53 protein-coding genes, 3 riboswitches and 1 other annotated feature (2 of these 57 cut by a window edge) are annotated in these 57,671 nt (G+C 47.8%); of the genes, 23 read left to right on the top strand and 30 right to left on the bottom strand.

The genetic code is table 11. From position 1 onward, the window contains the following. Positions 1–1,059, bottom strand: the 5' portion of a protein-coding gene (locus BXO87_RS09885; protein WP_032875637.1) for a NupC/NupG family nucleoside CNT transporter. The gene continues 135 nt to the left of window position 1, outside the view; the window shows 1,059 of its 1,194 coding nt (coding positions 1–1,059); it begins with the start codon at positions 1,057–1,059; its stop codon lies beyond the left edge, outside the window. Positions 1,060–1,194: 135 nt separating this feature from the next. Continuing rightward, a riboswitch (purine riboswitch) is annotated at positions 1,195–1,295 on the bottom strand. 362 nt (positions 1,296–1,657) lie between these two features. Between BXO87_RS09885 and BXO87_RS09880 the strand changes: the two genes are divergently transcribed. Then, positions 1,658–2,539 (top strand): methyltransferase domain-containing protein, encoded by an 882-nt coding sequence (locus tag BXO87_RS09880; protein WP_038460945.1) that lies wholly within the window; start codon positions 1,658–1,660, stop codon positions 2,537–2,539. Between the two features lie 34 nt (positions 2,540–2,573). Here BXO87_RS09880 and BXO87_RS09875 read toward each other — a convergent pair whose 3' ends face one another. The 4 genes from BXO87_RS09875 to pepT all read right to left on the bottom strand — a co-directional run bounded on the left by BXO87_RS09875 (position 2,574) and on the right by pepT (position 6,514). Next, a complete protein-coding gene (locus tag BXO87_RS09875; RefSeq protein ID WP_038460374.1) occupies positions 2,574–3,710 on the bottom strand; it encodes a 5-methyltetrahydropteroyltriglutamate--homocysteine S-methyltransferase in 1,137 nt (378 codons plus the stop codon). A gap of 77 nt (positions 3,711–3,787) precedes the next feature. Further along, positions 3,788–3,874: riboswitch (SAM riboswitch) on the bottom strand. Between the two features lie 84 nt (positions 3,875–3,958). Continuing rightward, positions 3,959–4,435, bottom strand: a complete 477-nt coding sequence (locus BXO87_RS09870; protein ID WP_038460371.1) for an LURP-one-related/scramblase family protein — start codon at positions 4,433–4,435, stop codon at positions 3,959–3,961. A gap of 102 nt (positions 4,436–4,537) precedes the next feature. After that, positions 4,538–4,705: a hypothetical protein gene (locus BXO87_RS20825; RefSeq protein WP_003150808.1), complete on the bottom strand. Its 168-nt coding sequence runs from the start codon at positions 4,703–4,705 to the stop codon at positions 4,538–4,540. 576 nt (positions 4,706–5,281) lie between these two features. Then, positions 5,282–6,514: a peptidase T gene (gene pepT, locus BXO87_RS09865; RefSeq protein ID WP_007614719.1), complete on the bottom strand. Its 1,233-nt coding sequence runs from the start codon at positions 6,512–6,514 to the stop codon at positions 5,282–5,284. A 210-nt stretch (positions 6,515–6,724) separates the two neighbouring features. On the opposite strand from pepT, the gene galE reads away from it, so the two are divergent. Further along, on the top strand, positions 6,725–7,741 hold the full coding sequence (gene galE, locus BXO87_RS09860; protein ID WP_038460369.1) for a UDP-glucose 4-epimerase GalE: 1,017 nt from the start codon (positions 6,725–6,727) through the stop codon (positions 7,739–7,741). A gap of 46 nt (positions 7,742–7,787) precedes the next feature. On the opposite strand, the gene BXO87_RS09855 is transcribed toward galE, so the two are convergent. Further along, positions 7,788–8,327 carry a DUF4352 domain-containing protein gene (locus tag BXO87_RS09855; RefSeq protein ID WP_119834765.1) on the bottom strand — a complete coding sequence of 180 codons (540 nt, stop codon included), beginning with the start codon at positions 8,325–8,327 and terminating at the stop codon, positions 7,788–7,790. Positions 8,328–8,673: 346 nt separating this feature from the next. After that, positions 8,674–8,775: riboswitch (guanidine-I (ykkC/yxkD leader) on the top strand. A gap of 65 nt (positions 8,776–8,840) precedes the next feature. Between BXO87_RS09855 and BXO87_RS09850 the strand changes: the two genes are divergently transcribed. The 4 genes from BXO87_RS09850 (at position 8,841) to BXO87_RS09835 (ending at position 12,895) form a co-directional block, all read left to right on the top strand. Next, positions 8,841–9,677 (top strand): YitT family protein, encoded by an 837-nt coding sequence (locus BXO87_RS09850; protein WP_003150818.1) that lies wholly within the window; start codon positions 8,841–8,843, stop codon positions 9,675–9,677. Positions 9,678–9,842: 165 nt separating this feature from the next. After that, positions 9,843–10,736, top strand: coding sequence for a PucR family transcriptional regulator (locus BXO87_RS09845; RefSeq protein ID WP_038460367.1), 894 nt, complete (start codon positions 9,843–9,845; stop codon positions 10,734–10,736). A 116-nt stretch (positions 10,737–10,852) separates the two neighbouring features. Beyond that, a complete protein-coding gene (locus BXO87_RS09840) occupies positions 10,853–11,953 on the top strand; it encodes an ABC transporter ATP-binding protein (protein WP_038460365.1) in 1,101 nt (366 codons plus the stop codon). A gap of 99 nt (positions 11,954–12,052) precedes the next feature. Next, positions 12,053–12,895 carry a polysaccharide deacetylase family protein gene (locus BXO87_RS09835; RefSeq protein WP_038460362.1) on the top strand — a complete coding sequence of 281 codons (843 nt, stop codon included), beginning with the start codon at positions 12,053–12,055 and terminating at the stop codon, positions 12,893–12,895. 34 nt (positions 12,896–12,929) lie between these two features. Here the strand turns inward: BXO87_RS09835 and cimH are convergent, their stop codons facing one another. Next, the gene (gene cimH / locus BXO87_RS09830) at positions 12,930–14,273 is read right to left on the bottom strand and encodes a citrate/malate transporter CimH (RefSeq protein WP_038460360.1); all 1,344 of its coding nucleotides are present in this window, start codon (positions 14,271–14,273) and stop codon (positions 12,930–12,932) included. Between the two features lie 502 nt (positions 14,274–14,775). Between cimH and BXO87_RS09825 the strand changes: the two genes are divergently transcribed. From BXO87_RS09825 to BXO87_RS09805, 5 genes are all read left to right on the top strand, one after another. After that, positions 14,776–16,182, top strand: coding sequence for a cytochrome ubiquinol oxidase subunit I (locus BXO87_RS09825; RefSeq protein WP_007614697.1), 1,407 nt, complete (start codon positions 14,776–14,778; stop codon positions 16,180–16,182). Then, the gene (gene cydB, locus BXO87_RS09820; protein WP_007614694.1) at positions 16,166–17,182 is read left to right on the top strand and encodes a cytochrome d ubiquinol oxidase subunit II; all 1,017 of its coding nucleotides are present in this window, start codon (positions 16,166–16,168) and stop codon (positions 17,180–17,182) included. The genes BXO87_RS09825 and cydB overlap by 17 nt, the downstream gene beginning before the upstream one ends. Continuing rightward, complete coding sequence (cydD, locus tag BXO87_RS09815; RefSeq protein ID WP_038460359.1) at positions 17,182–18,885, top strand: thiol reductant ABC exporter subunit CydD; 1,704 nt, start codon at positions 17,182–17,184, stop codon at positions 18,883–18,885. The genes cydB and cydD overlap by 1 nt, the downstream gene beginning before the upstream one ends. Then, on the top strand, positions 18,882–20,612 hold the full coding sequence (gene cydC, locus BXO87_RS09810) for a thiol reductant ABC exporter subunit CydC (protein WP_038460357.1): 1,731 nt from the start codon (positions 18,882–18,884) through the stop codon (positions 20,610–20,612). The genes cydD and cydC overlap by 4 nt, the downstream gene beginning before the upstream one ends. 90 nt (positions 20,613–20,702) lie before the next feature. After that, complete coding sequence (locus BXO87_RS09805) at positions 20,703–21,533, top strand: NAD(P)H-hydrate dehydratase (RefSeq protein WP_032875660.1); 831 nt, start codon at positions 20,703–20,705, stop codon at positions 21,531–21,533. Between the two features lie 13 nt (positions 21,534–21,546). Here the strand turns inward: BXO87_RS09805 and BXO87_RS09800 are convergent, their stop codons facing one another. Then, a complete protein-coding gene (locus BXO87_RS09800) occupies positions 21,547–22,905 on the bottom strand; it encodes a purine-cytosine permease family protein (RefSeq protein ID WP_015240847.1) in 1,359 nt (452 codons plus the stop codon). A gap of 316 nt (positions 22,906–23,221) precedes the next feature. Between BXO87_RS09800 and BXO87_RS09795 the strand changes: the two genes are divergently transcribed. After that, positions 23,222–24,208, top strand: coding sequence for a choloylglycine hydrolase family protein (locus BXO87_RS09795; protein ID WP_003150840.1), 987 nt, complete (start codon positions 23,222–23,224; stop codon positions 24,206–24,208). A 40-nt stretch (positions 24,209–24,248) separates the two neighbouring features. Here the strand turns inward: BXO87_RS09795 and katX are convergent, their stop codons facing one another. The 13 genes from katX to BXO87_RS09730 all read right to left on the bottom strand — a co-directional run bounded on the left by katX (position 24,249) and on the right by BXO87_RS09730 (position 37,169). Then, the gene (katX, locus tag BXO87_RS09790; protein ID WP_038460354.1) at positions 24,249–25,862 is read right to left on the bottom strand and encodes a catalase KatX; all 1,614 of its coding nucleotides are present in this window, start codon (positions 25,860–25,862) and stop codon (positions 24,249–24,251) included. 77 nt (positions 25,863–25,939) lie between these two features. Continuing rightward, positions 25,940–27,022, bottom strand: coding sequence for a glycosyl hydrolase (locus tag BXO87_RS09785; protein ID WP_038460352.1), 1,083 nt, complete (start codon positions 27,020–27,022; stop codon positions 25,940–25,942). Between the two features lie 19 nt (positions 27,023–27,041). Further along, a complete protein-coding gene (manA, locus tag BXO87_RS09780) occupies positions 27,042–27,986 on the bottom strand; it encodes a mannose-6-phosphate isomerase, class I (RefSeq protein WP_038460349.1) in 945 nt (314 codons plus the stop codon). Further along, a complete protein-coding gene (locus BXO87_RS09775) occupies positions 27,983–28,864 on the bottom strand; it encodes an ROK family protein (protein WP_038460347.1) in 882 nt (293 codons plus the stop codon). Before BXO87_RS09775 ends, manA begins: the two co-directional genes overlap by 4 nt. Before the next feature lie 19 nt (positions 28,865–28,883). Next, entirely contained in the window at positions 28,884–30,284 is a 1,401-nt protein-coding gene (locus tag BXO87_RS09770; protein ID WP_038460344.1) for a glycoside hydrolase family 1 protein, read from the bottom strand. A gap of 29 nt (positions 30,285–30,313) precedes the next feature. Next, entirely contained in the window at positions 30,314–31,633 is a 1,320-nt protein-coding gene (gene celB, locus BXO87_RS09765; protein WP_038460341.1) for a PTS cellobiose transporter subunit IIC, read from the bottom strand. Positions 31,634–31,651: 18 nt separating this feature from the next. Then, positions 31,652–31,969, bottom strand: coding sequence for a PTS lactose/cellobiose transporter subunit IIA (locus tag BXO87_RS09760; RefSeq protein WP_003150849.1), 318 nt, complete (start codon positions 31,967–31,969; stop codon positions 31,652–31,654). Between the two features lie 14 nt (positions 31,970–31,983). Beyond that, positions 31,984–32,295 (bottom strand): PTS sugar transporter subunit IIB, encoded by a 312-nt coding sequence (locus tag BXO87_RS09755; protein WP_007614670.1) that lies wholly within the window; start codon positions 32,293–32,295, stop codon positions 31,984–31,986. 153 nt (positions 32,296–32,448) lie between these two features. Further along, positions 32,449–33,747 (bottom strand): arsenical efflux pump membrane protein ArsB, encoded by a 1,299-nt coding sequence (locus tag BXO87_RS09750; RefSeq protein WP_032875696.1) that lies wholly within the window; start codon positions 33,745–33,747, stop codon positions 32,449–32,451. A 13-nt stretch (positions 33,748–33,760) separates the two neighbouring features. Next, positions 33,761–34,111: an ArsR/SmtB family transcription factor gene (locus BXO87_RS09745; RefSeq protein WP_038460339.1), complete on the bottom strand. Its 351-nt coding sequence runs from the start codon at positions 34,109–34,111 to the stop codon at positions 33,761–33,763. Between the two features lie 102 nt (positions 34,112–34,213). Next, positions 34,214–35,110, bottom strand: a complete 897-nt coding sequence (locus BXO87_RS09740) for an ABC transporter substrate-binding protein (protein WP_007614657.1) — start codon at positions 35,108–35,110, stop codon at positions 34,214–34,216. A gap of 16 nt (positions 35,111–35,126) precedes the next feature. Beyond that, positions 35,127–36,140, bottom strand: coding sequence for a FecCD family ABC transporter permease (locus tag BXO87_RS09735; RefSeq protein ID WP_021494727.1), 1,014 nt, complete (start codon positions 36,138–36,140; stop codon positions 35,127–35,129). After that, positions 36,141–37,169 carry a FecCD family ABC transporter permease gene (locus BXO87_RS09730; RefSeq protein WP_038460335.1) on the bottom strand — a complete coding sequence of 343 codons (1,029 nt, stop codon included), beginning with the start codon at positions 37,167–37,169 and terminating at the stop codon, positions 36,141–36,143. Between the two features lie 211 nt (positions 37,170–37,380). Here BXO87_RS09730 and BXO87_RS09720 point away from each other — a divergent pair, with 211 nt between their 5' ends. The 7 genes from BXO87_RS09720 (at position 37,381) to licH (ending at position 43,716) form a co-directional block, all read left to right on the top strand. Continuing rightward, a complete protein-coding gene (locus BXO87_RS09720) occupies positions 37,381–37,971 on the top strand; it encodes a DNA-3-methyladenine glycosylase (protein ID WP_003150858.1) in 591 nt (196 codons plus the stop codon). Between the two features lie 51 nt (positions 37,972–38,022). Continuing rightward, positions 38,023–38,157 carry a hypothetical protein gene (locus BXO87_RS21140; RefSeq protein WP_369719122.1) on the top strand — a complete coding sequence of 45 codons (135 nt, stop codon included), beginning with the start codon at positions 38,023–38,025 and terminating at the stop codon, positions 38,155–38,157. Positions 38,158–38,303: 146 nt separating this feature from the next. Next, a complete protein-coding gene (gene licR, locus BXO87_RS09715; protein ID WP_038460333.1) occupies positions 38,304–40,259 on the top strand; it encodes a transcriptional regulator LicR in 1,956 nt (651 codons plus the stop codon). Positions 40,260–40,357: 98 nt separating this feature from the next. Further along, complete coding sequence (licB, locus tag BXO87_RS09710; protein WP_003150863.1) at positions 40,358–40,666, top strand: PTS lichenan transporter subunit IIB; 309 nt, start codon at positions 40,358–40,360, stop codon at positions 40,664–40,666. A 15-nt stretch (positions 40,667–40,681) separates the two neighbouring features. Then, positions 40,682–42,040: a PTS cellobiose transporter subunit IIC gene (celB, locus tag BXO87_RS09705; protein WP_032875716.1), complete on the top strand. Its 1,359-nt coding sequence runs from the start codon at positions 40,682–40,684 to the stop codon at positions 42,038–42,040. 18 nt (positions 42,041–42,058) lie between these two features. Next, a complete protein-coding gene (gene licA, locus BXO87_RS09700) occupies positions 42,059–42,391 on the top strand; it encodes a PTS lichenan transporter subunit IIA (protein WP_003150867.1) in 333 nt (110 codons plus the stop codon). Next, on the top strand, positions 42,388–43,716 hold the full coding sequence (gene licH / locus BXO87_RS09695; RefSeq protein ID WP_003150870.1) for a 6-phospho-beta-glucosidase LicH: 1,329 nt from the start codon (positions 42,388–42,390) through the stop codon (positions 43,714–43,716). Before licA ends, licH begins: the two co-directional genes overlap by 4 nt. Before the next feature lie 40 nt (positions 43,717–43,756). Here the strand turns inward: licH and BXO87_RS09690 are convergent, their stop codons facing one another. The 6 genes from BXO87_RS09690 to BXO87_RS09665 all read right to left on the bottom strand — a co-directional run bounded on the left by BXO87_RS09690 (position 43,757) and on the right by BXO87_RS09665 (position 49,318). Further along, entirely contained in the window at positions 43,757–44,848 is a 1,092-nt protein-coding gene (locus BXO87_RS09690) for a branched-chain amino acid aminotransferase (protein WP_038464610.1), read from the bottom strand. A 183-nt stretch (positions 44,849–45,031) separates the two neighbouring features. Continuing rightward, the gene (gene dltD / locus BXO87_RS09685; protein WP_038460328.1) at positions 45,032–46,210 is read right to left on the bottom strand and encodes a D-alanyl-lipoteichoic acid biosynthesis protein DltD; all 1,179 of its coding nucleotides are present in this window, start codon (positions 46,208–46,210) and stop codon (positions 45,032–45,034) included. After that, positions 46,211–46,447 carry a D-alanine--poly(phosphoribitol) ligase subunit 2 gene (gene dltC / locus BXO87_RS09680; RefSeq protein ID WP_003150875.1) on the bottom strand — a complete coding sequence of 79 codons (237 nt, stop codon included), beginning with the start codon at positions 46,445–46,447 and terminating at the stop codon, positions 46,211–46,213. Between the two features lie 16 nt (positions 46,448–46,463). Beyond that, complete coding sequence (gene dltB, locus BXO87_RS09675) at positions 46,464–47,645, bottom strand: D-alanyl-lipoteichoic acid biosynthesis protein DltB (protein ID WP_012118762.1); 1,182 nt, start codon at positions 47,643–47,645, stop codon at positions 46,464–46,466. After that, positions 47,642–49,153: a D-alanine--poly(phosphoribitol) ligase subunit DltA gene (gene dltA / locus BXO87_RS09670; RefSeq protein ID WP_007614638.1), complete on the bottom strand. Its 1,512-nt coding sequence runs from the start codon at positions 49,151–49,153 to the stop codon at positions 47,642–47,644. Before dltA ends, dltB begins: the two co-directional genes overlap by 4 nt. 15 nt (positions 49,154–49,168) lie before the next feature. Beyond that, the gene (locus tag BXO87_RS09665; protein WP_003150882.1) at positions 49,169–49,318 is read right to left on the bottom strand and encodes a teichoic acid D-Ala incorporation-associated protein DltX; all 150 of its coding nucleotides are present in this window, start codon (positions 49,316–49,318) and stop codon (positions 49,169–49,171) included. A 443-nt stretch (positions 49,319–49,761) separates the two neighbouring features. On the opposite strand from BXO87_RS09665, the gene BXO87_RS09655 reads away from it, so the two are divergent. Together BXO87_RS09655 and ywaC are read left to right on the top strand one after the other, a co-directional pair. Next, on the top strand, positions 49,762–50,697 hold the full coding sequence (locus BXO87_RS09655) for a 1,4-dihydroxy-2-naphthoate polyprenyltransferase (protein WP_007614633.1): 936 nt from the start codon (positions 49,762–49,764) through the stop codon (positions 50,695–50,697). A gap of 130 nt (positions 50,698–50,827) precedes the next feature. Next, complete coding sequence (ywaC, locus tag BXO87_RS09650) at positions 50,828–51,460, top strand: GTP pyrophosphokinase YwaC (protein WP_007407732.1); 633 nt, start codon at positions 50,828–50,830, stop codon at positions 51,458–51,460. A gap of 55 nt (positions 51,461–51,515) precedes the next feature. Here the strand turns inward: ywaC and tyrS are convergent, their stop codons facing one another. Next, positions 51,516–52,760: a tyrosine--tRNA ligase gene (gene tyrS, locus BXO87_RS09645; RefSeq protein WP_038460325.1), complete on the bottom strand. Its 1,245-nt coding sequence runs from the start codon at positions 52,758–52,760 to the stop codon at positions 51,516–51,518. Positions 52,761–52,806: 46 nt separating this feature from the next. Continuing rightward, positions 52,807–53,018: a binding site (T-box leader), on the bottom strand. After that, positions 53,015–53,512 carry a MarR family winged helix-turn-helix transcriptional regulator gene (locus tag BXO87_RS09640; RefSeq protein WP_038460323.1) on the bottom strand — a complete coding sequence of 166 codons (498 nt, stop codon included), beginning with the start codon at positions 53,510–53,512 and terminating at the stop codon, positions 53,015–53,017. Its footprint overlaps the feature before it by 4 nt. Before the next feature lie 178 nt (positions 53,513–53,690). Between BXO87_RS09640 and BXO87_RS09635 the strand changes: the two genes are divergently transcribed. Next, entirely contained in the window at positions 53,691–54,551 is an 861-nt protein-coding gene (locus BXO87_RS09635) for a glycosyltransferase family 8 protein (protein ID WP_029325753.1), read from the top strand. Between the two features lie 57 nt (positions 54,552–54,608). On the opposite strand, the gene BXO87_RS09630 is transcribed toward BXO87_RS09635, so the two are convergent. Then, on the bottom strand, positions 54,609–56,354 hold the full coding sequence (locus BXO87_RS09630) for a S8 family peptidase (RefSeq protein WP_038460939.1): 1,746 nt from the start codon (positions 56,352–56,354) through the stop codon (positions 54,609–54,611). Positions 56,355–56,515: 161 nt separating this feature from the next. Here BXO87_RS09630 and celB (BXO87_RS09625) point away from each other — a divergent pair, with 161 nt between their 5' ends. Further along, positions 56,516–57,671 carry the 5' portion of a PTS cellobiose transporter subunit IIC gene (gene celB, locus BXO87_RS09625; RefSeq protein WP_038460320.1) on the top strand. The gene runs 179 nt beyond the window's last position, so only the first 1,156 of its 1,335 coding nucleotides appear in the window; its start codon is at positions 56,516–56,518; its stop codon lies beyond the right edge, outside the window.

The raw sequence follows: 57,671 nt of genomic DNA, 5'->3' as shown, positions 1-57,671 counted from the left end.
CATACCGATGGTGCTGAAGTTTGCGAATGATGTCAGGAATGTCGTAGCCACGGCAATCGTGTGCGGCGGGAGTGAATTCAGCTGCCCTTTCAGATCGGCCATTGCCACAAATTCATTCGTCGCGAGCTTGATGCCCATCAGCTGTGCGACATACATCGCGTCATGTACGCCTAATCCGAGAAGGAAGGCAAACGGACTGAAGATGTATGAGAAAATCTTTTGAATGGTCAAACCGTGCACGAACAGTCCGAGTACGCCGTTTAACGCGGCCGTTAACGCCACATAGCCGATTACCATCGCTAAAATGACAATGACCATGTTCATGCCGACAAGCATACTGTTAGAAATCGTGGAGAAGAAGTCTTTTTTCTCCGCTTTTGAAGGAACGTAAATAATATCATCCTCTTTAGAAACGTCCACAGGATTCAGCATATTGGCGATTAAAAGCGCGTTTAAGCAATTCAGCGGGATGGCTGTAAACACATAAGTGGACGGAACCATCGTCAAGTACGATCCGATGATCGAGCCGCTGATGCTGCTCATGCTCATCAGCCCGAATGTCAGAAGCCGGTTGTTGCTGACGGCGGCAAGCTGCTGGCGGATGACGGCTAAAGCTTCCGTATTTCCTAAAAACATCATCTGGATGGAGAAAAAGCTCTCCAGTTTCGGCAGACGGGATATTTTAGAAATCAGCCAGCCGATTTTATCAATGAGCCACGGCAGAATACCGAAATAAGACAGCATATCAAAGAAGGTCACGACGAAGATAATCGGCAGCAATGCGCTGAAGAAAAAATCAACCGTCGGGTTCGCCATGACAGACGGAAAAGCGAACGCAATCCCTTGACTGGCGCAGGAAATCAGCCATGTAAAGAACGCGCCGATCTTCCCGATGACAAAGCCGCCGATTTTTGTCCCTAACATAAACCAAGTAATCAGAAACTCAAAGACGAGGAGCATGACAATCGGACGCCATTTAATCTTCTTCTTGTTGGGAGAGCATAAGAAAACAACAGCCATGACAACAATGAGACCGACAATGTTCAATAAAAAGTACATGTGAGCAACTCCTATAAGGGTATTATGGAAATAAAAAAAGCTCTTATTCGTCACAAATTCCTGAAAGCCAGAAAGTGTGATAAATAAGAGCCAAAAGAAAAGAATAGACAGCGTCATATGCTTTTCACTCGTTCAAATTTATGCAAACTTTCTTGTAGTCTAGTCTTTTACGGCACTAGGTAGAAACAATCAGACCATATTACTGATCATATACAAGAATAACGATATTACATGAGATAGCAGTATTTTATCGTTTCAATTTTTGAAAATCAACCTTTTTAGATATTTTCAAAATAATAAATTTATATTATAAATAAAGAAAATAAAGGATGTCTATAAGTAATTGGATAATAAAGGTTTAAAATACCCCCAAAACCGTTCCGGTTCATTGTAAAGACGGGATGCAGCTGATAAAATGGATCTGAGGGCACAGCCTTCAAAAGACGGCAGAAAAGGGGGCATTTTCGTGATCATCCAATTCATTCGTTACAGATAATGAGAGGTATAGATAAATAGGTAAAACCTTCCAATTCGGCAAGGTTTATTTGTCTATGCCTTTTTCATTTCATCGGAATAACGAATGAATGAGGTGTTTTTTTTGACGTCTATAAAAAGAAAACGCGCGGAATTACTGCAATCATGCCAATCCGTGTTCAGGTGTCCGCTATGCCGGTCGGCCATGGCGGTCTCACGATACCGAAGCTTGATTTGCGGACAGGGGCATACATTTGATATATCAAAGCAGGGATATGTGAATTTCCTCAATAAATCGGTCAAAACCCGCTATGACAGGCAGCTGTTCGAAGCGAGACGCGAGCTTTTTGACAGCCGGGAATTTTTTGCTCCGGTTCAAAAGGAGATCGCCGCCATCATCACCCATATTCAACCTCCGCAAAAACCGGCGGCGATATTGGATGCGGGATGCGGAGAAGGCTCTCATTTAGCCGCCGTATGCAAATTGCTTCAGCCCGCTTTTTCCGTGACGGGAATCGGCATTGATCTCTCGAAAGAAGGTGTGCTGCATGCCGCAAAGGCGTTCGGGAATCATTTGGTTTTTGCCGTCGCTGATGTGGCGGATGCGCCGTTTGCCGACAGCTGTTTTGATGTCGTGATGTCTGTTTTATCACCTTGGAATTACAAGGAATGTAGCAGGCTTTTACGAAAGGGCGGCACAGTCATTAAAGCGGTGCCGCGGCGTGATTATTTGAAGGAAGTAAGGGAATTCTTCTTCGGAGACAGCCCTCGGCGGAATGACACCGCCGATTCTGCGGCCGGACGATTCCAAGCGGGCTTTCAAACCTTTGAGCGCAAACGGCTGTGTTACACGAAGACCTTAGCGCAGCCTGACCTCGAGCGGCTTGTGAAAATGACGCCCTTAACATGGAAATGTACTGATGACAGCATCCGGCGGTTCATCAGCCGGAAAGAGGCTGCTGTCACGATAGATATCGATATTTTAATCGGAACCGATCCGCTGTAAAACGGAAAAGACACGCTAATCGCGTGTCTTTTTTTTATTTCCAGACTTCACCGGCAATGTTGACGACATGGCGCAGTTTCGCCCATTGCTGTTCTTCTGTGATCAGGTTTCCTTCCTCAGTGGAGGCGAATCCGCATTGCGGGCTGAGGCAAAGCTGATCCAGGCTGACATATTGTGAAGCTTCTTCAATCCGGCGTTTAATCGCGTCCTTGTCTTCAAGTTCGCCATGTTTCGACGTAATCAAGCCAAGCACAAGCTGAAGATCAGAGCGTTTGACATAGCGGAGCGGTTCAAAGCCGCCGGAGCGGGAATCATCATATTCCAGGAACAATCCGTCAAGGTCAAGCCCGTCAAAAATCGTTTCAGCCGCTGCATCATAGCCGCCTTCAACCGTCCATGTGGATTGGAAGTTGCCGCGGCAGATATGCATCGTAACCTTCAGATCGTCAGGGCGGTCCTTGATGGCGTCATTAATGGAAGCGGCAAACAGCTTGCGCAGCTCATCCGGCGTTGTGCCGAAAGCTTCAATCTGACGAAGCCCCGCTTCTGATAAGAAAACGGCCCATGCGGTGTCATCGAGCTGAAGGTAGCGGCACCCGGCGTCATAGAAAGCTTGAATCGCTTTTTTATACGCCTTTGACACATCGTGCTGAAATTGTTTGTAATCATTCTGGTAGGACGCTTTTTCCAATTTTCCGCGGAAAAACAGCATATTCGGACTTGGGATGGTCATTTTCGGAACAGCATCGCCGGCAATGCTGTGCAGGAATTTATAATCTTCGAGCATCGGATGCTGAGAAAAATCAATATCTCCCGTTACTTTAATGCCGCGCGCTTTCGTCTGTACGTTGTGAAACTGAATGCCGCTTTCAGGCGTAAATGCTTCGACGCCGTCTAAGTTTTCGAGAAAATCAAAATGCCACCAGGCACGGCGGAATTCGCCGTCAGTCACGACATTGAGGCCGGTTTCTTTCTGCTTTTTCACACTGCGGATGATTTCTTTGTTTTCGATTTCGCGCAGCTGTTCTGCCGAAATCTCACCCGCCGCTCTTTGCAGGCGGGCTTGCTTCACAGCCGCCGGCCGCAGCAGGCTTCCGACCTGATCCGCGCGAAACGGCGGGTTTTTTCTTAGAAGCGTATGCAATGGTTGTTCTGTGTTTTGCTGTGACATGAACGATTCCTTCTTTCCTGATGAAATATAAAAAGCTCTTCCCTCGGATAGGGAAGAGCTTGCGTCCGCAAATCTCAACCTTATCTTCAGGATTTAGCACCATTCTGCTGAACAGCGGTTGCCGGGTATCATAGGGCCAGTCCCTCCACCTCTCTTGATAAGGAAATATGCTATTTTTCAGAATAAACTGTAATACTATTAATCTTAGTATGTTTTCTCATATTGTCAATATATTTCGATAAATATTTTTATTTATCACCCTCAAATAGAATCATATCTATCACAATGGCGATCGCGAGACAAAGAACGATATCCTCTTCCTTTTCAATCTGCAAATGATAGGAATCGCCCCAGCTCATCCATGATTTGGTGACGGTCATCCGGTTTGATTTTCCGTCTGTCACTTGAAAATTCCGGCCCCACACATCGCCGGTAAGATCCCAGCCGAGTCCGGAAATTTCAAATTTCGGTTTGAATAACGTGACTTTCTTGATGACTTGGCAGACGGGTTTGCCGCTGACGGAAATCTCGTAACGGGGAACGAGCGACATCAGTTTCTGATTGACGCTGGCGAGCGTGCGGCCGTCCAAATCAGTCAGCTTCAGTTCATCACCGAATGAAAACAGCTTTCCTTCAACATTGTAGATTTCTTTTCCGCTTTCAAGAAACACTTGAAAACGATTCTTAAACGTCAACATTCGCTCTTTGATGTAAAAATGGTACATAAAAAAACTCCTTTTTTATGTTGTACGAAAAAAGGAGGCGGTTGGTTTCATATCGGCCGGGTGCATAAAAAAAGGCTGCCGATTTTGCGGCAGCTGTCGTTTTTATGATAGCGGCATCCGGCGTTTTTGACGGATTGCATTTAAATCAATGATGTTATTCGTGTCGGCAGCTGTCACCAGCGGGCTTGTCTTTGGCGTTTTCCGGCGGTTGTCCTTACTGAAAGAGAAAACAAGATACCCTGTCAAAGCAGCAAAAATAAGTAGCATCATTTTACATACCTCCCAAAAAAAGTTTTGGTATTATTATTGTACGAAAAAACAAACGAAAAGTATTCAAACAATTGTCACTTTTTTAAAAAATAACGTCATTTTCCGTAAAAATAACTATGGGTTGAAGAAATTTTTCTCTTGTTGTGGTTCTATAGATTGTATCGGCTGATGAATGATGATCGTTTATATAACTTTTTCACTATTTTTTGTAAGTGTCTAATTAACTACTTTGGTGTTTTCGTTTGCCTTGTGTTATTCAGTACCCTAAAAAACCTTATAATATGCAAAATAACTGCTTCTAACAGATGACTGCGAGTTGACAGCGCTTTCTTTATTTTTTTAAAGAAAACGAGATGTTATCTTAAAAAAATCGTTTGAACATTTTCCGCAGTTTTTTAAAAGGGTTTGATTTTGTCTCCAGAACACGCGGGTCTTTTAAGGTTTTTTTCAATTCTTTCGCTACAGTCCCTCTTGCCATAGTCTTCACTCCTTCTTTCCAATTCATACCTTATATACGGAAAGAAAGAAGGAAAGGTTTCATGTGAAAGAAAAAAACCAAAGCAGGGGGCTTTGGTTTTAAGCGCGCTCTTCAAAGAGCCTGGCGATTTCAACAATGACGTTTACCGCCTTTTCCATATGATCGACGGAAATGTATTCATATTTTCCGTGGAAGTTTTGGCCGCCCGTAAAAATGTTCGGTGTCGGCAGTCCCATGTAAGAGAGCTGTGATCCGTCGGTTCCGCCCCGGATCGGCTCGATAATCGGTTCGATGTCGAGGTTTTTCATGGCTTGATAGGCGACATCGACTATCTCTTTGACCGGTTCGATTTTTTCTCTCATGTTGTAATATTGATCACGCAGTTCAAGCTTGATGCTTTCGTTGCCGTATTTGGCCGCCAGCGCATCGGCGGTTTTCTGCATATATTCTTTTCGTTCTGCAAAGCGGTCTCTGTCAAAGTCTCTGATGATGTACGACAGGGCGGCTTCAGAAACGTCTCCGTTCATGGAAAGTAAATGATAGAAGCCTTCATACCCTTCCGTATATTCCGGCGCTTCTTCTTTCGGCAGTGCGTGATGAAATTCCATCGCGATTTTTGAAGCGTTGACCATTTTGTTTTTCGCCGTTCCCGGGTGGACGCTTTTTCCGTAACAAGTAAGCTTTGCGGCGGCTGCGTTAAAGCTTTCATATTGCAGTTCGCCGAGTGGGCCTCCGTCTATCGTGTAGGCGAATGCGGCGTTGAAGCGGCCGACATCGAATTTGTGAGGGCCTCTGCCGATTTCTTCATCAGGCGTGAACGCGACCCGGATCGTTCCGTGTTTGATGTCCGGATGTTTGATCAAGTACGCCATTGCCGTCATGATTTCGGCAATGCCCGCTTTGTTGTCGGCTCCGAGCAGCGTCGTGCCGTCTGTTGTGATCAGCGTCTGGCCTTTATAGCGGGAGAGCTCCGGGAATTGCTCAGGCGACAGGACGACATTGAGTTTGTCATTCAGAACAATATCATGTCCGTCGTAGCTCTCAATAATCTGAGGATTCACATTTTTTCCGGTAAAATCGGTCGCGGTGTCCACGTGAGCCAGAAAACCGACAGTCGGCACGTCTTTATCCGTATTCGCCGGCAGAGTCGCCATGACGTACCCATTGTCATCGACTGTGATGTCTGTCATGCCGATCGACTTTAATTCATCTGCCAGCATGTTGGCCAATGTCAGCTGGCCGGGGGTTGAAGGGCAGTTTTCATTGTTTTCGTCAGACTGTGTATCGACTTTTACATAAGAGGTAAAGCGTTCAATGATTTCTTTTTTCATACCGTCATCTCCTTTGTCTTATCTTACCATGCGCGGGGGAGGGATTTCTATTTCGCAACCGTTTTGAATCGAGGGCTCTGTGTTTTACGCGAATGAAAATAAATTATGAAGAAACGATGACTAAACGATTAAACTTTTTGGAAATGGATGATTGAGGAAGAAAAAACCGATATAATATGGTCAATTCATTCAATAGGGGAGGCTTTCTTCATGGCGATTTTAGTGACAGGCGGAGCGGGTTATATCGGAAGCCACACATGTGTCGAGCTGTTAAACGGCGGCTATGACATCGTGGTTCTGGATAATCTGTCAAATAGTTCACCGGAAGCATTGGAGCGTGTGAAAGACATTACCGGAAAAGGGCTTGTGTTTTATGAAGCGGATCTCCTTGACCGTGACGCCGTTCACCGGGTGTTTGCTGAAAATGAGATTGAAGCCGTCATTCATTTTGCGGGATTAAAAGCGGTCGGTGAGTCTGTGGCTGTTCCGCTCCGTTATTATCATAATAATCTGACGGGGACGTTTATTTTATGTGAAGCCATGCAGGCACACGGTGTGAAAAAGATCGTCTTCAGTTCTTCAGCGACGGTTTACGGCGTTCCGGAAACAACGCCGATCACTGAGGATTTTCCATTAAGCGCGACCAATCCTTACGGGCAGACAAAGCTGATGCTGGAACAGATTTTACGCGATCTGCATAAAGCGGACTCTGAATGGAGCATTGCGCTGCTCCGCTACTTTAATCCGTTCGGCGCGCACCCGAGCGGGCGGATCGGAGAAGACCCGAACGGCATCCCGAATAATTTAATGCCGTACGTCGCACAAGTCGCTGTCGGCAAGCTTGAGCAATTGCAGGTGTTCGGCAATGATTATCCGACAAAGGACGGCACCGGTGTGCGGGATTACATCCATGTCGTTGACCTTGCCGAGGGCCACGTCAGAGCGCTTGAGAAGGTGCTGAACACAACAGGCGCGGATGCCTATAATCTCGGCACGGGAAGAGGCTACAGCGTTATTGAGATGGTCAAGGCGTTTGAAAAAGTATCAGGAAAAGAAGTGCCGTACCGTTTTGCCGACCGGCGCCCGGGAGACATCGCCGCATGCTTCGCAGACCCGGCAAAAGCGAAGGCTGAATTAGGCTGGGAAGCAAAGCGCGGGCTTGAAGACATGTGCGCCGACTCTTGGAAGTGGCAGTCCTCCAATGTGAACGGGTACCAAAAGGTGTAAAAAGAAAGAGACCTTCAAATGGTGAAGGTCTCTTTTATTACGGTCATTATTTAATTTTCACTTCAACATCGTTGCTGAACTTTAATTTCCAAGTGCCTTTAGAGTATGCGTTTTTATCAACTTCAAAAGCTTTTACGTCCGTAACTTTAATGTTTGGGTTCAAGTCACTTAAAATTTTACTGTTGTCTACTTTTGTTTCTGTTGCATAGCTTGAAGAAGCATCAATATCTGAATCATAGGATGTTCCTTTAGAATCTACTAATTTCGCTCTTGGAATGGAGAAAGAGCTTAACGGCTTGTTTGAAACATTTTTAACTGTGTATTGAACAGCTACGATAACGCCGCCGTCAGACGCTTTTTTCTCGACAAATTGAGAGCCTACTGAATCTCTTTTTTCCACTTTGGTAACAGTAACTTCAGTTTTCTCAGTCTTAACAGTGTCACCGATGTTATACAGTTTTTCCTTGGATTCCGCAGCTTTTGAAGACGCGGTTTTAGATGATGAAGATCCGCCTCCGCCGCCGATGTTTACGAGAATGATAATAACCACTACTGCCAGAAGCAATGTAATAATTTTATGTCTCATAAAAAAGTTTCTCTGATCTTTACCGCAGTTTGGGCATTTTTTAACGCCTTTAGCGATTTCTTTGCCGCATGCCTTACAAGACACCAGGTTGCCTGCCATAATATTTCCTCCTATGTAAACTATTTCTTGAAAACTACATACTATAATGCCTGTAAAATAACCTATAGTCAATAATATTTTGAGAAAAAAAGTATTTTAATGATTTTTTAGTCATGTATTTTAAGGAGCTTTTTTAGTATCGGCAGATCGTTCGAATTTTTTATAGGTTTATTGAAAAAAGAGTGGTTGAACATGTTCGTGATTTCCCGTATAATCTTGAAAGATATACAAAAACTGAACATAAAAAACAGTGGTTTTCTAGGGTTCCGCAATGCTGAATTGGTCTGGACCGAGAGAAAACACACAGCAGGTTCCTGCTGTGACACGTTGGGATAAAAGCCCGGGAGTTTCTGCTCTTTTAATGAAGAGTGCTCTCCCGGGCTTTTTTGATTTTATATAAAGGGAGTGTCTGGGATGAAAAAGAGATTGCTGGATGTGCTGATGCTGATTATTGGGGCTTTTATCTTTGCTTTAGCCGTTAATTTATTCGCCATTCCGAATGATCTTGGAGAGGGCGGGGTAACGGGAATCACCCTGATCTTGTACTATGTGTTTGAATGGTCGCCCGGGGTGACGAATATCATTTTGAACGGGATCTTATTGATTATCGGATATAAATTTTTAGACGGAAAAACAACGCTTTATACGATCATTACCGTTGTCGCCAATTCACTGTTTCTGCATCTGACGCATGATTGGCACTCGCCTTCACATGAACTCATTATTAATACTATTTTTGCGGGTGTGTTTGCCGGTGTCGGAATCGGGATCATTATTCGAGTCGGAGGCACGACTGCGGGTTCTGCCATTTTGGCGAGGATTGCGAACAAATATCTCGATTGGAATATCAGCTATGCGCTTTTGTTCTTTGATCTGATTGTCGTCTTCAGTTCTTATTTCATCATCGGTGCGGAAAAAATGATGTTTACCATTGTCATGCTGTACATCGGAACGAAGGTGATGGACTTTATCATTGAAGGTCTGAATACGAAAAAAGCGGTGACGATTATATCTGAGCATAAGCACGAAATCGCTGAACAGGTCAACACGCTTATGGACAGAGGGGTTACGCTGCTGTCGGGTAAAGGAAATTACACGGGGCAGTCGAAGGAAATTTTATATATCGTCATCCAGAAACAAGAGCTTTCCATGCTCAAAAAAATTATTAAAAGCTGTGATACAAAAGCGTTTGTCATTGTTCATGATGTGCGTGACGTTTTTGGTGAAGGCTTCGTCGATATCTCTAAATAAAAAGGATCCCTCTGCCGGCGCGGAGGGTTTTTTCTTATGCCGGCAGAAGCTGTTATGATCCGTTTCCCGGGAAATAGCCTGAAAGCTGTTTCTTAAAACGAAGTGGATACAATCGGCCGGACGTTTTATACTGAAAATATGATAGAGCGATAGAGAGGAGCGCATATGAACCCGTTATTGGCAATTTACCCGAGGGCTGTGTTGTCTGATACGTGCTGTACGGCGGAGGATGTCTTTTGCTTTTATGATGAGAAAAGGCGGGTCTATGTCACCATTCCGAAGGAGGATATTACCCCGAAGGAGAAACTGCTTCTGGAATCATTTTTGAAGCCCGCTGAAGAAAAAGGCGATTTTTTTCCGGAGACGGCGGCAGCAAAGAGGTGGCGGCGGTTTCTGCTGGAAGAGGGTCCGGTGCCTGATGTCAAGGAGCCTCGTGTCCGTTTTATCCATTATGACTTATTGAGAGAACGGGACTGGGGGGCATTTACGGAAGCGCTGCGCCATTTCTGGCCGGTTTCATATACAGTTGTCCGGACGGGAAGGGATCAAGGCGTGATTGTGGAGGAAGAAAAGCTGGAAGCGCCAGATTCGGATGACATCGCATCTTTTGTGAAGATTCTCGAAGGCGATTTTTATTTCAGTGTCCGTTTTTTCATCGGAAGGTATTACGGCGCGGGAGAACGTCTGCGCCTTCATTATCGGAGAGAACAGCAATATTGTCAGATTGGCCGGCGTCATCTCCCGCAGCTGAGCACGCTGACCGCGGAAACGGTATTTCCGGCCATGCTCATGGAAGAAAGCAGAGAAAAGCTCTCAGCCTTGCTTCACGAAGAAGCGGCGCTGCTGTTTCAGAAAGAACCGGAGCTGAAGCATACGATTCAGACTTTTATTGAACATAACTCGAACATGTCGCTCACATCGAAAAGACTGCATTTGCACCGCAACAGTCTTCAATATCGGATTGATAAATTCGCGGAACGCTCAGGTATTGATATTAAGACATATCGGGGCGCCCTGCTGGCTTATTTCATTTGTCTGCAGTATGAAAAATCACATTAAATGGGAAATGTGCACGAAAGCAGCGGACTTTTTTTATGAACATTGCCTATATCCGCCGCCGTCTGACGCTGTTACAATCCTATTAAAGAAAGCGCTTACAAAAAAGGGGAGATGACATGGCGGAACTTCGGCTGGAGCATATTTATAAGTATTACGATCAAAAAGAAGCGGCTGTCGATGATTTTAACCTTCATATTAAAGATAAAGAGTTTATCGTGTTTGTCGGTCCGTCGGGTTGCGGCAAGTCGACAACATTGCGGATGGTTGCCGGGCTGGAGGATATTACGAAGGGTGATTTCTATATCGGTGACACGAGAGTGAATGACATCGCTCCTAAAGACAGGGATATCGCTATGGTGTTTCAAAACTATGCGTTATATCCGCACATGACGGTCTATGATAATATCGCTTTCGGTCTGAAGCTGAGGAAGATGCCGAAACCTGAGATTAAAAAACGGGTCGAAGAAGCGGCGAAAATGCTGGGGCTCACAGAGTATCTGCACCGCAAACCGAAGGCGCTCTCCGGCGGGCAGCGGCAGCGGGTTGCATTGGGACGGGCGATTGTCAGGGATGCCAAAGTGTTCTTAATGGATGAGCCGCTGTCAAATCTGGACGCAAAGCTTCGGGTGCAGATGCGGGCAGAAATTATTAAGCTGCATCAAAGGCTGCAAACAACCACAATCTATGTGACGCACGACCAAACAGAAGCACTGACGATGGCGACACGCATCGTAGTCATGAAGGACGGAAAAATTCAGCAGATCGGCACCCCGAAAGACGTGTATGAACATCCGGAAAACGTATTTGTCGGCGGGTTCATCGGCTCCCCGGCGATGAACTTTTTCAAAGGAAAGCTGACGGACGGCGCCATTCACATCGGTTCAGCCGCTCTCAGCGTGCCGGAAGGGAAAATGAAAATGCTACGGGAAAAAGGGTATGCCGGCAAAGATGTTATCTTCGGCATCCGCCCGGAAGACATACATGACGAGCTGATTGTGGTAGAATCCTATAAGAATTCATCCATCACAGCTAAAATCAATGTCGCGGAATTGCTCGGGTCAGAAATTATGGTCTATTCCCGGATCGGGGATCAGGATTTTATCGCCCGGATTGACGCCCGCCATGACATTCGTGCCGGTGAGGAATTGACCGTCGCTTTCGACATGAATAAGGCTCACTTTTTTGACAGTGAAACAGAAATCAGAATCCGCTCATAACGCAAAGCCGGACAGCTGGAAGTCCGGCTTTTTTGATGTAACAATTTATGACGCATAACCGATATAAAAAGTAAATAGAAGACAGAAAGCAGGAAAACGATGAAACGCATGATCATGTGCATGTGCCTTTTGGCTGCCGTGTTTACGCTTGCCGCCTGCTCGGGCCATGAGGCAAGCGCCGAACAAAGCATTCCGAAGGCAGAAGCGCACCACGATAAAAAATCTGTAAAGCGCCAAATCAAAAAAGAGCCGGATACGTCCGCCTGGGTTAAAACGAAAGGAACGGCAAGACTGCCGATTCTGATGTACCACAGCATTTCTGAGGGAAACAGCCTGCGCGTGCCGAAGGAAGAATTCCGGCAGCATATGAAGTGGCTTCATGATCACGGCTATTATACGATGACTCCTGAAGAGGCCTATCTGATGCTGACGGAGGATAAGGAGCCGCGTGAAAAATGTGTTCTGATCACATTTGATGACGGCTATACCGACAATGTGAAAGCGGCCTATCCCATTTTAAAGAAATACAAGATGAAAGCGACAATCTTTATGATCGGAAACTTTATCGGGCATAAGCATCATCTGACTGAGAAGCAGATGAAGGAGATGGCCGCCCACGGCATTTCCATTCAGAGCCATACGATGAACCATCTCGAATTGAACGGGCTCACACCGCAGCAGCAGCGACGTGAAATGAAGGACTCTAAGCGTTTATTTGATCAAATGTTCGGGCAGCGGACGTCTATGATCAGCTACCCTGTCGGACGATATAATAAGGAAACATTAAAAGCCGCCGCCGCGTCAGGCTACCGTATGGCGGTCACGACGGAGCCGGGAGCGGCGTCAAGAGATCAGGGGCTTTACGGGCTTCACCGCGTCCGTGTGTCGCCGGGCATGTCCGGCGCGGCATTCGGCTCTTATATTCAAAATGTGATGAAATAACAGAGCCTCCGCATATGCGGAGGCTTTTTTCAGTTTAATAGAATTGATGAAGCAGCAGAAGGGTGACACTCACGGTAATCGCTCCGCCGATTCTGGTCGACACTTGGGCGAACGGCATCAGCTCAAGCCGTTCAGCGGCGCTCAAGATCGCGACGTCGCCGGTGCCGCCCTGGCCGGAATGGCAGGCATTAATAATTGCCGTCTCAATCGGATACAGATTCATCCATTTTCCGGTCAGAAAACCGACGGCCATCATCGTGACGACGATTGATAAAATGGTAATGATGTTGCTGATCGTAAACGCCGCAATCAGCTTGTCCCACGGTGTCATTGAAACGCCGATCGCAAATAAGAGCGGATAGGTCACGGCTGTCGAGAAAAAGCGCGAGACGCCGAAGGCTCCGTTTTCAATCGAAGCCGGCGCTAGCCTGAACAGCTTAATGAGAACGGCAAGGACGAGCATCACGACAGGAGCCGGAAGCTGAAAGAAATCATGCGCCAGCATGCCGACCAAATAGAGGGAAACCGCTAAAATACCGCCCGAAGCGAAAAAGGACAAATCAAACGTTTTATCATTGGTAGGCTGTTCCAATGCGGGAGCGGAATGATCAGACTTATCAACCTTCCCGTTGCCCGTCCATTCCGGTTTGCGTTTCCCGATGACATTCAGCAAGCCCGATAACATAATGGCGCACAGGCTGCCGAGCATGATGGACGGCAGCACAAGCGCAAAGGCGTCTCCCTGGGACATCGGCATAATATCGGAGTAGCCGATGGATAAAGGAATCGCGCCTTCACCGACACCCCCCGCCATAATCGGAACGACAATATAAAGCAGCGTGTGCTGAAAGCCGAGCCCGAGCAGCGTCCCGACGCATAAGCCGACGATGGCGGCCGCGATCGAGCCGGCGATCAGCGGAATAAAAATCTTGACGAAAGCTTTGACGAGCGTCTCTCTTTTCATCCCGAGAATACTGCCGACGACGATACCGGCAATAAATAGATAGAGAAAGTTGGAGCTTTCCGTGAATTTTGTTGTTGAAGTAATAATGTCTTTCGGAAGCAGGTGGTAGTAGACGACAGCGGATGGAATAAAGGTTGCGAGAATCGCAGGGCCGCCGATGGACCGCACGATCGGAATGGATTTTCCGATCTGGCCGAAGGTAAATCCGAAAAAACTCATGACGGCAATTGATGTCAGAATGTCGCTTTTTACATCACGGCTCATGACAAACACCGTAATAAGCAAGAAAAGCAGGATATAAATAGGAAGAGGAATAATGCCGATTCTTATATTCATTGCTCTGGCAAACCAGTTATCAGTCCGTTCCTGTTTTTGGATTGAATCCGTTTGCAATTTTGGTTGAAGTTCTCCCATGCTTGTTCCCCCAGTCGTTATGTAGTGAAAAAATATCCCCATTTAAAGTATACTAAAAAATTTAAATTGTTCGTATATTATGAATTTACTAGAGGACATGTTTTCTTCACATGTTCTTTCTCAAAATGGCGATCTGGCGGGCTTTTTCACCGAGAAAAGCATTTTGTTCGCCACACGAATAAAAAAGAGGTACGATATCAAAGGGACAAATATCCTAGGTGCTGACATAAAATCTCTACAAATCCGACAATAATCGGTCACAATTTCAGCCTTATTTTAGGTATATTGATCTTTTTTTTTAGGCTGAATCGTTGTAAAGTAATGATATTGAATCATTTCTATGACAGCCGCTGTCCCCCAGGGTGTACAGGCTGATATTTCAATAGTTTTGACGAATTTGTGAAACATTGAGCAAATATATCATTTTTTGTGAAATACCGAGCAATGATTTCGCTATGTTTGTGAAATGTTGAGCAATTTACCAGATTGGAGGAAAAACATCATGAGTGAGTTGGTATTAGCCCGCATTCAATTTGCATCTACAACATTGTTTCACTTCTTGTTTGTGCCTTTGTCTATCGGGCTTGTGTTTATGGTTGCTTTGATGGAGACGCTTTATGTTGTCAAAAAACAAGAGACCTATCTCAAAATGGCTAAATTTTGGGGGCATCTCTTTTTAATTAACTTCGCTGTCGGCGTCGTCACAGGGATTCTTCAGGAATTCCAGTTCGGATTGAACTGGTCTGATTATTCCCGTTTTGTCGGAGACGTATTTGGAGCTCCGCTTGCGGTTGAAGCGCTTTTGGCGTTTTTTATGGAGTCTATTTTTATCGGATTATGGATTTTCGGCTGGGACCGTTTATCTAAAAAAGTGCATTTGCTTTGCATTTGGCTTGTGTCCTTCGGAACGATTATGTCATCTTTCTGGATTTTGACGGCAAACTCATTCATGCAGGAGCCGGTCGGCTTTGCGATTAAAAACGGCCGCGCGGAAATGAATGATTTCGGGGCGCTTTTGACAAACCCTCAGCTTTGGGTTGAATTCCCTCACGTCATTTTCGGAGCGCTTGCGACGGGTGCTTTCTTTATCGCCGGTGTCAGCGCATTTAAATTATTGAAGAAAAAAGAAGTGCCTTTCTTCCATAAATCTTTCAAGCTTTCGATGATTGTCGGTCTGATCGCCGGTATCGGCGTTGCGTTCAGCGGACATATGCAGGCTGAGCATTTAATGGAATCGCAGCCGATGAAAATGGCTGCCAGTGAAGCGCTTTGGGATGACAGCGGTGATCCTGCCGCGTGGACGGCTTTTGCGAATATTGATACGAATAAAGAAAAAAACACATCAGAAATTTCAATTCCTTACGCACTCAGCTACTTGGCTTACCAGAAGTTCAGCGGCAGTGTGAAAGGGATGAAAACACTTCAAAAAGAATACGAAAAAACGTACGGAAAAGGCGACTATATCCCGCCTGTTAAAACGACGTTCTGGAGTTTCCGCATTATGGCGGGCGCGGGCGCGCTGATGATTTTTGCCGCGATTGCCGGCTTTATTCTGAACCGCCGCAAAAAGCTTCATACGAGCAAGTGGTATTTACGGGGCATGATCGCACTGATCGCATTCCCATTCATTGCGAACTCTGCCGGTTGGATTATGACTGAAATCGGCCGCCAGCCGTGGACGGTCATGGGGCAATTGACGACCGCACAATCCGTTTCTCCTAACGTAACGACGGGATCTCTGCTGTTTTCAATTATCAGCTTCGGCGTCATGTACTTGATTTTAGGCGCGCTGCTTGTTTTCCTATTCGTTCGTGAAATTAAAAAAGGTGCGGACCATGATGATCATAAGGATGTTCCTGTGTCAACGGATCCGTTCAGTCAGGAGGTCTACCATGGGGTCACTTCATGATCTTTGGTTTATACTCGTTTCAGTTTTGTTTGTCGGATTTTTCTTTTTAGAGGGTTTTGATTTCGGTGTCGGCATTTCGACCCGATTTCTTGGCCATAATGAATTAGAACGCAGAGTGCTGGTTAACACCATCGGCCCGTTCTGGGATGCGAATGAGGTGTGGCTTATCACAGGTACGGGAGCGATCTTCGCGGCATTCCCGAACTGGTATGCGACGATGCTGAGCGGATATTACATTCCGTTTATCATCATTCTTCTTGCCTTGATGGGGCGCGGCGTGGCATTTGAATTCCGCGGCCAAGTGAATAATCTGAAATGGGTCAAAACATGGGACTGGGTGATTTTCTTCGGCAGCCTTATCCCGCCGTTTGTATTCGGACTTATTTTCACAAGTTTGTTCCGCGGTGTGCCGATTGACGGACATATGAACATTCACGCAGGTTTTTCAGATATTGTGAACGTGTATTCCGTTCTTGGCGGAGCAGCCGTCACCCTTCTTTCATTCCTGCACGGTTTAATGTTTATCACCCTGCGCACGATCGGTGATTTACAAGAGCGTGCGAGAAAAATGGCAAAACGCGTAATCGGTGTTATCTTTCTTGTTGTACTTGCTTTCTTTGCGATGTCTGCATACGATACGGATATGTTTACACGCCGGGCAAATATCACGATTCCGGTATTCGTGCTGATTGTCATCTGCAACGTTCTTGCCGTTGTGTTCATGAGCAAGAAAAAAGACGGCTGGGCATTCGGTATGACCGGCGCGGGTCTTGCTTTGACAGTTGCGATGATTTTTATCTCTCTGTTCCCGCGCGTCATGGTCAGCTCGCTGACAAGCGCGTATGACTTAACAGTAGCTAACGCGTCTTCCGGTGATTATTCACTTAAGGTCATGACAATTGTCGCACTGACTCTGCTGCCGTTTGTCATCGGCAGTCAGATCTGGAGCTATTATGTCTTCCGGAAACGCGTCAGCCATAAGGAGCCTATGACTTATTAATGGGAAAAGACCTGTTTCTTTATAAAGGAATGAAGCGGATTCTTGCGATCATTACGGGATTAACGATTATACAAACGGCCGCCATTATCTTGCAGGCGGAATGGCTGAGCCAGGCGGTAACCGGATTATTTAACGGGAAGCGGATTGCTTCTCTTTATCCGGTTATCGGCTTTTTCCTGCTTGCGTTTTTGGTCCGGCATGCGGTGACAACGGTCCGGCAGAAAATCGTGTACCAATATGCCGCGCAAACCGGCGCAGACTTAAGAAAAAGATTTCTTGAGCAATTGTTCCGTCTCGGCCCCCGCTTCGCGAAAAAAGAGGGGACGGGCCGGATGGTGACGCTGGCGATGGAAGGCATCAGCCAGTTCCGCCGTTATTTAGAGCTGTTTCTGCCGAAAATGGTCAGCATGGCGATTGTGCCGGCGGCCGTTGTTATTTACGTGTTTTTTCAGGATAAAACGTCGGCATTGATTCTGATTCTTGCGCTTCCGATTTTGATTGTATTTATGATTCTGCTCGGACTTGTCGCACAGAAAAAAGCCGATCGCCAATGGAAGTCCTATCAGACGCTTTCCAATCATTTCGTGGATTCGCTCCGCGGACTGGAGACATTGCGGTTTTTAGGATTAAGCAAATCACACAGTAAAAACATCTTTCATGTCAGTGAGAGATACCGCAAGGCGACGATGAGCACGCTCCGGGTCGCGTTTTTATCATCATTCGCCCTGGATTTCTTTACGATGCTGTCGGTGGCGACAGTGGCGGTGTTTCTCGGCTTGCGGCTGATAGACGGACAAATTCTGCTCGGGCCGGCATTGACCGCGCTCATTCTCGCGCCAGAATATTTTCTCCCGGTCCGCGAAGTGGGGAATGATTACCACGCGACGTTAAACGGGCAGGAGGCGGGGAAAACCATTCAAGCGATTTTGGCGCAGCCCGGTTTTAAAGAAGAAAAGCCGCTCGAACTTGATACGTGGACTGACGGGGATGAATTACAGCTTACGCGTTTGTCCGTCCGGGAATCGATGTCTGAATTTAATCTGTCCTTCAAAGGGAAGAAGAAAATCGGGATAATCGGGGAAAGCGGTGCGGGAAAATCGACACTCATTGATGTGCTGGGCGGCTTTTTAGAGCCTGCGTCCGGTGAGATCAAGGTAAACGGTGAATCCCGCTCGCATCTGCAGTCGGACGGCTGGCAGAAGCAGCTGCTTTATATTCCGCAGCACCCGTACATTTTTGATGACACGCTTTTGAATAATATCCGGTTTTATCATCCTGATGCTTCCCGTGAGGAAACGGCGCAGGCCGCTGCTTCGGCGGGTCTTGCCGAACTGATCCGTGATCTGCCCGGCGGTCTTGACGGCCGGATCGGCGAGGGCGGACGGGCGCTCAGCGGAGGGCAGGCTCAGCGTGTCGCGCTGGCCAGAGCCTTTTTAGGAAACCGGCCGATTCTCCTTTTGGATGAGCCGACCGCTCACCTTGATATTGAAACAGAATATGAAATAAAAGAAACGATGAAAGACCTGTTTGAAAACAAACTTGTCTTTCTGGCCACTCACCGTCTTCACTGGATGCTTGAGATGGACGAAATTATCGTGCTTGATGGCGGCGCGGTGGCGGAAATCGGCACCCACGACGAATTGATGGCGAAACAAGGCGTATACGCCAAACTTGTAAAGGCGCAACTGGGGGAAAGAACATGAGAAAAGAAGAATGGATTCTGCCGTATATGAAGCAAAATGCCCGTTTGTTTGTTCTTGTGATTTTTTTAGGCGCGGTGACGATTTTTTCGGCGGCCTTTCTCATGTTCACTTCCGGTTTTTTGATCTCTAAGTCGGCGACCAGGCCTGAGAATATCCTGCTGGTGTACGTTCCGATTGTGGCCGTGCGGACCTTCGGGATTGCCCGTTCAGTCTCACGGTACGCCGAGCGTCTGACGGGGCACCATATCATTTTGAAAATCGTGTCCGACATGCGGGTGCGGCTTTACAATATGCTGGAGCCGGCCTCGCTCATGCTTTCATCCCGTTTTCGGACGGGCGACATGCTCGGCATTTTGGCTGAGGATATTGAGCATTTGCAGGATGCGTTTTTAAAAACGATTTTCCCGGCGGTTTCCGCTTTGCTGCTGTATGCGGCCTCCGTTATCGGACTCGGCTTTTTTTCCTGGCCGTTTGCCGCTTTTGCGGCGATTTACCTGTTTATATTGGTTGTATTGTTTCCGGTTGTGTCGCTTCTTGTGACGAGAGCGAAAAACATGAGGCTGAAAAGCGGCCGGAATACGCTCTACAGCCGGCTGACAGATGCCGTGCTCGGCGTGAGCGACTGGATGTTCTCGGGACGCCAAGCGGCCTTTATTTCCTCTTATGAAGAGAAAGAGAAGGCGTGGTTTGACCTTGAAAGCAAACGTCAGCGGTTTACGAGATGGCGTGATCTCGCCGCGCAATGTCTTGTCGGCGGCTTCATATTGATTATGCTGTTCTGGACGGCGGGTCAGTATGCGGACGGCAGCATCGCCAACACGATGATTGCGGCCTTTGTGCTTGTCGTATTTCCATTGACGGAGGCGTTTCTGCCCCTTTCGGATGCGCTGACGGAAGTGCCTTCTTATCAGGATTCCATCAAAAGAATGAGTAAGGCGGCTCCGGAGCTGCGAAGTCGTGAGGTGAATCAGACGGATGAGAAACTGGATGTATCGGATGTGACACTTACATTTGATAACGTGACGTTTTCTTATGATCAGCACAGTCATGTGCTTGACCGTTTTTCCTTCACTCTTCGCCAAGGTGAAAAAATGGCGCTGCTCGGCAGGAGCGGCTCCGGTAAGTCGACCTCTCTCGCTTTAATTGAAGGCGCCTTAGTTCCCGATTCGGGCAAAGTGATGCTGAACGGGCTGGAAACTGCGGCCGTGCAGGAGCAGATTTCCTCAGCGGTGGCCGTTTTGAATCAGAAACCTCATCTCTTTAACACGAGCATTATGAACAATATCCGGCTCGGAAACGGCAAGGCGAGTGATGAAGATGTTAAGCGTGCGGCTCGGCAAGTGAAGTTGCATGATTATATTGAATCATTGCCTGACGGATATGAAACGTCCGTGCAGGAGACGGGGATTCGTTTCTCAGGCGGGGAACGGCAGCGGATCGCGCTTGCCCGTATTCTGCTCCAAGATACGCCGGTCATTATCCTTGATGAACCGACGGTCGGCCTTGATGCGGTCACTGAACGCGAATTGCTTGATACGATTTTTGATGTCTTTAAAGAGAAAACGATCCTCTGGATTACACACCATTTAGCGGGTGTGGAAACAGCTGATAAAATCGTCTTTTTAGAAAATGGAAAAGCAGAAATGGAAGGAACCCATCAAGAGCTGCTTGCAGAAAACGAACGGTACCGGAAGCTTTACCGTCTTGATGTTCCGATCAGAACATAAACAGCCGCAAACGAGCGGCTGTTTTTTTGTGCGGTTTAAAATCTCTTCTTGTTTGGAATATAAATAGGAGACAGAAGAGGAGGTACAGAGATGAATATAATGGATTGGACGGAACAGGATGTGAAAGATACGCTGCCGAAACGGGAGGCAGACAGCCATAAAGGAACGTTCGGGACGGCGTTATTGCTGGCCGGGAGCGATGACATGCCGGGAGCCGCCCTTCTGGCCGGATTGGGCGCGATGAGAAGCGGTGTCGGCAAGCTCGTCATCGGTACATCGGCAGGCGTCATCCCGCTTATCGTCCCGGTGCTGCCGGAAGCGACGTACTGGCGTGACGGCTGGAAAAAAGCCGCGGCGGGCCAGCCCGGGGAAACCATCCGGGCCGCTGCCATCGGGCCGGGCCTTCCTCAAACAGACGAAGTGCAGCAGGCGGCTGATCAGCTGCTTTCTGCCGATTATCCCGTCATACTGGACGCGGGCGCCATTACGAAAAGAACCTATCCAAAGAGGAAAGCCCCTGTGATCTTGACGCCTCATCCCGGCGAATTTTCCAGAATGACAGGCCTTCCGATTCAAGAGATTCAGCAGAACAGAGCGGGCTATGCCGCGGAATGGGCGGAGCGGCTTCACGCCACGATTGTCCTGAAAGGAAACGAAACCATTATCGCTTTTCCCGACGGGGAATGCCGCAGAAATACAACCGGAAACGGCGCGCTTGCAAAAGGGGGGACCGGCGACACGCTGACGGGAATGATTCTCGGCATGCTGTGCTGTCATCAAGACCCGAAGCATGCCGTATTGAACGCCGTCCGCCTTCACGGCGAATGTGCGGAATTATGGACGAAAGAGCGCTCCGCCCATACCTTGTTGGCGCACGAACTTTCTGAACTGCTGCCGCGTGTATGGAAGGAATATGAATAAAGAAAAGGCGTCTTCATAGGGAAGGCGCCTCTTGTTGTTTTACCCTTGATTTCATCAGGACATAATACAGCAGCGACGGAACGGCCAGGCCGATGACCCAGGCAATGTCGCCTCCGCCGAATATTTCAGCGAGCGGCCCGATGTAAAAGGATGTATTGATGAACGGGATTTCTAATATAATCGACAAAACGAAGGCGGCCGCTGTAATCCAATTGACCCTGCCATATTGTCCGTTGACGTCAAACATAGATTTGACATGGTATTTTCCGCGTCGGATAAAATAGTAATCCACGAGGTTGATCGCCGTCCATGGAATTAAGAAATAACTGATGAAAAAGATGAAATTTAAAAACAGTTCCATGAAATTGCTTTGGCCCAAGAGACTTAATACAGTACCCGCTGCCGTCACACAAAGGATCATTACCACTCTCGTTTTCGGCGTCACCTTCAGTTTTAAAAACGGCTCCAAAGTAGTCGTCGTTGACATAAAGGCTCCGTATAAATTAAAGACGTTGATCGCCATTTGCCCGAACAGGACAATGATCAGCATAATAAAGGAAAACGGACCGAACAATCGGACAATCTCATTTCCCGCATTAGCGGTAAATTCCGGGAGCGCCGTCGTCAAAATGGCGCCGAGAAGCATCATCCAGATGGAACTGACTGACGTACCTGCGTAGCTGTACCAAAAGGTATGCGATGCCGGTGTTTTGACCGGCAGATAACGGGAATAATCTGCGACATATGGTGCATATGCCAGCTGCCATGTGGCCACCGCGCTGACCGCCACTAGAAAAACAGGCAGGTCTAATGAGCCGGGCACCCAGCTTCCTGAAGGAATCGGCAGTTGAAAAATAAGAATCGTTGCAGCAAAAAAAACGGCAAAGGAGGTCCAAGAGAGGATTTTCTGCATTTTGTGAATCAGATCATGACCGTAGATCGTGAGTAAAAAACAGATGGCGCTTAAGCCGATAATACACCATGAAGCCGGAATCGGTACAAAGCTGCTCAGTGTACCGGCTGCGAGAATCGTACTGCTCGCAAAGAAGCCCAGGTAGATAAACATGACCAAAAAGAGGGGCAGAATCGCTCCGATCACGCCGAATTGCGCGCGGCTTTGAATCATTTGCGGAATTCCGAGCTGAGGTCCTTGTGCGGAATGAGACGCCATAAAGATTGCGCCGATAAAGGTCCCGATAATAATGGCGGCGATACTCCAAAAGAGATCGAGTCCCATTGTAACGGGCAGTGTGCCTGTGACTAACGTCGTAATATGCATATTAGCCCCGAACCAGACGGGGAATAAATCTTTAGCCTTTCCGTGTCTTTCGTCATGCGGAATATGTTCAATCGTTCGCCTTTCTACTTTCAATAGATAATCTCCTCCGTATGTTCTTCTTTAACATAAAGACATAGCTTAACAGATTGACCTGCCGTTTACAAATTCCAGCATGCAGGAAAAACATTGTAAAGCCTCGCTGACAGCCGTTCAAAAGTTTTTTTGAAAAACGGAACAAACACTGCCGCCAAAACGATTTGCCAGGGTTTAAAAGGCATGGATATGCTTACAGACTAATATGTATTAAGGAGAAATGTGTCAATCTTTTGACGAATGGAGCCATTATTCGTTAAGCTGAAAGAATAGTTTACTTTGTGTAAATTTCATTAATGAAAAGGGGATTGATGATATGTGTACAAGTCTTACATTGAAAACGACAGACGGTAATCACCTATTGGCGCGAACGATGGATTTTGCATTTCAGCTCGGTACGGACGTCGTGCTTTACCCTCGTCAGTACAGCTGGAAAAGCGAAGCTGACGGCAGGATGCATAAGACGAAATACGCATTTATCGGCATGGGGAGAAATCTCGGCAATGTTCTGTTTGCCGATGGCGTGAATGAAAAAGGGCTGTCGTGTGCGACGCTGTATTTTCCGGGCTTTGCGGGATACGAGAAAGCGGAACGGGAGGGCACCTGTCACATCGCTCCTCATGAGTTTGTCACCTGGGCCTTATCAAACTGTGAATCTCTTGAAGACATAAAGGAAAAGCTCTCAATGCTGACGATTGTAGAGAAGAAGTTGATGTTATTGGATACGGTGCTGCCTCTTCATTGGATTTTATCAGACCGCACGGGCGGCTGCATTGTCATCGAGCCGACACCGGAGGGAATGAAAGTATATGACAACAAACCCGGAGTGATGACCAACAGTCCGGAATTTCCTTGGCATGTGACCAATCTGCGCCATTATATCGGAATCAGGCCGCAGCAGTCAGAAAGCAAAACATTGGGCGGAATGACATTAACCGCTTTCGGCCAAGGATCTGGAACGATCGGGCTTCCCGGTGATTACACGCCGCCATCCCGATTCATCAGAGCCGCTTATCTGAAAGAGCATTTAGAGCCTGCCGCCCATGAAACGGATGGCGTTACGGCCGCTTTTCACGTGCTGTCCAATGTGAATATTCCAAAAGGCGCGGTGATCACGGAGGAGAATGAAATTGATTATACGCAGTATACGTCGGTCATGTGCTGTGACACCGGGAACTACTACTTTCATCTGTACGACAACCGGCAGATTCACAAAGTAAGTTTATTCCATGAAGATCTTGACCGTCCGGAGCCGAAAGTATTTGCGGCCGCGGCGGAGCAGAATATACAGGAGCTGAATTAGCTCAAAAAAAAAACAGGACGCGATTGTCCTGTTTTTTTATTTAATACGGATCAGACGGATGGCTTTCCTGTTCAGCCTGTTTTGCGGCTTGTGCCGTATCAGTAGTGCCGATCGGCCCGCCGCTGTTGCTTTCGGAGGCTTTTTTCAGCCCTTCCGCAACACGTTTTCCGTAGTCCGGATCTGCTTTTGTGAAATTCTCAATCATTTGATCCTGAATGTCTTTCCGGCAGGAAGAAAGCGTATTGACCAAGTTTGTGATCAATTCGTTCCGTTCAAATTCCGAAAATCTGCGGTATGTTTCTCCGGCCTGGCCGAAGTTATTCGACCGGTCGATCGCTTCCCGCTTCACATCGCCTTCGACATGAGGTGTATGGTCTTTCCCATCCTGCTTTGCTTCGTTGAGTCCTCCCATAATGGACGGCTCATAGTTGACGTGCGGGTTTTGTCCTTCTGCCCGATCGACCCGATACTGCATTTGCCCGCCTTCCTGGTTGGTGGCGACATGCTTTTTCGGCGAGTTGATCGGAAGCTGCAGGTAATTTGCGCCGACCCGGTACCGCTGGGTATCTGAATAGGCGAATGTCCGCCCCTGAAGTAATTTGTCATCTGAAAAATCAAGGCCGTCCACAAGCACGCCCGTTCCGAATGAGGCCTGTTCCACCTCGGCATGGTAGTTTTCCGGGTTTTTGTTCAGAACCAATTTACCGATCGGCTTCCAAGGGAAATCGTCTTTATACCACAGCTTGGTCGGATCAAGCGGATCAAAATCCAGCTCGGGGTGTTCGTCATCAGTCATGATTTGCGCATACACTTCCCATTCAGGGTAATCGCCTTTTTCAATCGCTTCATACAAATCCTGTGTCGCATGGTTAAAGTTTTTCCCCTGAATCTCTTCCGCTTCCTTCTGTGTCAGGTTGCGGATGCCCTGTTTCGGTTCAAAGTGATATTTGACGAGCACGGCTTTTCCTTCTTCATTGACCCATTTGTAGGCATGGACGCCTGAGCCCTGCATCTGCCGGTAGTTGGCCGGGATGCCCCACGGCGAAAACAAGAAAGTGATCATATGAGTCGCTTCCGGTGATTGGGAAATGAAGTCGAAAATACGCTCGCCGTCCTGAATGTTCGTAACGGGATCAGGCTGAAATGCGTGCACAAGATCCGGAAACTTCAGCGGATCACGGATAAAAAAGATTTTCAGGTTGTTGCCGACCAGATCCCAGTTGCCGTCTTCGGTATAAAGCTTAACGGCAAAACCCCGGGGATCACGCAATGTTTCCGGGGAATGCTTTCCGTGGTTGACGGTAGAAAACCGCACAAACGCCGGAGTTTTCATTCCTTTCTTTTGAAACACTTTCGCTCTTGTGTATGTAGAAATCTCCTCGTCTCCAAAACTTCCGTACGCCTCAAAGTATCCGTGTGCCCCGGCGCCGCGCGCGTGAACGACGCGCTCGGGAATCCGTTCGCGGTCAAAGTGGCTGATTTTCTCCAAAAAATCATAATTCTCCAATGTCGTCGGTCCTCTATTGCCGACTGTCCTGACATTCTGGTTGTCAGTGACCGGATGGCCCTGCCGGTTTGTCAGCGTGTCTTCTGACTCGCCTTTACCGGTCGTCTTACTGGAAAGCGTTTCTTCGCTGTTTTTGTTATTTTCCATTGTTGAACCCTCCTTTTTGAACGGTAACAATATGCCCAGCAGAGCCGTTTCTTAAAACCGATTTTTAAAAGAAGCAGTTATTCCGCAATCGGCGTCAAGGACCCGCCGTTCCATATTTCGCCCTTGTTCAGCGTCCAGCTGTTTTGATAAAGGCTTTGCGCGCCTTGATTGGCCGCCGGACTTAATTGTTCATCCCATGTCAAAAAGTACGTGGTCTCGGGATACTTTTGCCTGATCGCATTGATAAAAGCAGCATAATCAAAGCTTCCGATATTGCCGGACGGACCGGTTTCGGCAAAGGCAAACGGTTTTTTCAGAGACAGCATTTCATCATAGCCTGATATCGCATACGGATCAGTGAAGTAAGCGTCCAGACCGGTAATATCCACATAAGATGAGCCTGGGTAAAAGTCTGTTTTAAAGTCTCTGTTGGCATCCGGCGAATACACCCACAAAAGGTTATCCAATCCTCTTGTCTCTGTCATATAGCGGTATATCTTCTTGTAAAGCTCTTTGTACAGCGAGATTCTTTCATTGTCTTTTTGGTTGTAGCCTGTCAGCCCCCACCAGAACCACTCGCCGTTCATTTCATGCAGCGGTCTGAACAGAACGGTGACGCCTTGATTTTTCAGCTGAGTAAGGCCGTCGGCGATTTTGCTGAGCAGCGCCTCAAGGCGTTTTCCTTCAACAGTTGAAGGGTCCAGGATGTTTTTGTACTGGCTGTTTGAGATGGCCGTTTTGTAGTTTCCGGATGGAAAAGCCGGATTTGCGAGATGCAGGCTGACCTGAGGGAGGCCGCCGCTTTTCCAGTATGAGATTAAGCTGCTGTTGCAGCTGTAATCGATAGTATCGGTGATATCCGCTGTTTCAAGCCATCCTCTCCCATAGTCACAGCCGTAGATAGCGGGAGACTGTCCCGTCGCGTTTTTCAAGCGGTTTTCCTCTGTCATTGAAAAAGTGACATCGCTGTACCCGCCGAACGCCCCGGACATGACCTTGTTTTCTGAACGGTTGGGCAGGTGCGCCAGCCAGTTCATGATATCTTTTGTCGTCTGCTGGGCATTTGGGTTGACGGGATAAACGGTGTGAGCCGATATCGGACTGGCGGCTCCTAAGAGTAATAAAACGATAGACAGGCAGACTGCTAACTTTTTGAGCATAAAAAAGACCTCCTGATTTTTAGGGTGATGAAGGATGTGAAACGATAACCTCACAATCTCCTTCTATAACAAAATCTCCGGAATCCGCCGGCACGATAAAGTGATCGCCTTTGTGAACGGGGCATCCATCCAGTTCTCCGCGTCCTTTAATGACGCTTGCGAGTAAATATCGGCCGGGGGCGGGGAATGATGCTTTCCCGCTCACATCCCATTGATAAACTGAAAAGAAAGGTGTTTCGGCAAGTGTTGTAATAAGAGCATTTCCGATCCGATGCTTTGTGCTTTTTACTTTTTCATCGGTATGCGGAATGTCTGCTACGTCAATTGCTTTCTGAAGATGAAGCTCGCGTTTATTCCCGTTCCCATCCGTCCGGTCATAGTCGTAAAGCCGGTAGGTGGCATCAGAGCTTTGCTGGATTTCAAGAACGAGCGTACCTTCACATAAAGCGTGCAGTGTGCCGCTCGGGACATAGAAAAAGTCGCCGGGCTTAATGGGGATGCGGCGGAGCAGGTGATCCCACTCGTTTCGTTCAATGAGCCGAACGAAATCTTCTTTTGTTTGGGCGCGGTGCCCTAAAATGAGCTCCGCGTCTTTTTTGCAGTCCAACACGTACCAGCATTCCGTTTTTCCGAGTTCGCCGTTTTCATGCCGATGTGCATATGCGTCATCCGGATGCACCTGTACGGATAAGTCCATATTTGCGTCAAGAATTTTTGTGAGCAGGGGAAAAGCGTCTTCTTTCGGATGTCCGAACAGGTCAGGGTGTTCATTCCAGAGACGGTGTAATGATGTTCCGGAAAAAGGCCCGTTCCGCACGATGGATGTGCCGTGCGGATGAGCTGAAATCGCCCAGCACTCTCCCGTCCGCTCAGAAGGAATCTCATACCCGAATGTATCGCGCAGCTTCGTCCCGCCCCATAATCTTTCTTTAAAAACCGGTTCCAAAAATAAGAGTTTCGTCATTTTCCCGCCTCCCGGTTTGCCGCCTCTAATGCGCGCTCCGCCAATACGAGCGAACCGGCCGCGCCGGAGTGAATCCCTAATTGAGGGGGAACGATGTATTTTTCAATATCGGGCAGATCAATATATTGATTCAGCCGCTTTTTCACGTGCTGACGGATAGAAGAGAACAGCTGCCGCTGCTTCATGACGCCCCCGCCGAGAATGATCTTTTCCGGCGAAAGTATGAGAATATACTGCACAAGCGCTTCGGCAATATAATAGGCCTCAAGCTCCCACACTTCCTGCTGATCCGTGAGCAGAACTGCTTTTTTCCCCCAGCGTTTCTCAATGGCGGGGCCTGCCGCGAGGCCTTCCAGACAATCTGTATGGTAAGGACAATTGCCTTTGTAGCCGTCGTCCGGATGTCTTCTGACATAAATGTGGCCCATTTCAGGGTGAGACAGCCCTTGAACAAATCTGCCGTCCATGATGGCGCCCGCGCCGATGCCTGTGCCGACCGTCAAATAGAGGCAGCTGTCCGCGTTTTTGGCCGCGCCGAAAGAAGCTTCTCCAAGCGCCGCCGCATTAACGTCGGTGGTGAAGCCTGCGGGAATATCCAGAGCGCTTTTGATCGTTTGAAGAATAGGGCAGTTCCGCCAGGCTGTCTTCGGCGTCGCGGTGATGCACCCGTATGTTTGACTGTCGGGACGGATATCAATCGGCCCGAACGACCCGATGCCGATGGCGTCTATCGGGAATTCTTCAAAGTAACGGATCACCTGTCTGAGTGTGTCATCCGGTTCTCCCGTCGGAAACTCTGCTCTGTCCAGAATGGTGCCGTCTCTTTGTCCGGCGGCACAGACAAATTTCGTGCCGCCGGCTTCAATACCTCCAAGCATGGCCGTCCCTCCTCATCTGTTAAAATCCGTTTTGATCGGAAACGGATTTGAACCAGCGGCCGCTTTTTTTGACAGTCCGTTCGCCCCCGTTTTCCAGATTGACAGATACAAAGCCGTAGCGGTTTTTATAAGCGTTTGTCCAAGACCAGTTGTCCATGAAAGTCCACAGGTGATAGCCTTTTACATTTGAACCTTCTCCGATGGCCCGATGCACCCATTTCAGATGTTCCTGGATAAATTCAATCCTGTAATCATCCTGAATGATGCCGTTTTCATCGCGGAAGCGTTCCTCGCCTTCTACTCCCATGCCGTTCTCAGAAATAAAACACTCGATATTTCCGTAATGTTCTCTGAGATTGGTGAGAATGTCGTAGATTCCTTTTTCGTAAATTTCCCACCCGCGGTGAGGGTTCATTTTCCGGCCGGGCATGACATACGGATCGAAGAAACGCTCAGGCAGGAAAGGGGCATGCGGATTCGGAACATGTTCTTTTGCCTTGACGCGTCTCGGCTGGTAGTAGTTCACGCCTAACAGGTCAACCGTATGCTCCTGAATGAGGCGGAGATCTTCTTTCTCATAATGCGGCAGAAAGCCTTCCGCCTTGAGAATCTCGACAAGCTCCTCAGGAAATTCGCCCTTTACGGCGGGATCTAAAAATGAGCGGTTGAAAAAGGCGTCGGCAATCCGGGACGCTTTGACATCTTCAGGATGTGAGCTTCTCGGATAAGAAGGCGTCAGATTCAGAATGATTCCGATTTGTCCGTCCTGTTTCAATTCTCTGTAGGCTTTGACAGCCCTTGCATTCGACAGCAGGGTATGGAAACCGGCCTGCACCGTTTCTTGAAAATTAACGTGATTCGGGTAGTGAAAGTCATATAAGTAGCCGCCTTCAATCGGCACAATCGGCTCGTTGTGAGTGAACCATTTTTTCACCTTGTCACCGAATAGCGAAAAGCATGTTTTGGCGTAATGTTCAAACGCGTCAACGGTGTTCCGGCTGACCCAGCCCCCCTTCCGCTGAAGGGCAAGCGGCATGTCAAAGTGAAACAAATTGACAAACGGCTCAATATGATGGGCAAGCATTTCATCGATGACGTCCTGATAAAACGCGACCGCTTTCTGATTGACCTCGCCAGTTCCGTCCGGAATCAATCTTGACCAGGAAATAGACAGCCGGAAGGAGTTGTGGCCGATTTCTTTCATCAGCCGGATATCCTCCTTGTATTGATCGTAAAAACGTGACGTGTCGCCGGGACCGACGCCGTTAAAAAAACGGCTCGGCTCTTTTTCATACCAGTAATCCCATATGTTTTGGCTTTTTCCGTCTCTGTCGGCGGCGCCTTCTGTTTGGGTGGCGGAGGCGGAAGACCCCCACCAGAATCCTTCCGGAAAACGATATTGAATATTTGATTCAGTCAATTGATTTCTCTCCCTTACTGCGATTTTGATTACATACTCATGCTGTCATCCCGGGCATGCTGCTCGGTCTCAGCTTCTTTTTCCTTTGCCATGTTTAATTTGTCCAGCGCTTTAAGAAACGGGAACCAGATGACAAACACAATACAGAGGTTGACCAGCTGCATAATGCCGCCCATGACGGAATTGGTCGCCATAATCCCGTTAATGAATAGGGGGACGGTCCAAGGCACGGTCACGCCGGTAGGAGGGGGCACGATCCCCGCCGACATGGCCAGGTAGGTGACAAGGGTGACAACCATCGGCGCGATCACCCACGGAATGATAATGATCGGGTTCATCACGATCGGCAAACCGAAAATAACCGGCTCATTGACATTGAAAATGCCTGGCGCGAGACCGAGTTTGGATATCTGTTTCATCTGTTTGCTTTTCATAAAAAGCAAGATGGCGATCACTATGGCCAATGTCATTCCGGTTCCGCCCATTCCGACGGTGTAAATCTCCATAAACGGCTTAGAAATAATATGGGGAATCTCTTTTCCCGCTGTATACGCAGCCAAATTTTCGACCTGTAATGTATTCCAAATCGGGTCCATCACGGAATTGATAATGATTTGTCCGTGAAGTCCGAAAAACCATAAAATCTGAATAAAGAAAACAGCGATTAATGTAGGAATGATGCCGCTTCCAAGTCCGACAAGCGGGGCTTGAACCGTATGATAAATGACATCATGCAGATTGGTGTGAAAGATCTGGGTGACAGCCGCATTGATCAAGAGGAAGACGGTAAGCGTGATAAAAGCCGGAATCAATGCGGCGAACGATTTAGCAACAGCCGGAGGAACACCGGCAGGCATCTTAATCGTTAAGTTTCTCTGGACGATTCTTCTGTAGATCTCACCTGACAAAAACGCGGTTATCATGCCGAGAAACATCCCTTTTGCTCCAAGCCGGTCAACCGGAATGACGCCTGCGACCGCTTTGCCCGTTTCCGGCTCTAAGACGAACGGGGTGAGCAGCAGAAAAGAAACCAATGCGATCGCTCCGCCGAATACGGCCTCCACTTCGTAGCTTTTGGAAAGGTAATAGCCGATCCCGAAGACGACAAAAATGGACATAATCCCCATCGTCGCCGTCGAAGCGCCGCCAAATCCGGATTGAAAGACAGACAGTGCGGAGCTGCTCATGATTTTGTTTAAAAATGGCAGGTTCGTCAGCACGACGAACACCGAACCGAAAATGGTCAGCGGAAACGCCAGCATAAAAGCATCCCGTAAGACTTGCAAGTAGCGGTTATTGTTTAATTTGCCAGCGATCGGAATAAGGAATTGGCTGATTTTCTCAAACACGTCTTCACCCCCGGCTTTCTATAAATTTTTTGATTGAAATAAGTCGAGCATTTCTTTAACGAGCTCTTTCATTGAAAGCGCTGACATTAAGTGGTCTTCAGCATGCATAAAAAGCAGAGAGACATCCGTCTTGGCGCCGCCGGCTTCTTTTTGAATCATCTGAAAATGGATGTCGTGCGCTTTCCCCAGTTCTTCTTCAGCCTTTGTCAGAAAGGTGTCTGACTCATCTGGCCGGCCGTCTTTATAAGCGCGTATCGATTGAATAATACAGCTGCGGGCATTACCGCTGTGAAGAATCAGCTGAAAACTGATCTGTTCATCCGTGTACGTTTCCATGCTTATCGCCTCCTTTATTTGTTCTCTATTAAGGCAACGGCCTGTTCGTATGCTTTTTTGCCGTCTCCCATGCCGTAAGCCATCATGTCAATCACATCAACGGTGATGTGAAGCGGGTCCGCCTCTTTCTGAAGCTCACCTTTTAAAAAACTCATCTGCGGGCCGATCAGTACGACGTCTGCATCTTTCATCGCTTCTTTTGCTTTATCCTGTCCGACTGCCCAAATCTCGGCTTCCTCACCGATGGAGCGGGCGTAATTCTGCATTTTCGTGACAAGAAGGCTGGTGGACATGCCTGAGCTGCAGGCTAATAAAATTCTTTTCATGAGGAATCCCTTCTTTCGTAAAGTTAAAACGTTTTCATGAATATTATAATCTTTTGAATTTAAATGTCTATACTTTTAAAATATAAAAGTTTTACATTTCGGATTTATGACACAAAAAAACCTTTTAAGATTCAACTTAAAAGGTTTTTCATCTCAAGCGAGCCATAACAGCCATAAATAAAGTCCGATCAGGGTGATAAATAACGTCGGAATGGTTAATATCAGACCTGTCTTGAAATACATTCCCCAGGAAATTTTCACGTTTTTCCGGCTCAGCACGTGGAGCCATAACAATGTCGCCAGCGATCCGATCGGCGTAATTTTCGGCCCGAGGTCCGAACCGATAACATTCGCGTAAATCAATGCTTCTCTCATCAGCCCGTGAGTGCCCGTTCCGCTGATGGCTATGGCGTCAATCATCACCGTCGGCAGGTTATTCATAACGGAGGAGAGGATCGCAGCGATAAACCCCATTCCGAGTGTGCCCGCAAACAAACCGTGATCCGCCGCTTTCTGAATAAGCTGAGAAAGAAGATCCGTCAGTCCGGCATTCCGCAAGCTGTACACGACAACATACATGCCGACAGAAAAAAACACGATGGCCCACGGGGCGTCCTTGATGACTTGTTTCGCAGGGACGGCGGGGCTTCGCTGCGCCAGAATGAGAAAAATGACCGCGATGGAGCCGGCAACGAAGGAAACGGGTATCGACAGCAGTTCGCTGACGAAATATCCGATCAATAAAACGGCCAGCACAGCCCACGATAACCGGAAAAGGCGTTCATCCTTAATCGCGGATGCCGGATGTTTCACAAGACCGGTGTCATACCGTTTCGGAATGTTTTTTCTGAAATAGAGATACAGCACCAAAATGCTTGCCGCCAGAGAAAAAAGGTTGGGCACCAGCATGCGTGATGCATATTCAATGTACCCGATATGAAAGTAATCGGCGGATACAATATTGACCAAATTGCTTACAACGAGCGGAAGCGAGGTGGTGTCGGCGATGAATCCTCCGGCGATAATAAACGGAAAAACCAGCTTTTCAGGCAAATTCAAAGCCCGCACCATCGCCAGTACGATCGGCGTCAAAATGAGCGCCGCTCCGTCATTGGCAAACAGGGCGGAGACAACAGCCCCTAAGACCGACACATAGAGAAACATCCGCAGCCCGCTGCCTTTGGCCGCCATGGCCATATGCAGTGCGGCCCACTCAAAAAAACCGATGCTGTCAAGAATTAATGAAATGATAATAATGGCGATAAAGGCAAGTGTCGCATTCCAGACGATTCCCGTCACTTCCGCGATATCGTGAAGGCTGACTGCTCCGGCGATCAAAGCGAGGACCGCTCCGCCGCAGGCAGACCAGCCGATTGATACATGTTTCGGCTGCCATATGACAAACACAAGTGTCAGCACAAAAATCAGCGCTGATAAAACCGCAACTCCCAAGAATATATCCCCCTTACCGGCATGTAACAGTGACTTCTTTTTGCCGCAATGTCTGTAAAACTTCGTCCTTTTCATCTATCTGCTGCAGAATCGAGCAAACCAGCGCGTATTCCGGACCGGACGGATGAAAGGCATAGTACCGCCACTGGCCCTCGCGTCTTTCCCGCACAAGGCCGGCGTTCTTTAATTTCCGCAAGTGCTGGCTGATGCCGGGCTGACTTATATCAAAAATAGCCGTCAGCTCGCAGACACAATATTCCTTATCCTCCAGAAGCTTCAGCATCAAAAGCCTCGTCCGGTCGCTTAGAAGCTTGAGGCACTGGCTGATCCCTTCGGAACTTAAAGCATGATGCCGCCGTTCCATGCGCTCACTCCTTTTTCACACTATTATATAAGCAGATGTTTATATAAGTAAACGACAATATAAAAAAGCCGGTCTTGCACTTTTTGCAAAACCGGCTCATGTTTATTTTTGGAACAGTTTTTTCGCTTCATCCATTGCTAATTTATTTCCCAGTGCTGAATAATCAAGCCAAGGCTGATCGGCAATTTTATAGACGTGGTTTGCTTTCACGGCCTTCAGCCCTTTCCATACAGCGCTTTTTTGCAATTCTTTATAGGCTTGCTGTGACTTGTCGTCTCTGTTAACGACGACGAAAATCGCATCTGCGTTGTAATCAGGCAGCACTTCTTGAGAAATGACTTCATAAGGGCGGGAAGTGTTCATTTCTTTAATGCCGTCAGCCGGTTTCAGCTTCAGATCGTCAAACAGAATCGGTCCCATCGGGCGGCGTGTGCTGAAGACGCGAAGCTCTTTTGCGTTCACGCGGATCGCCATGACTTTGGCGTTTTTCCCTAATTCCTTATTCATCATGGATCTGACTTGTTTTGTTTCATCTTCGTAATCTTGAATAAATGTTTTCGCTTCTTTTTCACGGTTGACGATTTTTCCGATGTCTTTTAAATGATCGCGCCAAGTGCCTTTATCAAGGTCGAAAACGTGTGTGTTTCCGATTTTCTTGTATTTTGACACATCTTTTCCCGCAAATTCTTTATCAAGATAAATGTTGTCTGGATTCAGCTCAAGTAAAGCTTCCATATCCGGGTCTGAGGCAGGGCCGAGTTTTTTCGTGTCTTTCAGCTGATTTTTCACATGAGGGAGAAAATCTTTTAATTCTCCGCCCACGACGGAACCGGCCGGTGTAACGCCGAGAGCCAGCAGATCATTTGTCAGGTGAATGGACATCGAAGCGATTTTATGATCGCCGGATTTCTTTTTTGACTCCGGCTGTGTTGAATCGGATTGGCAGGCAGCCAATAAGAAAATACACATGAAACTGATGAGCGCAATTATTTTTTTCATGGGAATACTCCTTGTTTTATGATTTGATTTTCATGACGAGATAGAGAAAATACGGCGCGCCGATGGCTGCAGCAACCACGCCGGCCGGAATGGCGTTCGGCTGAAACAAAGACCGGCCGATGGTGTCTGCCGCGACAAGAATGACAAGTCCGATTAATCCCGCAATCGGAATAATATGCTGATGCATGGTGCCGACGAGCCGTCTTGCCAAGTGAGGGGCGGCAAAGCCGATAAAGCCGATTCCCCCGGCCATCGCAACGCTCGCGCAGGACAAGCCGACCGCTATGGCGATCAGCATGATCCTTTTTCTCTGCACGTGTGCGCCGAGCCCCGCGGCTGCCTGGTCACCGAGCATTAAAATATTCAAAGACCGGGCGTTCAGCCATGCAAGCGGTGCGAGAATGCCGATCCAGGGCAATAGCGACCACACGTGAATCCAATCCCTGCCCCAGACGTTTCCCACCAGCCAGCGGGAAGCGAATGTATAGGTTTCTTCATTCAGGCGCAGCGACATAAACAATGTAACGGCGCTGAAGCCCGCGGAAACGGCGATCCCGACTAACAGCATGCGGATCGTTAAAAAACCGTTCAGCCTGTCGTACGTAAGCACTACGATCAGCAGGGCGGCGAGTGTTCCGCCCGCAAACGTAAACAGCGGGATGAACATCGACGCTTGCGCCTCCAAGGAATGAAAGAATGTGATATACATCATCAAACCGAAGGAAGCGCCGGCATGCAGTCCGAGAATGCCCGGATCGGCAAGCGGATTTCGGGATACACCCTGCAAAATAGCGCCCGACACTCCTAAACCGATGCCGGCCAGCATCGTCACCAGAATCCGGGGAAGCCGGTAATCGAATAAAACGGTTGTGCTTTGAAACGTGCCGTATCCGAACAGCGTTTTTCCCACGGTGAGAGGAGAAAGCCGGAATGAGCCCGTATGCAGCCCGATCAGAATCATGCAAACGGCGATGACCAGCAGAATGAGTCCTGCCGCCGCCGCTTTTTTTGTTTCTTTCTGCACTTTCATTTATAAGTCTCTCCCTTCCTTGCGGGCAATATAAAGAAAGAAAGGGACACCGACAAGTGCCACCATGATGCCTATCGCCAATTCTCTCGGGGGACTGACCGTGCGTGAGGCCAGGTCAGCCAAAATCAATAGAATCGCGCCGAGTAACGCGGACATCGGAATAATCAGCCTGTACGTAACGCCGACGATCTTTCGCGCGATATGGGGAATGACCAGCCCGACAAAGCCGATCGCGCCGGCAGCGGAAACAGACACACCGGCAAGAACGACGGCGATCATTAATCCGGCGGCACGCGTCAGAGCCGTGTTCACCCCTAAATTCGCCGCCACGTCATTTCCCATTGAGAGAAGGGTGACGGACCGGCCCATGAATGTCGCGAGAATGATGAAGACCGCAATCACGGGAACAAGGACTTGTAAATGAGCCCACTTGATCCCTGACACCCCGCCGGCGTACCAGAAGGCCAAATCCTGGCTTAAATCGTAATAAATTGCCACACCGGTACTGAGTGAATGTAAAAGAGCGGCCACGACCGCCCCGGCAAGCGTCACCTTTAAAGGCGTCATGCTGCCTTTTCCCGCCGCACTGATAAAGAAAATCAAGCCGGTGCTTGCCAGTGCTCCCAAAAATGACATCACCATCAGCAGGGCGTATGACAAATGAGGGAAAAAAGCAAAACTGAGCGCAACAACAAACATGGCGCCCGCGTTTACGCCTAAGACACCCGAATCGGCAAGCGGATTTCTCGTGACACCCTGCATGAGGGCGCCTGCTGCGGCAAAAGCGGCTCCTGTAACGGCCGCCCCGAGCACCCTCGGAAGACGCAATTCATGAATGATCTGCTGGCCCGTTATGTTCGGATTGTAATCAGCAGCAGCCGACCAAACCGTATGTAAAGTAATGTCTTTCGCGCCGAATGAGACGGCGAAAAAAATAGATACAAGCAGCCCGATCACCGCGATCAGGAAGAAAACCCCGTTTTTTAAGATGCTGATCAGACGGTTTGCGGACGTGACAGAATCGCTCAAAAATCAATTCACCTACTTTTATGATCATTGTCCGGTATTTATTGAATATGAGAATCATTTTCATTTGAACCATCATATTATACCGAGCCGATTTTCAAAACGCAATAGAGCGTTCAACAATGATGTCCTTTTTTCTCTCATGTTTATATTGTAAAAAAGAAGTGAAAAACGTGAAAGAGGAAATAGCTATATTCAGAAAGGAGGGAGGCAAATGGCGGGAGAAGGAAAGCCTTTGCCGATTGAATTTTACCAGAGACCGTCAGTGGAGCTTGCCCCTTTATTGCTCGGCTGTCTTTTGGTGAAGGAGACGGACGAGGGAACGGCTTCAGGTTTTATCGTGGAAACGGAAGCTTATATGGGAGCGGATGACCGGGCGGCGCACAGCTTCGGTAACCGGCGCACGAAACGGACGGAAATTATGTTCCATGAGGCGGGCCGCATTTATACATACGTCATGCACACTCATACATTAATGAACGTCGTCGCCGCGGACATCGGCATTCCGCAGGCCGTGTTAATCAGGGCGGCGGAGCCTCATGAAGGACAGTTCCTGATGGAGAGCAGGAGACCGGGCAGACCCCCGAGAGAGTGGACAAACGGCCCGGGAAAACTGACGAAAGCGATGGGCATTTCAATGAACGACTACGGCGGCATGATCACGGAACCGCCGCTGTATATTACCGAGGGCTTTACGCCTGAACATATATCAACAGGCCCGAGAATCGGGATTGACAACAGCGGAGAAGCCCGGGATTATCCGTGGCGCTATTGGGTGACGGGGAACCGGTATGTCTCACGCTGACCATGTTTATAAACGCTGATAACAGGGGAAAGACAAGGTAAAAGAAAGGGGATTCAGACATTGAAAAAATTTTTCAAAACGATTATCAAATGGGCGCCCGTCATCTATCCGATCATCAGAAAAATCATAAAAGAACGGAAGGCATCTAAGCGGAACCGCATGTCCGCATCCCGAACAGCCGGCTGATCCGGCTGTTTTTTTACGGGCTTGGCATCGGATTGCCGCATTGACTTGAAATCCTTCCCATTATAGAATTTACATACATTTACCCCTTCCTCATTCTTTTTGCCCATTTTTCACGTCTGCATCTGATCTGATAGGAGGTTTTTCTCATGCTTCATGGACGGCTTCGTGAACTTCTGCGCTTGCTTTTAGCTGCTGAAACACCGGTTACAAGCTCAGTCATCGCTGCAAATGTAAAGGTAACGACACGGACGGTCCGCAATGACATAAAGGAACTGCAAACCATTGTAGAAAAACACGGCGCATCCATTCAATCTGTCAGAGGGAGCGGCTATAAGCTGCTGATCCGGAATGAACAGCCGTTTAAAAACTGGCTTCAGGACAATTTCCAGCAGAACAGCACCGTGCCGATTTTTCCCGATGAACGGATAGATTACCTTATGAAAAGAATGCTTCTGACCGACGGCTACCTCAAGCTGGATGACTTGGCGGAAGAACTGTTCATCAGTAAATCCACACTTCAATCTGATTTAAAAGAAGTCAAAAAACGGCTCCGCCCCTATGACATCATTTTGGAAACAAGGCCGAACTACGGCTTTAAGCTGCGCGGCGAAGAGCTCCGCCTCCGTTATTGTATGGCGGAATACTTAGTGGACGACCGCGAGCCTGAGCCTGATCTCCTGAGTGAAAAGGCTGGTATTCTGCCGAAAGATGACATTCATGTGATCCGCACAGCCATTATGAAGCAGGTTCGAAACCATAAGATCCCGCTTTCTTTCTTCGGCCTGAACAATCTCATCATCCATATCGCCATTGCCTGCAAACGAATCCGGACAGAAAACTATGTATCTCTCATTCCGGAAGATCTTCATGATATTAAGCTTGAAACAGAATATCAGTCAGCGGAAGCCATCGTAAAAGAGCTTGAATCTGCGCTTTCGGTCACCTTTCCCGAACAGGAAACCGCCTATATCGCCATTCACCTGCTCGGGACAAAGCGCATGACCCAGTCACAACTGGAAGGAAAAGAGCTTACAAGGCTGATAGACGGAGAAACCAGCCGTTTGACGGAGGCCATGATCGAAGCCATTGAGCGGGAGCTGAAGCTCGGAATCACGGATGACAATGAGCTGAAAGCGGGTCTTGCGCTCCATATCAAGCCGGCGATTAACCGAAACCGGTACGGAATGAACCTGAGAAACCCCATGCTCGCCGCCATAAAGGAAAATTATCCGCTCGCATTTGAAGCGGGAGTGATTGCGGGAATCGTGATCAAGGAGCAAACCGGCATTGATATTCATGAAAATGAGATCGGATATTTGGCGCTTCATTTCGGAGCCGCCATCGAAAGGAGAAAGACGGAACGGCCGCCTAAACGCTGTCTGATTGTCTGTGCGTCCGGCGCCGGCAGCGCGCAGCTTTTAAGAGAAAAGCTCCGTTCCCGGTTCACAAAGCGTCTTGAAATCGTCGGAACGGCTGATTACTGCAGCCTTGACCAGCTTTCCTTTGAGTCGATTGATTTTGTGGTCAGCACAGTGCCGATCAAAAAAGACCTGCCCGTTCCCGTATTGAAGGTTCAGACGCTGTTGGGCGGCGGGGATTTTACAAAAATCGACGCCATGCTGGAAGAAAAGCGGGAACAATTGAACTTTCTGAAACCGGAGCTGGTATTTTTGCAGCAGGATCTGGAGACGAAGGAGGACGTCATCCGTTTTCTCGGACAGCAGGTTGCAGAAGCCGGCCTCGCTTCTGATTCTCTGACCGATTCTATTTTTGAAAGGGAAGCGATTTCTCCTACGAGTTTCGGCAATCTTACGGCAATTCCGCACCCGCTCGTTCCGCAGACAGACACGACGTTTTGGGCGGTATGCACGCTGAAGAAGCCGATTGACTGGGCGGATAAGCGTGTCCAATTTGTCTGCCTGCTCTGCGTCGAGAAAGAAAGCAAAGCCGACCTCCAGCATATGTACAAATGGCTCGGCGGGATGTTAGATGATCCGGCCGCGGTAAGCCGTCTCTTAAAATGCACAATCTATCAGGAGGTTTTACGAGTATTCAGAGACAAACGATCAGAGAAAGACCGGGATACACCTTTTTTCCGTTAGCAGCGGAAAAAGCCTGAGTAGTTCTGAAAGCGATTTCATAATATGATGGTACTAACATCGAGACATACAAAATATCAAACTTTCAGGAGGTCTTTTACATGAATATATTACTCGTTTGTGCAGCAGGGATGTCAACAAGCTTACTCGTCACCAAGATGGAAAAAAGCGCGCAGGAACAAGGAAAAGAATATAAAATCTGGGCGGTGTCAGGCGATTCAGTCAACCAGCATATTGATAAAGCGGACGTATTGCTGCTTGGGCCTCAAGTCCGTTATTTGCTTCCGCAGCTGAAAAAATTGGGTGAATCAAAAGGAGTGCCGGTTGAAGTCATCAATACCGTCCATTACGGCACGTGCAACGGAGCGGAGGTTCTGAAATCAGCGGAACAGCTCGGAAACGCATCGTAGAAAGGGGCGGGCCGTGTGAATAAGGTGAACCAGTTTTTAGAAGAGAAAGTCATGCCCATTGCCGGAAAAATTGCCTCCCAGCGGCATCTGCAAGCATTGCGTGACGGGATCATCCTCACCATGCCGCTTATCATCATCGGTTCTTTTTTTCTGATCATCGGCAACCTGCCGATTCCGGGATATGCGGATTTCATGGCAAAGACGTTCGGAAGCGCCTGGTCTCAAAAACTGCAATATCCGGTTGATGCGACCTTTGAAATCATGGGTCTTGTCGCCGCTTTCGGAATCGCCTACCGCCTGGCCGAAAAATACGGGGTGGACGCTTTATCGGCCGGTGCGATATCTTTGGCGGCGTTTCTCTTGGCAACGCCGTACAAAGTTCCGTTTCTGCCTTCCGGCGCCAAAGAGGAAATCATGGTGGGCGGCGGCATCCCGCTGTCTCTCATGGGAAGCAAAGGGCTGTTTGTCGCGATGATTATCGCCATGCTGTCGACGGAAATTTACCGCCTGATCATCCAGCGGAATTTCGTCTTCAAAATGCCGGACGGCGTGCCTCCGGCGGTCAGCAAATCATTTGTCGCTTTAATTCCCGGCTTTGCCGTCATCTTTCTGATCTGGGGCGCGCGTTTAATTGTCGAAGCGACTCCGTTTGAAAGCCTTCATAACATTGTAAGCGTTGTACTGGGGACGCCGCTCTCGATTCTTGGGGGAAGTCTCGGCGGAAGCCTGATAGCCGAAGCGGTTCAAATGCTCTTGTGGGCGTGCGGATTACACGGGGCGAACATAGTCGGCGGCGTCATGGCGCCGATCTGGTTCGGGGCGATGGATGCCAACCGGATTGCGTTTCAGGCGGGCGATGCGCTTCCGAATATTTTCACCCAGCAGTTTTTTGAAATCTGGATCAACATCGGCGGAAGCGGCGCGACACTGGCGCTCGTGGTCACCATGTTTCTCCGTTCGCGAAGCAAGCAGATGAAGCAGCTTGGGAAACTCGCCATCGGGCCGGCCGTCTTTAATATTAATGAGCCGATTATTTTCGGAATGCCGATCGTCATGAACCCGATGCTTCTCATTCCGTTCATTATCACACCGCTTGTCACACTGGTCTTTACCTATATCGGCATGAGCACTGGCCTCGTCGCCAAACCTGCCGGCATTGCCGTCCCATGGACGATGCCGCCGATTTTCTCCGGCTATCTTGCCACGGGCGGAAAAATATCAGGGGCTGTCATGCAGGCGATTAATATCATCACAGCCTTTATCGTGTACTATCCGTTCTTCAGAATGTGGGATTCGCAAAAGCTGAAAGAAGAAAACGAACTTGAACAATCGCAGGCGCCAGCCGTACAGGGAGACGAAAAAGCCGTGCTGTAGAGAAAGGGAGTGAAACACATGAATGAAAAAATGGAACAGACCATTTTTCAGATCATCCTGCATGGCGGCAACGGCAGAAGTGCATCAATGGAAGCCATTGCTGCCGCAAAGCGGGGGGACAGAGCCATGGCGGAAGAAAAGCTTCAGGAAGCCGCAAGGGAACTGACCGAAGCCCATCATTATCAGACAGAATTGATCCAAAATGAAGCCGGCGGAGAAAAAACAGACATGACGCTTTTGATGGTGCATGCGCAAGATCATTTAATGAATGCCATGACCGTGAAAGACTTGGCCGCTGAGTTAGTTGAGATTTACGAAAAAGTGAGTCTGCAAGGGGGAGCAAAAATATGACAAAAGGAATTAAAATTGTAACGATCGGCGGAGGTTCAAGCTATACACCGGAGCTTGTGGAAGGCATCATTAAGCGCTATGAGGAACTGCCTGTCAGAGAATTATGGCTCGTCGACATTCCTGAAGGCGAGAAAAAACTCAATATCGTCGGCACGCTTGCAAAACGCATGGTCGAAAAAGCGGGTGTTCCGATAGAGATTCACCTGACGCTTGACCGGAGAGAAGCCTTGAAGGATGCGGATTTCGTAACGACTCAATTCCGCGTCGGCCTTCTTGAGGCCCGCGCCAAAGACGAACGGATTCCGTTAAAATACGGCGTAATCGGACAGGAGACAAACGGTCCGGGCGGTTTATTCAAAGGGCTGCGCACCATCCCGGTTATTCTGGAAATCGCGAAAGACATCGAAGAGCTTTGTCCGAATGCATGGCTCGTGAATTTCACAAACCCTGCCGGCATGGTTACCGAGGCCTTGCTCCGCTACTCGAATCTCACAAAAGTCGTCGGTCTCTGCAATGTGCCGATCGGCATTAAAATGGGCGTCGCAAAAGCATTGGATGTGGATGTCAGCCGGATCGAAGTGCAATTTGCCGGGCTGAATCACATGGTCTTCGGATTAGATGTTTTCTTAGACGGCGTCAGTGTGAAAGATCAAGTCATTGAAGCCATGGGAGACCCGGAAAACGCCATGACGATGAAAAATATTTCAGGCGCGGAATGGGAGCCTGAATTCCTGAAGGCGCTCGATCTGATTCCTTGCGGCTACCACCGCTATTATTTCAAAACGAAAGAAATGCTCGAGCATGAAATAGAAGCGTCACAGACGGAGGGCACACGCGCCGAGGTTGTACAGAAGGTTGAGAAAGAACTGTTCGAACTGTATAAAGATCCGAATCTCGCCATCAAACCGCCGCAGCTTGAAAAACGGGGCGGAGCGTACTACAGTGACGCGGCCTGCAACCTGATCAGCTCCATCTATAACGACAAACATGATATCCAGCCCGTCAATACAATAAACAACGGCGCGATCGCCAGCATTCCGAATGACTCAGCGGTCGAAGTGAACTGTGTCATGACGAAAGACGGTCCGAAACCGATCGCCGTCGGTGATCTGCCGGTGTCTGTCCGCGGACTCGTCCAGCAAATCAAATCATTTGAGCGCGTCGCCGCTGAAGCAGCCGTCACGGGAGATTATCAAACGGCGCTACTTGCGATGACGATCAACCCTCTCGTCCCGTCAGACTCCGTGGCAAAGGCCATTCTGGATGAAATGCTTGAGGCTCACAAAGAACATCTGCCTCATTTCTTTAAGTCGATTGAAGCATAAGAGCAGTAAAAAAACCCGGATTCGCTTCCGGGTTTTTTGCTTATTTTGATTCGCTTAGTGAGGCGACTTCTGTCGTCCAGCCGAACACGTCGGCTTCCGCGCCTTTTTGAATGCCTGTAATGGTATCGTACAATTTCTTCGAGATCTCTCCGGTTTCACCGCTGCCGATGACAAGACTTTCATCATTCCAGATCAGTTCGCCGACCGGAGAAATGACCGCCGCCGTACCGGTTCCGAATGTTTCTTCCAATCGGCCGTCACGATGCGCCTGAATGATTTCATCGATCGAAATCTTTCGCTCAGACACAGTCAGTCCCCAATGTTTGAGAAGGGTGATGACGGAATTTCTCGTAATTCCTTCAAGAATGCTTCCGTTCAGCTCCGGCGTCACGATTTCGCCGCTGATTTTGAAGAAGATGTTCATGCTGCCGACTTCTTCGATGTATTTTTTCTCAATGCCGTCAAGCCATAAAACCTGGGAAAATCCCTTCTCTTCCGCAACCTGCTGCGCTTTCAGGCTTGATGCGTAGTTGCCGGCGGTTTTCGCGTTTCCGGTGCCGCCTTTGACGGCGCGCACGAATTCGTTTTCCACGGCGATTTTTACCGGTTTAATGCCTTCTTTGTAATAAGAGCCGACCGGGGAAAGAATGATAAACAGCTTGTACGTATGGGATGCCGCTACACCGAGGAAAGGCTCAGTCGCAATAATAAACGGACGGATATAAAGGGAAGTGCCTTCCGCTTTCGGAATCCAGTCTTTGTCGATGGCTACGAGCTGTTTCAGGCCTTCAAGAACAAGCTCTTCATCAATGAGCGGGATGCAAAGGCGGTCATTTGACTGGTTCAGGCGCTCCATATTTTTCTCCGGTCTGAACAGAAGCACTTCCTGATCCTTCGTTACATACGCTTTAAGCCCTTCAAAAACGGTTTGGCCGTAATGATAAACCATGGCCGCAGGATCCATTGAGATGGACTGATAAGGGATAATTCTCGGATCGTACCAGCCTTGACCGGCGTCGTAATCCATAACAAACATATGGTCGGTGAAAATTCTGCCGAACGCAAGGTCATGGGGGTCCGGTTTCGGTTTTTTGGCTGAAGTCAATTCAACACGAATGTCTTGTTTCATAATGTTCTGTCTCCCTATTGGTGTTATTGTCAAACTTATTTGAAAATAATTTATATTCTATTGTATACCTTCAACAAATATTCGCAATAGTTTTCCTCAAATTTGTGAAAAAATCAAATCACATAAAAAGCAGGGGAGAGAATGCCCCCTGCGTGTTCGTTTTTACGTATTCTGTCATCACCGTGCTCAGTGAACCGTCACCTTGCCGGTTTTGTAAAACTGCTCCATTGCTTTATCGACGTACACCCAGCCTTTCCAGGCGATATGGATGGTGTCTTTCATAAAGTACGGATCATATTCGTGCCCGGATAAGTCGGCAACCTGAAAGCCCTTCGCTTTAATTTGCTTAGTGACTTTTTTGTAGTAATCAGTCCGGCCTTTTTTCGGGAAGCCGGTGTAGTCATACCATTTTCCGTTGACCGGAATAACCACGAACATCGGTTCAGCGCCGGCATCTTTCAGAATGTCCAGCATATCCTCAAAGTCGTGATATTCGACTGATTTGGCGTATGTTCTTTTTTTGTTGATTCCTTTCACTCTCTTTACTTTCTTCTTAATCTTTTTATAAGAAGCGTCATCGATATAGAAAGGATTGGACTTGGAGCTCCGTTCTCCTAATTGAGCGGCAGCTGTTTTTAACTCTGACCACGATTTCCCTTTCAGGTTTTCAGAGATCGTCCGTTCAGGGCCCTTGGTTTCTCCCATTGAATAATAAAGATCTTTTTTCTCAAGCAGAGAATAATAAGCTTTGGCAGCCGGCATGACCGCTTTCACTTTCCATGATTGTCCGTTGACCATTCCCTTGTATAATTCAGAAAGGACGGCATCATGCTGAACGACTTTAAAACGGAGCATGCGCTTCATCATGTTCTTTTTGACTGCGGGGTCAATCTGGTTATTAAATGCTAAATCCAATGCCTGAAGTGATGAAAAATTCGGCGCAAAGTGCTGTTCATCAGAACCTTTTTTGATAAACCATTGCGGAGAAACAATGAATACCAGTTTTTTGCCCTTCAGCTGCTGATAATGCGCCGCAAAGTTCACGGCGTGTATCAAGGATTGGTCTCCGCCTTTTCCGACAAGATAAGGCGTAAAGCCTTGGTTGTTCACTTGGAAATAGTTGGACGGGTGAAACTCATCCAGTCTTGAAAGCTCGGAAGAACCGAAAATCGGCATATACTTCGAGTCTTCGAACATTTTATTTTGCAGATAGAGCCCCTGGAACATATTCGGATTTAAGGCTGCCGCCGACTCTTCGACACGTTTTTCAGGAATGAAGCGCGTAAGCCATGAAGCCGGAACTGCGATAGCTCCGACAAACAGGACGAACGCTAAAATAATTGGTCCAAAGAAACGCTTTTTCATTTACTTCAACTCAGTCAGTTTGTTTACAATGTTGTTTGGCGTATTCCACTCGTCACGGTCAAATTCAGTGATCGGCACTGTAATGCCGAAGCGGTTTTCGATGGCGACCAGCAGTTCTACAGTTCCGAAAGAGTCAAGCAGTCCTTCTTCAAAGATTTCAATATCAGGATTTTCTTTCACAGCGTCCTCCTGACAAACTTCAGCTAATACGTCTAATACTTCCTGTTTAAATTCCATGTGTTTTCAATCTCCTTTAGTGATGAAATGGTTTTCCTGAGAAAATATAAAATCCGAAACATACGAAATGGAATGTGATGACGATGGCTAAAAAGGCCGTAAAACGATTGGCGGGCAGCCATTTGTATTTCTTATTCCATTTCTCAAAAAAGTTATACCCGGTCATTAATACGGCGTGGTACAGGCCGTATACAATATATTGCAGGGCGAGTCCGTGCCAGACGCCCATCAGCATGAACAGCAGGAAATACCCGATGTTCGAGACGGCCATCCGGTTCTTTATCCATTTTTTCTTTGTCATCCAGAAAACAAAGCGCATAAATACGTAGTCTCTGAACCAGAAGGATAAGGACATGTGCCAGCGGTTCCAGAAGTCTTTAATGTTTTTGCTGATAAACGGCTTATTAAAGTTTTCCGGAGATTTAATACCCATGATATAGCTTACACCGACGGCAAACATTGTGTAACCCGCAAAATCAAAAAACAGGTACAAGCTGTATCCGTACATGTACAGCACATTACCCCACAGTTTGCTGTGGGTGATATGAGACAGATTCATAATGAAATACGTGTTAATCGCATATCCGATAATGAATTTGTATAAGAAACCGATAAAAATTTTATGAATGCCGGTATACAGTAAATCAGCGTATTCTCCCTTTGTCCATACTTTCTGTTCGTCCTTGGCAAATCTGCGGTATCTGTCGATCGGACCGGAAGAAATGGTCGGGAAAAACATAATAAAGTACAAAAGGCGGTGAAGCGGCATTTTTTCTTTAATCAGTCCGTCTCTCGTTTCCATGATCAGCTGGACGCCTTTAAATGTCAAATAAGAAATTCCTAAGAAACTGATCAGGTTATGAACCGGGTGATGAGGCGCCGGCGGAAAGAAAAACGGCCATAATTTAGATAAAAACAGGGGTAAAATGGACGCGATTACGGCCATACTGAAGACAAAGCCGCTGTTGGCTTTCAGTCTGTAAGCGAGATAGCCCCTGATTAAAAGCACCTGCCACAGCGTAAAGATACATAGTGCGATCACGCCGTGCAGATCATGCGCGAAAATCAAAGCCAATACGATGATGGATATAAACATGTTGTATCCTTGGAATCTCTTGCCGTTCAGCCCTAAAATAATCGTCGGCAAAAGAAGGATTCCAAGTAAGATAAAGAAGAAAAACGAGCTGTAAGGCGTCATACAAGAACCTCTTCGCCAATGCGTTTACGGTCGATTTTTCCGTTCGCAGTCATTTGAATGTGATCCTGATAAATGAATTTTCTCGGAATCATGTAGGCCGGAAGCGAAGCGGCCAGTTCTTTCTTAATGGCGCTTGTCAGCTGGAATTCTTTTTCAAAATCGTGTTTTTCAGGCACGATGGCGGCAATTAAATATTCGACAGGTCCGTTAGGCTGATACGGGATGACAACCGCCGTGCGCACATATTGAGACTGCCTTACATGTACTTCGATTTCCTCCAGCTCCATGCGGTAGCCGTGAAGCTTAATCTGGAAATCAAGGCGTCCTTGGCAGAAAATCTGACCATCCTGAACATAACCGGCATCACCCGTGTGATATGCCCACTGGCCGTCGATCGGGAAAAACGCTTTTTCCGTCAGAGAAGGCTCTCCGAGATAGCCTTTGCTCACGCTCGGGCCCGCGATGATGATTTCCCCTTTTTCTCCGTCCGGAAGCTTATTCCCGTTTTCATCCATGATGAAGATATCCATATCGGGTTTTGCAAAACCGACAGGCAGAGATTCATGTTCATCGATGATCTGCTGCGTAATTTCAACGGAGGTGACGGCAACCGTTGTTTCAGTCGGGCCGTATGTATTGAATACGCGCGCCTTCGGAAAACGGTTTAACAGCTCCTGTGCCACGGCAGCCGGAAGCGCTTCTCCGCAAAACATAAATACTTCTGCCTCAGGCAGGAGCTCCTGCGTAAAGCCGGGGTCCATCAGACACATTTGGACGAAAGACGGCGTCGATGTCCAGACGTTCAGTTTGGATTTCTCCAATTCTTCAAATAGTACTTTCGGTTTATTGATTTTGTCTTTCGTTACGCAATGCAGCGTACCTCCCGTTTGAAGCGAAGGGAAAATGTCCATGACAGATAAATCAAAAGAAAACGGCGCTTGGTTTAAGAATGTCTTACCCTCGCCCACAGGAAAATCCCTGCAGATCCAGTCAGTGAAGCTTTGCAGGTTATCAGCCGATATCTGCACGCCCTTCGGATTTCCCGTGCTGCCGGACGTGTAAATAATGTAAAACGTATCCAGCTCTTTTACCCAGTTCTCACGGCTGAGGTCTGCATCTCCGTCAGCTGCAAGCTCTTCGGGCGTAACGGTTTTAATCAGATTGCTTCCCGTATCGACTGCATCGCCCGATACGCTGATAAGCAGCTCTGCGCCTGAGCTTTCAATGATTTTGACGATCCGCTCCGCCGGAATGGAAACATCGACAGGGATGTAAGGGCGGCCCGCTTTGACGCTTCCTAAGAAAGAAACGATCATATTCGGCTCCATATGTCCGTAAACCAGGACAGGCGCTTTCGAACCGTCAGCTGTATGTTTTTGAATGCCGGACGCAACCCGCTCCGACAAATCCCATAATTCCCCGTAAGTGAGGGAATGATCTAAGGAACGAAACGCTTCGGCCTGCGGCTTGGCGTCTGCGTATGTTTTTATAGCATCAAGTAGTTTCATAGTTATCCTCCCCGATTAGAAATCGTTGTAAATATAAGTGCCGGTATTCGCTGTATGAAATCCATACATCCAAAAGAGCAATACTAATATCAGAAAATAAAAGCCCGTATGAAACGTCCATTTGATCAATGTATTTTCATAAGCACGTTTTAATTTTTGCATCATATTCAAAATTCCTTCCCCGCGTATTCAATAATTACACCAGTATATGACGATTAGATTAACAAAAAGTTTCAAAATATGTCTAATATCCTAAGCTTAAAATTTCCTTAAAAATGAATGAGGAACAAAAGGATGGAAAACACGCATGTATAAATTGGCAAATGATCATACTAAAAAGGCGCTGTTCAGGCGGGATTTTTAACTTATCGTAAATATAAACGAGGTAAAAAAATTTTGGCGGCTTTTTCTTAAGCAGGCTTGTGCCGAACCCCAATGGAGAAGGGCGAAAAGCCGTTTCCGGCAGGATAGCCGATAAAGCGCCGCATCTTGTGAAATGAGGAAGAAATTATTATGATAGATAAGGTAGCAGAAAACGTGAAAACCCCAATTCAACACTACTGTTATCGGCTGACTGTGAAAGCCTTTTAATAGAAAGGAAGAGGAAAATGAATCAAAACAATATGGGGGGCAGCCAAAAGACGCCCGAGAAAGAAAGCATGGGCCGCATTTTGTGGCAGCTAACCCGCCCTCATACATTGACGGCATCGTTTGTGCCCGTACTTCTCGGCACCGTATTGGCGATGTTTTACGTAAAGGTTGATTTCCTGCTGTTTTTGGCCATGCTGTTTTCCTGCCTTTGGATCCAGATCGCCACGAACTTATTCAATGAATATTACGATTTTAAACGCGGTTTAGATACGGAGGATTCCGTCGGTATCGGCGGAGCGATCGTCCGCCACGGCATGAAGCCGAAAACAATTCTGCAGCTGGCGCTCGGCTCTTATGCGATTGCCCTCGTGCTCGGTGTTTATATCTGCATGAGCAGCAGCTGGTGGCTTGCGGTTATCGGCCTTGCCGGCATGCTGATCGGCTATCTGTATACGGGCGGCCCGCTGCCGATTGCGTATACACCGTTCGGGGAACTGTTCTCCGGCATTTGCATGGGCTCTGTATTTGTCCTTATTTCTTTCTTCATTCAGACAGGCAGAATTAATGAACAGAGCATTTTGATTTCTATCCCGATCGCCATCTTGGTCGGAGCGATTAACCTGTCCAACAATATCCGTGATATTGAGGAAGATAAAAAAGGCGGACGTAAAACGCTGGCTATTTTGATGGGACATAGAGGGGCCGTCATGATACTGGCCGCATCATTTGCCATCGCTTACATCTGGATCGTCGGTCTTGTCATCATGGGTTACACAAGCCCGTGGCTGTTCCTGGTCTTCCTGAGCGTGCCGAAACCCGTTCAGGCCGTGAAAGGCTTTGTGAAAAACGAAATGCCGATGAACATGATTATTGCGATGAAATCAACGGCGCAAACCAATACATTCTTCGGATTCCTGCTTTCCATCGGACTCCTGATCAGTTATTTCCGCTGATCAAATGAAAGGGCAAATGCCATAATCGGCATTTGCTTTTTTTATGACATAATCTTCACGATATTGTAAAGAACCTGACCGCGGACTGATACGTCTCATATATGGACAGCAAAGCAAGGAGATGAAAAAAATGGACTTGTCAACAGCCCATATGGATGATTTGAAAACGGTCATGGAAGATTGGAAAAATGAATTATTAGTTTATAAATTCGCTTTAGATGAGCTGGATACGAAGTTTTCTATCATCAGCCAGGAATATAATCTGATTCACGGGCATAACCCGATCGAGCATACAAAATCACGCGTAAAAAGTTTCGAGAGTATCGTCAATAAACTGATGCGCAAAGGCTGCGATGTGACGACGCAGGAAATGAAAGAGCATATTCATGATATTGCGGGTGTCAGGATTATCTGTTCCTTTATTTCCGATATTTATAATGTCGCTGAGGTTTTGAAGCAGCATAAGGACCTGAAGATCGTAAAGGTGAAGGATTATATCAAACATCCGAAGCCGAACGGCTACCGCAGCCTGCATTTGATTATTGAAATTCCCGTTTATTTGACGAATCGTGTGGAATATGTGAAGGCGGAAATTCAAATCCGCACCATTGCCATGGATTTTTGGGCGAGCCTTGAACATAAAATTTATTACAAATTAAATAACGAAGTCCCAAAGCATCTGACCGACGAGCTGAAGGAAGCGGCGGACATCGCCCATTATTTAGACGAAAAGATGCTTGGGATTAAGAAAGAAGTCGATTAAACGATTGACGCATCAAAACAGCCGGACCGCTTTTATGTGCAGTCCGGCTGTTTATTTATCCGTTTACGCGCAGCTGTACAAATTTTCGCTTACCCACCTGAATCGTCATGCCGTCTTCTGCGGTAATGACGGTATGAAGGGCATCCGTTTTCTCCCCGTTCACTTTGATTCCGCCGTTTTGAATCATACGGCGTGCTTCGCTTTTTGAAGAAAAGAGTCCAATCGTGACGAGCAGCTCAATAAGGGGCACGGTCTTTTCTCCGTCCCATATGACGGTTTTCATATCTTCAGGCAGGCTGTATTGCTGGAAGACACGTTTGAAATGCTGTTCTGCCGCATCCGCCGCTTTCCTCCCGTGGTACATTCTGACGATTGTACCCGCTAAGATCATTTTGGCATCTCTCGGATGAAGCTTTCCTGATTCCAAATCCTTCTCCATCTGTTTTTTCTCCGCAGGCTCTAAGTCTGTCGCTAAATGAATATATGTTTTCATCAGGCTGTCCGGCAATGACATCGTTTTGCCGTACATGTCGTTCGGATGCTCGTCAATGCCGATGTAGTTGTTTTTTGATTTAGACATTTTTTCAACGCCGTCAAGACCCTCCAAAAGCGGCATGAGGATGACGACCTGCTTTTCTTTTTTGTAGCGTTCTTGGAAATGGCGGCCCATCAGCACGTTAAAATGCTGGTCCGTACCGCCGAGTTCGATATCGCTTTCGAGAACGACAGAATCGTAACCCTGCATCAGCGGGTAAAAGAATTCGTGAAGTGAGATCGGTTTTTGCATGGCGATGCGCTCCTCAAAGTCGTCGCGCTCCATCAGACGGGCGACAGTAATTTTCCCCGCTAATTCAATCACATCTTCCAGATTCAATGTCTTCAGCCATTTTGAGTTGCAGTGAAGTTCAACTTTGTCTTGATCCAGCACCTTGCCAAACTGTTCAAAATAGGTTTTGGCATTGTGTTGGACTTCTTCATCAGTCAGCTGTTTTCTGGCTTGCGACTTCCCCGTCGGATCACCGATTTTTCCGGTAAAGTCCCCGATAACAAGCTGTATGATATGGCCGTTTTCTTGAAATTGGCGCAGTTTGTTTAACACGACGGTATGGCCCAAGTGGACGTCGGGTGCGGACGGATCAAGGCCGAGTTTAATGTTCAGCGGCTTGCCGGATGCCACTGATTTGGCGATTTTATTTCTCAATTCTTCAGGCGGTATGACGTCCGCGGCGCCGGTCATGTACAAATCCAGCTGCCTTTGCACTTCTTTTTCCTGATCATTCGTTAAAGTGATTGATTCCATCTTTTACATTCTCCTTTTTTTAGCCAAACAAAAAAGCCGCATCCCAAAAAGGGACGTGGCTGTATGCACGCGGTACCACCCTGATTGAAGACGACGTCTTCCGCTCATTCGAATAACGGTTTCCCGTTCTTTGCTACTGAAGTTCACAAAGAAAGCTCAGGGAGGTAATTCACGTTTGTCTTTGTGCCGGCTTGCACCATCCGCCGGCTCTCTGGAACAGGGAGACAATCCGTTACTGATTCCCGTCATAGCTGCTACGTTATGAAATTGTCAGCGATTTTTTGCAGCAGGGCGGACAGCGTTTTTTGTTCCTGTTTATCCAGACAGGCCGTCAGTTCAATTTCCCCCTGATGAAAGTCGGGGTACAGATCTTCAATAACCTTTCTGCCCTCATCGGTAATACTGACGAATACAAGCCTGCGGTCTCTTTTGTTCGTTTGTCTGCTGCATAAGCCCTTCTTCTCCAAAGTGTTCAGGACATTGCTCGCCGTCGCCGAGGTAATTCCGGATAGAGCGGCTATCCTTCTTGTATCAAGCGTTTCCCATTCACAAAGGTCATACAGGATGGAAAACGCCGTCCATGATAATTTGTGTGCCGACAGCACCTCTTTCTCCATTTTTACACGGAGCTGCTGGGCGGACCGATAGAGTGCAGCGGCAATATAGGCCGCCTCTTTGTTTCGGCCGGATAGATCGGAAAAAGGCCTGTTCGGCTTCTTATTGTCTGATCCGGCATCGTTGCGATTCGTCAATGGCGTCATGCTCCTTATTATTGTCAGAATCATTAGCTATGAAATGAATTTTAACAGAGAATGCAAAAGATATCAAATCGCAAACAGCACATTCCCGCAGAAAAAATGTGTAAGATTGAGGTTTACTTTTAAAAAAAAGGGAAAGACATTTGTACAACAAAAAGGGAGATGAATATCAGTGGGAAAGAATGAAACAATGCATATCGTATCATGTGCCGATGATCATTATGCTCGTCATTTGGGTGGGATGTTCGCTTCTTTATTGATGAATATGGATAAAACAAGGAATGCCAAATTATATGTGATCGACGGCGGAATTACTGCCGAAAACAAGGACAAGCTTGAACAGACCGCGATGTCATTCGGGACGCCGCTTGAATTTTTAGAAGTAGACGCTGATCAATACAAGCATGCAGTCGAAAGCAGCCACATTACAAAAGCGGCTTATTACCGCATTTCTATCCCTGATTTAATTAAGGATGAGTCCGTAAAGCGGATGATTTACATTGATTGCGATGCAATTGTGATGGAAGATATTTCGGTTTTATGGGATTTGGATATTTCCCCGGCAATAGTTGCGGCGGTAGAAGACGCCGGACAGCATGAAAGACTGAAAAAAATGAATATCAGCGACACTGCCAAGTATTTTAATTCCGGCATTATGATTATAGATTTCGAACCTTGGAGAAAACAAAATATTTCCGAAAAGGTGATTGATTTTATCAACGAAAACAGCTCGGAGGATTTTCTCGTGTTCCATGATCAGGACGCGCTTAACGCGATCTTATATGATCAATGGCATGAACTGCATCCGCGCTGGAACGCGCAGACGCATATTATCATGAACGAGAAAACGCCTCCTGAACTGATCGACCGTATACGTTACAGAGAAACACGTGCCGAACCGGCCATCGTCCATTTCTGCGGCAGCGACAAGCCTTGGAATACAGGCACCTCGCACCCGTATCGTGATCATTATTTCCGATATATGTCCTTTACGAAATGGAACACGATCGACCGCCCGGCCATGAACCAATAGGCAGGTGTGATGAAAACGCTTGTGAAGCCGTTATCCGGCTCATAAGCGTTTTTTTTATTATTTCACCCGAATCGCACGCACGCGTTTTTGCAGGCCGGTCTTTTCGGCAGACGGCTTCAATCGGCTGACTGCTGTTTGCGCCGCTGATTTTGCTTTTTTCGTCTTGGTTTTTTCCGCCGCTTTTACTTTGTCTCTAGCCTGCTGCCGGTTGAGTTTATCTTTTATCCGGCCAAACCGTTTTTCCAGAGCGGTTTTTTCTTTTCCCGGCTGGATTTCGCTGACTGCTTTTTGGGCTTTTGCGGTGTTGGCCTCAGAGGTCTTTTTTTCCGCCTGCTTGACGCTGGCCTCAGCTGTTTTCAAAAGGCTTGAGTTGACAGCGTTAAGCCGCTTTTGCAGTCCTTTTTTCTCTGAACCGGCCGGTAATTTGCGAATGGCGCTTTGTGCGGCATTGACGGCGGTTTTTTTCTTTTGTTTTTCGGCAGTCCGGACTTTGTCTCTTGCGTCCGTCACATTTCTTGCCGTCTGAACTTTATTGATCCGGGACTCGAGAGCGGTTTTTCCCTTTGACTTGGACAGCTTGCTGACGGCCGTTTTTGCTTGATTGATATCTGCCTGTTTTTTCGTCTTTTCCGCTTTTATTACAGCCCGTTCGGCAAAGCTCTTTTGCTTTACGTGATATTGCACCAGGCCGTACCCAAATTGGCTGTCACGTCCGGGAGCGCCCAGATCTTTGATGTTTTGCTGCATCTGCTGCCGGAGCTGTGTATTTGTTTCCTCGGGATATTTCTGCCTGAGCAGCGCGAACATGCCGGTGACGTGCGGTGCGGCTTGAGATGTGCCGTCAGCTACGGCGTACATTTGATTCAGGTACGTGCTCGTAATATTGGTGCCGGGTGCGGCAAACTCAATTTGTTTTCCGGTCGTGGAAAAAGCCGCGAGCCCGTTTTTTTCAGTTGACGCTGAGACTGCCGTTACGCTGCTGTAGGCGCCCGGATAATTGACGGGTTTTTTGTTGCCGTCGTTTCCTGCGGCGGCTACGATCACGATTCCTTTTTTGTATGCTTTATCTACGGCGTCGTGAAGAATTTTGCTGTCAGCGTTAGTTCCGAGACTCATATTAATGATGTCCATTTTATTGGCGATCGACCAGTCGATCGCTTTAAGAAGGCTTTTAAGATCCCCTGCACCCTTTCTGTCTAATGCTTTAACCGCATATAACCGGACATCCGGCGCGATGCCGTCAATGCCGTATCCGTCATGTTTGGCCGCAATGATTCCGGCGACATGCGTCCCGTGTCCGTTGTCATCTTTGTATGAGGAAGTATAGCTGACTGCGGAATAGCCTCCGGCAATGGAAAGGTCATCATGAGGGTAAATGCCGCTGTCAATGACAGCCACTTTCACCTTTTTTCCCGTCAAGCCTTCTTTCCACGCCTGCTTGACCTGAGTCGATTCTATATCCCATTGCGGCAGCGCGTAACTGCTGCTTTGGGCCGCTGATAACGGGCGGATATCAGAACCGCCTGATGCCTGAAAAGATACATTGTCTTCTACATATAAGATGTCAGGGTCCTGTTTCAGGTCTTTCACCGTTTGTGAATCGGCTGACACGGCGACTGCCGGGAGATGCTGATAGGTCTGTTCCACATCCGCTCCGCTGTCTATAGCGGATTCCTTGCCGTTTTGATTTTTGTACACCACGATAACGTCCCGGTCGTGCGTCTCGGCGTGCGCGGGCGCCGCGGCGGAGAACAGGCTGACGCACAAGGCCGCGGCCATTATCGGTTTTAGGGTGTGATACATTGCAATTCCCCCTTTTTCTTTATATATCGGCAGTGCGGAATTCTTTTTTTCCTGAGGGATAAGGAAAATTTCTGTATGCAAATGTAAGCGTTTCCAAAATATGATGGAGAAAATGCTTTAAGACATCTGCGCAATGAACTCAAAAAGGGGGTTTTTGATAAATGAGTACGTTCAATCGGGTCATGGAAGAAAAAATCATGCCTGTCGCCGGAAAAGTCGCCGGCCAAAGGCACTTAAGAGCTTTGCGGGACGGCATTATTTTGACTATGCCGCTTATCATCATCGGATCGGTTTTTCTGATTCTGACGAGTCTTCCGATTCCCGGTTATGCCGATTTTATGGCTGGTCTTTTCGGTGAAAATTGGGTTGAAAAGCTCGGGTATCCCGTGAATGCGTCCTTTGACATTATGGCGCTTGTCGCCGCCTTTGGGATTGCTTACCGGCTTGCGGAAAGCTATGAGGTGGATGCCCTGTCGTCGGGAGCCATTGCCCTTGCCGCCTTTTTATTGGCGACGCCGTATCAGATTCCGTTTATTCCTGACGGCTCGGCAACAGAGATTATGGTGGGAGGCGGCATTCCGATTTCGCTGCTCGGAAGCAAAGGTCTGTTTGTCGCGATGATCATTGCAATGCTGTCTACGGAAGTGTACCGGTTTATCATACAAAGAAATATCGTCATTAAGATGCCTGACGGAGTGCCGCCTGCGGTCAGCAAATCGTTCGTTGCGCTCATCCCCGGTTTCATTGTTATTACGCTTGTATGGCTGGCCCGTCTGTTTATTGAAATGACTCCTTTTAAAAGCCTCCACAATGTCGTAGGCGATCTGCTGGGCACCCCGCTGTCTATTCTGGGCGGGAGTCTCGGCGGAAGTCTTATCGCCGAATTCGTGCAAATGCTGCTTTGGTCGTGCGGCATACACGGCGCGTCCATTATCGGCGGCGTCATGTCGCCGATCTGGTACGGGGCGATGGATGCCAACCGTTTGGCTTTTCAGGCGGGAGAAGCGCTGCCGAGCATTTTTACGACACAGTTCTTTCAAATATGGATTAATGTCGGCGGAAGCGGAGCGACGCTTGCCCTTGTGCTGACCATGCTTGTGCGCTCCAGAAGCAAACAGATGAAACAGCTCGGCCGTCTCGGCATCGGGCCCGCGATTTTTAACATTAACGAACCGATTATTTTCGGGATGCCGCTCGTCATGAATCCGCTGTTAATCGTGCCCTTTATCATTGCGCCGCTCTTGACCATTACGGCGACGTACATCGGGATGAGCACGGGGATGGTGGCAAAACCGGCGGGAATCGCCGTGCCGTGGA

Source organism: Bacillus sp. GZB (assembly GCF_001975995.1).
Classification (GTDB): Bacteria; Bacillota; Bacilli; order Bacillales; family Bacillaceae; genus Bacillus; species Bacillus velezensis.
The sequence above is the reverse complement of the archived record's forward strand: the minus strand, read 5'-3'. Positions and strand labels throughout refer to the sequence as shown.

Excerpts from the sequence above, each read along its gene's own strand:
- BXO87_RS09735 (WP_021494727.1), bottom strand. The coding sequence starts at position 36,140 with ATGAAAGTGCAGAAAGAAACAAAAAAAGCGGCGGCGGCAGGACTCATT.
- BXO87_RS09875 (WP_038460374.1), bottom strand. The coding sequence starts at position 3,710 with ATGTCACAGCAAAACACAGAACAACCATTGCATACGCTTCTAAGAAAA.
- dltC (WP_003150875.1), bottom strand. The coding sequence starts at position 46,447 with ATGGAATTTAAACAGGAAGTATTAGACGTATTAGCTGAAGTTTGTCAG.
- cydD (WP_038460359.1), top strand. The coding sequence starts at position 17,182 with ATGGGAAAAGACCTGTTTCTTTATAAAGGAATGAAGCGGATTCTTGCG.
- BXO87_RS09745 (WP_038460339.1), bottom strand. The coding sequence starts at position 34,111 with ATGGAACGGCGGCATCATGCTTTAAGTTCCGAAGGGATCAGCCAGTGC.
- galE (WP_038460369.1), top strand. The coding sequence starts at position 6,725 with ATGGCGATTTTAGTGACAGGCGGAGCGGGTTATATCGGAAGCCACACA.
- ywaC (WP_007407732.1), top strand. The coding sequence starts at position 50,828 with ATGGACTTGTCAACAGCCCATATGGATGATTTGAAAACGGTCATGGAA.
- BXO87_RS09835 (WP_038460362.1), top strand. The coding sequence starts at position 12,053 with ATGAAACGCATGATCATGTGCATGTGCCTTTTGGCTGCCGTGTTTACG.
- BXO87_RS09840 (WP_038460365.1), top strand. The coding sequence starts at position 10,853 with ATGGCGGAACTTCGGCTGGAGCATATTTATAAGTATTACGATCAAAAA.
- pepT (WP_007614719.1), bottom strand. The coding sequence starts at position 6,514 with ATGAAAAAAGAAATCATTGAACGCTTTACCTCTTATGTAAAAGTCGAT.
- BXO87_RS09825 (WP_007614697.1), top strand. The coding sequence starts at position 14,776 with ATGAGTGAGTTGGTATTAGCCCGCATTCAATTTGCATCTACAACATTG.
- manA (WP_038460349.1), bottom strand. The coding sequence starts at position 27,986 with ATGACGAAACTCTTATTTTTGGAACCGGTTTTTAAAGAAAGATTATGG.
- licB (WP_003150863.1), top strand. The coding sequence starts at position 40,358 with ATGAATATATTACTCGTTTGTGCAGCAGGGATGTCAACAAGCTTACTC.
- BXO87_RS09795 (WP_003150840.1), top strand. The coding sequence starts at position 23,222 with ATGTGTACAAGTCTTACATTGAAAACGACAGACGGTAATCACCTATTG.
- BXO87_RS09845 (WP_038460367.1), top strand. The coding sequence starts at position 9,843 with ATGAACCCGTTATTGGCAATTTACCCGAGGGCTGTGTTGTCTGATACG.
- BXO87_RS09805 (WP_032875660.1), top strand. The coding sequence starts at position 20,703 with ATGAATATAATGGATTGGACGGAACAGGATGTGAAAGATACGCTGCCG.
- tyrS (WP_038460325.1), bottom strand. The coding sequence starts at position 52,760 with ATGGAATCAATCACTTTAACGAATGATCAGGAAAAAGAAGTGCAAAGG.
- dltD (WP_038460328.1), bottom strand. The coding sequence starts at position 46,210 with ATGAAAAAGCGTTTCTTTGGACCAATTATTTTAGCGTTCGTCCTGTTT.
- BXO87_RS09760 (WP_003150849.1), bottom strand. The coding sequence starts at position 31,969 with ATGGAAACGTACACGGATGAACAGATCAGTTTTCAGCTGATTCTTCAC.
- BXO87_RS09855 (WP_119834765.1), bottom strand. The coding sequence starts at position 8,327 with ATGAGACATAAAATTATTACATTGCTTCTGGCAGTAGTGGTTATTATC.
- dltA (WP_007614638.1), bottom strand. The coding sequence starts at position 49,153 with ATGAAACTACTTGATGCTATAAAAACATACGCAGACGCCAAGCCGCAG.
- licH (WP_003150870.1), top strand. The coding sequence starts at position 42,388 with ATGACAAAAGGAATTAAAATTGTAACGATCGGCGGAGGTTCAAGCTAT.
- BXO87_RS09755 (WP_007614670.1), bottom strand. The coding sequence starts at position 32,295 with ATGAAAAGAATTTTATTAGCCTGCAGCTCAGGCATGTCCACCAGCCTT.
- licA (WP_003150867.1), top strand. The coding sequence starts at position 42,059 with ATGAATGAAAAAATGGAACAGACCATTTTTCAGATCATCCTGCATGGC.
- BXO87_RS09655 (WP_007614633.1), top strand. The coding sequence starts at position 49,762 with ATGAATCAAAACAATATGGGGGGCAGCCAAAAGACGCCCGAGAAAGAA.
- BXO87_RS09870 (WP_038460371.1), bottom strand. The coding sequence starts at position 4,435 with ATGTACCATTTTTACATCAAAGAGCGAATGTTGACGTTTAAGAATCGT.
- licR (WP_038460333.1), top strand. The coding sequence starts at position 38,304 with ATGCTTCATGGACGGCTTCGTGAACTTCTGCGCTTGCTTTTAGCTGCT.
- BXO87_RS20825 (WP_003150808.1), bottom strand. The coding sequence starts at position 4,705 with ATGATGCTACTTATTTTTGCTGCTTTGACAGGGTATCTTGTTTTCTCT.
- BXO87_RS09720 (WP_003150858.1), top strand. The coding sequence starts at position 37,381 with ATGGCGGGAGAAGGAAAGCCTTTGCCGATTGAATTTTACCAGAGACCG.
- cydC (WP_038460357.1), top strand. The coding sequence starts at position 18,882 with ATGAGAAAAGAAGAATGGATTCTGCCGTATATGAAGCAAAATGCCCGT.
- BXO87_RS09775 (WP_038460347.1), bottom strand. The coding sequence starts at position 28,864 with ATGCTTGGAGGTATTGAAGCCGGCGGCACGAAATTTGTCTGTGCCGCC.
- BXO87_RS09850 (WP_003150818.1), top strand. The coding sequence starts at position 8,841 with ATGAAAAAGAGATTGCTGGATGTGCTGATGCTGATTATTGGGGCTTTT.
- katX (WP_038460354.1), bottom strand. The coding sequence starts at position 25,862 with ATGGAAAATAACAAAAACAGCGAAGAAACGCTTTCCAGTAAGACGACC.
- BXO87_RS09740 (WP_007614657.1), bottom strand. The coding sequence starts at position 35,110 with ATGAAAAAAATAATTGCGCTCATCAGTTTCATGTGTATTTTCTTATTG.
- cimH (WP_038460360.1), bottom strand. The coding sequence starts at position 14,273 with ATGGGAGAACTTCAACCAAAATTGCAAACGGATTCAATCCAAAAACAG.
- cydB (WP_007614694.1), top strand. The coding sequence starts at position 16,166 with ATGGGGTCACTTCATGATCTTTGGTTTATACTCGTTTCAGTTTTGTTT.
- BXO87_RS09630 (WP_038460939.1), bottom strand. The coding sequence starts at position 56,354 with ATGTATCACACCCTAAAACCGATAATGGCCGCGGCCTTGTGCGTCAGC.
- dltB (WP_012118762.1), bottom strand. The coding sequence starts at position 47,645 with ATGACGCCTTACAGCTCGTTTTTCTTCTTTATCTTACTTGGAATCCTT.
- BXO87_RS09785 (WP_038460352.1), bottom strand. The coding sequence starts at position 27,022 with ATGCTCAAAAAGTTAGCAGTCTGCCTGTCTATCGTTTTATTACTCTTA.
- BXO87_RS09665 (WP_003150882.1), bottom strand. The coding sequence starts at position 49,318 with ATGATGCAAAAATTAAAACGTGCTTATGAAAATACATTGATCAAATGG.